Annotated in this window: 53 protein-coding genes and 1 tRNA gene (2 of these 54 cut by a window edge); 44 read left to right on the forward strand and 10 right to left on the reverse strand. The window is 70.9% G+C overall.

The window, feature by feature from the left end:
- The 28 genes from QM792_RS09910 to QM792_RS10045 all read left to right on the forward strand — a co-directional run.
- A protein-coding gene (locus QM792_RS09910) for a branched-chain amino acid ABC transporter substrate-binding protein (RefSeq protein WP_415149600.1) crosses the window boundary here: on the forward strand, positions 1-1,164 show its 3' portion. 102 nt of this gene lie to the left of the window's left edge; the window shows 1,164 of its 1,266 coding nt (coding positions 103-1,266); its start codon lies off the left edge, out of view; it ends in the stop codon at positions 1,162-1,164.
- Entirely contained in the window at positions 1,161-2,312 is a 1,152-nt protein-coding gene (locus QM792_RS09915; protein WP_415149601.1) for a pyridoxal phosphate-dependent aminotransferase, read from the forward strand. Before QM792_RS09910 ends, QM792_RS09915 begins: the two co-directional genes overlap by 4 nt.
- A 143-nt stretch (positions 2,313-2,455) precedes the next feature.
- Positions 2,456-2,719 carry a 30S ribosomal protein S15 gene (gene rpsO / locus QM792_RS09920; protein WP_415149602.1) on the forward strand — a complete coding sequence of 88 codons (264 nt, stop codon included), beginning with the start codon at positions 2,456-2,458 and terminating at the stop codon, positions 2,717-2,719.
- Between the two features lie 176 nt (positions 2,720-2,895).
- Positions 2,896-5,040 carry a polyribonucleotide nucleotidyltransferase gene (gene pnp, locus QM792_RS09925; protein WP_415149603.1) on the forward strand — a complete coding sequence of 715 codons (2,145 nt, stop codon included), beginning with the start codon at positions 2,896-2,898 and terminating at the stop codon, positions 5,038-5,040.
- Positions 5,041-5,047: 7 nt separating this feature from the next.
- Positions 5,048-6,034, forward strand: coding sequence for an NAD(P)H-quinone oxidoreductase (locus QM792_RS09930; protein ID WP_415149604.1), 987 nt, complete (start codon positions 5,048-5,050; stop codon positions 6,032-6,034).
- A 22-nt stretch (positions 6,035-6,056) separates the two neighbouring features.
- Positions 6,057-6,800, forward strand: coding sequence for a triose-phosphate isomerase (tpiA, locus tag QM792_RS09935; protein ID WP_415149606.1), 744 nt, complete (start codon positions 6,057-6,059; stop codon positions 6,798-6,800).
- A 43-nt stretch (positions 6,801-6,843) separates the two neighbouring features.
- On the forward strand, positions 6,844-7,227 hold the full coding sequence (gene secG, locus QM792_RS09940) for a preprotein translocase subunit SecG (RefSeq protein WP_415149607.1): 384 nt from the start codon (positions 6,844-6,846) through the stop codon (positions 7,225-7,227).
- 133 nt (positions 7,228-7,360) lie between these two features.
- Positions 7,361-7,445 (forward strand) — tRNA-Leu (locus tag QM792_RS09945).
- A gap of 14 nt (positions 7,446-7,459) precedes the next feature.
- Positions 7,460-7,819 (forward strand): NADH-quinone oxidoreductase subunit A, encoded by a 360-nt coding sequence (locus QM792_RS09950; RefSeq protein WP_415149609.1) that lies wholly within the window; start codon positions 7,460-7,462, stop codon positions 7,817-7,819.
- Positions 7,820-7,834: 15 nt separating this feature from the next.
- The gene (locus QM792_RS09955) at positions 7,835-8,311 is read left to right on the forward strand and encodes a NuoB/complex I 20 kDa subunit family protein (RefSeq protein ID WP_174328311.1); all 477 of its coding nucleotides are present in this window, start codon (positions 7,835-7,837) and stop codon (positions 8,309-8,311) included.
- A gap of 100 nt (positions 8,312-8,411) precedes the next feature.
- Positions 8,412-9,008, forward strand: coding sequence for an NADH-quinone oxidoreductase subunit C (locus QM792_RS09960; RefSeq protein WP_415149610.1), 597 nt, complete (start codon positions 8,412-8,414; stop codon positions 9,006-9,008).
- An 11-nt stretch (positions 9,009-9,019) separates the two neighbouring features.
- Positions 9,020-10,273: an NADH-quinone oxidoreductase subunit D gene (locus QM792_RS09965; RefSeq protein WP_415149612.1), complete on the forward strand. Its 1,254-nt coding sequence runs from the start codon at positions 9,020-9,022 to the stop codon at positions 10,271-10,273.
- Positions 10,274-10,280: 7 nt separating this feature from the next.
- On the forward strand, positions 10,281-10,766 hold the full coding sequence (nuoE, locus tag QM792_RS09970; RefSeq protein ID WP_415149614.1) for an NADH-quinone oxidoreductase subunit NuoE: 486 nt from the start codon (positions 10,281-10,283) through the stop codon (positions 10,764-10,766).
- Between the two features lie 5 nt (positions 10,767-10,771).
- The gene (gene nuoF / locus QM792_RS09975) at positions 10,772-12,124 is read left to right on the forward strand and encodes an NADH-quinone oxidoreductase subunit NuoF (protein WP_415149615.1); all 1,353 of its coding nucleotides are present in this window, start codon (positions 10,772-10,774) and stop codon (positions 12,122-12,124) included.
- 18 nt (positions 12,125-12,142) lie between these two features.
- Complete coding sequence (gene nuoG / locus QM792_RS09980) at positions 12,143-14,479, forward strand: NADH-quinone oxidoreductase subunit NuoG (protein WP_415149617.1); 2,337 nt, start codon at positions 12,143-12,145, stop codon at positions 14,477-14,479.
- A complete protein-coding gene (nuoH, locus tag QM792_RS09985; RefSeq protein WP_415149619.1) occupies positions 14,476-15,537 on the forward strand; it encodes an NADH-quinone oxidoreductase subunit NuoH in 1,062 nt (353 codons plus the stop codon). The genes nuoG and nuoH overlap by 4 nt, the downstream gene beginning before the upstream one ends.
- Positions 15,538-15,554: 17 nt before the next feature.
- On the forward strand, positions 15,555-16,052 hold the full coding sequence (gene nuoI, locus QM792_RS09990) for an NADH-quinone oxidoreductase subunit NuoI (protein ID WP_415149621.1): 498 nt from the start codon (positions 15,555-15,557) through the stop codon (positions 16,050-16,052).
- A gap of 16 nt (positions 16,053-16,068) precedes the next feature.
- Positions 16,069-16,707 carry an NADH-quinone oxidoreductase subunit J gene (locus QM792_RS09995; RefSeq protein ID WP_415149622.1) on the forward strand — a complete coding sequence of 213 codons (639 nt, stop codon included), beginning with the start codon at positions 16,069-16,071 and terminating at the stop codon, positions 16,705-16,707.
- Entirely contained in the window at positions 16,704-17,018 is a 315-nt protein-coding gene (gene nuoK / locus QM792_RS10000; protein ID WP_415149624.1) for an NADH-quinone oxidoreductase subunit NuoK, read from the forward strand. The genes QM792_RS09995 and nuoK overlap by 4 nt, the downstream gene beginning before the upstream one ends.
- Positions 17,019-17,025: 7 nt before the next feature.
- A complete protein-coding gene (gene nuoL, locus QM792_RS10005; RefSeq protein WP_415149625.1) occupies positions 17,026-19,053 on the forward strand; it encodes an NADH-quinone oxidoreductase subunit L in 2,028 nt (675 codons plus the stop codon).
- An 18-nt stretch (positions 19,054-19,071) separates the two neighbouring features.
- Positions 19,072-20,550, forward strand: a complete 1,479-nt coding sequence (locus QM792_RS10010) for an NADH-quinone oxidoreductase subunit M (RefSeq protein ID WP_415149626.1) — start codon at positions 19,072-19,074, stop codon at positions 20,548-20,550.
- A 16-nt stretch (positions 20,551-20,566) separates the two neighbouring features.
- Positions 20,567-22,048 (forward strand): NADH-quinone oxidoreductase subunit NuoN, encoded by a 1,482-nt coding sequence (gene nuoN / locus QM792_RS10015; RefSeq protein ID WP_415149628.1) that lies wholly within the window; start codon positions 20,567-20,569, stop codon positions 22,046-22,048.
- The gene (locus QM792_RS10020; protein WP_415149630.1) at positions 22,012-22,623 is read left to right on the forward strand and encodes an NUDIX domain-containing protein; all 612 of its coding nucleotides are present in this window, start codon (positions 22,012-22,014) and stop codon (positions 22,621-22,623) included. Before nuoN ends, QM792_RS10020 begins: the two co-directional genes overlap by 37 nt.
- A 29-nt stretch (positions 22,624-22,652) precedes the next feature.
- On the forward strand, positions 22,653-23,084 hold the full coding sequence (locus tag QM792_RS10025; RefSeq protein ID WP_415149631.1) for a DUF1178 family protein: 432 nt from the start codon (positions 22,653-22,655) through the stop codon (positions 23,082-23,084).
- An 85-nt stretch (positions 23,085-23,169) separates the two neighbouring features.
- Positions 23,170-24,489, forward strand: a complete 1,320-nt coding sequence (locus tag QM792_RS10030; protein ID WP_415149633.1) for a sigma-70 family RNA polymerase sigma factor — start codon at positions 23,170-23,172, stop codon at positions 24,487-24,489.
- A gap of 87 nt (positions 24,490-24,576) precedes the next feature.
- Entirely contained in the window at positions 24,577-26,976 is a 2,400-nt protein-coding gene (locus QM792_RS10035) for a TonB-dependent siderophore receptor (RefSeq protein ID WP_415149635.1), read from the forward strand.
- Between the two features lie 79 nt (positions 26,977-27,055).
- On the forward strand, positions 27,056-27,280 hold the full coding sequence (locus tag QM792_RS10040) for an addiction module protein (RefSeq protein ID WP_415149636.1): 225 nt from the start codon (positions 27,056-27,058) through the stop codon (positions 27,278-27,280).
- Positions 27,277-27,570, forward strand: coding sequence for a type II toxin-antitoxin system RelE/ParE family toxin (locus QM792_RS10045; RefSeq protein WP_415149638.1), 294 nt, complete (start codon positions 27,277-27,279; stop codon positions 27,568-27,570). The genes QM792_RS10040 and QM792_RS10045 overlap by 4 nt, the downstream gene beginning before the upstream one ends.
- A 36-nt stretch (positions 27,571-27,606) precedes the next feature.
- Here QM792_RS10045 and QM792_RS10050 read toward each other — a convergent pair whose 3' ends face one another.
- Entirely contained in the window at positions 27,607-29,007 is a 1,401-nt protein-coding gene (locus tag QM792_RS10050; RefSeq protein WP_415149640.1) for an FAD-binding oxidoreductase, read from the reverse strand.
- The gene (locus QM792_RS10055; RefSeq protein WP_415149641.1) at positions 29,004-29,375 is read right to left on the reverse strand and encodes a DUF2069 domain-containing protein; all 372 of its coding nucleotides are present in this window, start codon (positions 29,373-29,375) and stop codon (positions 29,004-29,006) included. The genes QM792_RS10050 and QM792_RS10055 overlap by 4 nt, the downstream gene beginning before the upstream one ends.
- Before the next feature lie 22 nt (positions 29,376-29,397).
- On the opposite strand from QM792_RS10055, the gene QM792_RS10060 reads away from it, so the two are divergent.
- Positions 29,398-30,645, forward strand: coding sequence for a YihY family inner membrane protein (locus QM792_RS10060; protein ID WP_415149644.1), 1,248 nt, complete (start codon positions 29,398-29,400; stop codon positions 30,643-30,645).
- Here the strand turns inward: QM792_RS10060 and QM792_RS10065 are convergent.
- The 3 genes from QM792_RS10065 to QM792_RS10075 are packed head-to-tail and all read right to left on the reverse strand — an operon-like array spanning position 30,617 to position 34,061.
- Positions 30,617-31,930 carry a diguanylate cyclase domain-containing protein gene (locus tag QM792_RS10065; protein WP_415149646.1) on the reverse strand — a complete coding sequence of 438 codons (1,314 nt, stop codon included), beginning with the start codon at positions 31,928-31,930 and terminating at the stop codon, positions 30,617-30,619. The genes QM792_RS10060 and QM792_RS10065 overlap by 29 nt on opposite strands.
- Positions 31,931-31,932: 2 nt before the next feature.
- Entirely contained in the window at positions 31,933-32,760 is an 828-nt protein-coding gene (locus QM792_RS10070) for an alpha/beta fold hydrolase (protein WP_415149648.1), read from the reverse strand.
- Positions 32,760-34,061 (reverse strand): O-acetylhomoserine aminocarboxypropyltransferase, encoded by a 1,302-nt coding sequence (locus tag QM792_RS10075; RefSeq protein WP_415149649.1) that lies wholly within the window; start codon positions 34,059-34,061, stop codon positions 32,760-32,762. Before QM792_RS10075 ends, QM792_RS10070 begins: the two co-directional genes overlap by 1 nt.
- Positions 34,062-34,136: 75 nt before the next feature.
- Here QM792_RS10075 and QM792_RS10080 point away from each other — a divergent pair, with 75 nt between their 5' ends.
- The 4 genes from QM792_RS10080 (at position 34,137) to QM792_RS10095 (ending at position 40,135) form a co-directional block, all read left to right on the forward strand.
- Positions 34,137-34,595: a CBS domain-containing protein gene (locus QM792_RS10080; protein WP_415149650.1), complete on the forward strand. Its 459-nt coding sequence runs from the start codon at positions 34,137-34,139 to the stop codon at positions 34,593-34,595.
- Positions 34,596-34,624: 29 nt separating this feature from the next.
- A complete protein-coding gene (gene aroC / locus QM792_RS10085) occupies positions 34,625-35,725 on the forward strand; it encodes a chorismate synthase (RefSeq protein ID WP_415149652.1) in 1,101 nt (366 codons plus the stop codon).
- Positions 35,726-35,859: 134 nt separating this feature from the next.
- Positions 35,860-37,008 (forward strand): efflux RND transporter periplasmic adaptor subunit, encoded by a 1,149-nt coding sequence (locus QM792_RS10090; protein ID WP_415149654.1) that lies wholly within the window; start codon positions 35,860-35,862, stop codon positions 37,006-37,008.
- Between the two features lie 4 nt (positions 37,009-37,012).
- A complete protein-coding gene (locus QM792_RS10095; RefSeq protein WP_415149655.1) occupies positions 37,013-40,135 on the forward strand; it encodes an efflux RND transporter permease subunit in 3,123 nt (1,040 codons plus the stop codon).
- Here the strand turns inward: QM792_RS10095 and QM792_RS10100 are convergent.
- Positions 40,068-41,279 (reverse strand): polyhydroxyalkanoate depolymerase, encoded by a 1,212-nt coding sequence (locus tag QM792_RS10100; RefSeq protein WP_415149657.1) that lies wholly within the window; start codon positions 41,277-41,279, stop codon positions 40,068-40,070. The two genes, QM792_RS10095 and QM792_RS10100, sit on opposite strands and share 68 nt — an antisense overlap.
- A gap of 109 nt (positions 41,280-41,388) precedes the next feature.
- Between QM792_RS10100 and QM792_RS10105 the strand changes: the two genes are divergently transcribed.
- Positions 41,389-42,105 carry a glutathione S-transferase family protein gene (locus QM792_RS10105; RefSeq protein WP_415149659.1) on the forward strand — a complete coding sequence of 239 codons (717 nt, stop codon included), beginning with the start codon at positions 41,389-41,391 and terminating at the stop codon, positions 42,103-42,105.
- 13 nt (positions 42,106-42,118) lie between these two features.
- On the opposite strand, the gene QM792_RS10110 is transcribed toward QM792_RS10105, so the two are convergent.
- Both QM792_RS10110 and QM792_RS10115 read right to left on the reverse strand, forming a co-directional pair.
- Positions 42,119-42,541, reverse strand: coding sequence for a cupin domain-containing protein (locus QM792_RS10110; RefSeq protein ID WP_415149660.1), 423 nt, complete (start codon positions 42,539-42,541; stop codon positions 42,119-42,121).
- Between the two features lie 65 nt (positions 42,542-42,606).
- Positions 42,607-45,012, reverse strand: a complete 2,406-nt coding sequence (locus QM792_RS10115) for a methyl-accepting chemotaxis protein (protein WP_415149661.1) — start codon at positions 45,010-45,012, stop codon at positions 42,607-42,609.
- Between the two features lie 143 nt (positions 45,013-45,155).
- Between QM792_RS10115 and ccmA the strand changes: the two genes are divergently transcribed.
- From ccmA to QM792_RS10165, 10 genes are all read left to right on the forward strand, one after another.
- Complete coding sequence (ccmA, locus tag QM792_RS10120) at positions 45,156-45,806, forward strand: cytochrome c biogenesis heme-transporting ATPase CcmA (RefSeq protein WP_415149662.1); 651 nt, start codon at positions 45,156-45,158, stop codon at positions 45,804-45,806.
- Positions 45,803-46,471: a heme exporter protein CcmB gene (ccmB, locus tag QM792_RS10125; RefSeq protein WP_415149663.1), complete on the forward strand. Its 669-nt coding sequence runs from the start codon at positions 45,803-45,805 to the stop codon at positions 46,469-46,471. The genes ccmA and ccmB overlap by 4 nt, the downstream gene beginning before the upstream one ends.
- A gap of 7 nt (positions 46,472-46,478) precedes the next feature.
- Positions 46,479-47,234, forward strand: a complete 756-nt coding sequence (gene ccmC, locus QM792_RS10130) for a heme ABC transporter permease CcmC (RefSeq protein ID WP_415149665.1) — start codon at positions 46,479-46,481, stop codon at positions 47,232-47,234.
- On the forward strand, positions 47,231-47,395 hold the full coding sequence (gene ccmD / locus QM792_RS10135) for a heme exporter protein CcmD (protein WP_415149667.1): 165 nt from the start codon (positions 47,231-47,233) through the stop codon (positions 47,393-47,395). The genes ccmC and ccmD overlap by 4 nt, the downstream gene beginning before the upstream one ends.
- Before the next feature lie 85 nt (positions 47,396-47,480).
- Positions 47,481-47,942 (forward strand): cytochrome c maturation protein CcmE, encoded by a 462-nt coding sequence (gene ccmE, locus QM792_RS10140; RefSeq protein WP_415149669.1) that lies wholly within the window; start codon positions 47,481-47,483, stop codon positions 47,940-47,942.
- The gene (locus tag QM792_RS10145; protein ID WP_415149671.1) at positions 47,939-49,912 is read left to right on the forward strand and encodes a heme lyase CcmF/NrfE family subunit; all 1,974 of its coding nucleotides are present in this window, start codon (positions 47,939-47,941) and stop codon (positions 49,910-49,912) included. The genes ccmE and QM792_RS10145 overlap by 4 nt, the downstream gene beginning before the upstream one ends.
- Positions 49,912-50,442, forward strand: a complete 531-nt coding sequence (locus QM792_RS10150; protein ID WP_415149672.1) for a DsbE family thiol:disulfide interchange protein — start codon at positions 49,912-49,914, stop codon at positions 50,440-50,442. Before QM792_RS10145 ends, QM792_RS10150 begins: the two co-directional genes overlap by 1 nt.
- Complete coding sequence (locus QM792_RS10155; RefSeq protein ID WP_415149674.1) at positions 50,435-50,896, forward strand: cytochrome c-type biogenesis protein CcmH; 462 nt, start codon at positions 50,435-50,437, stop codon at positions 50,894-50,896. Before QM792_RS10150 ends, QM792_RS10155 begins: the two co-directional genes overlap by 8 nt.
- Positions 50,897-50,962: 66 nt before the next feature.
- Positions 50,963-51,838, forward strand: coding sequence for a helix-turn-helix transcriptional regulator (locus tag QM792_RS10160; protein WP_415149676.1), 876 nt, complete (start codon positions 50,963-50,965; stop codon positions 51,836-51,838).
- 46 nt (positions 51,839-51,884) lie between these two features.
- Complete coding sequence (locus QM792_RS10165) at positions 51,885-54,356, forward strand: penicillin acylase family protein (protein WP_415149678.1); 2,472 nt, start codon at positions 51,885-51,887, stop codon at positions 54,354-54,356.
- A 7-nt stretch (positions 54,357-54,363) separates the two neighbouring features.
- Here QM792_RS10165 and QM792_RS10170 read toward each other — a convergent pair whose 3' ends face one another.
- Positions 54,364-55,428 carry an NAD(P)H-dependent flavin oxidoreductase gene (locus QM792_RS10170; RefSeq protein ID WP_415149680.1) on the reverse strand — a complete coding sequence of 355 codons (1,065 nt, stop codon included), beginning with the start codon at positions 55,426-55,428 and terminating at the stop codon, positions 54,364-54,366.
- A 2-nt stretch (positions 55,429-55,430) separates the two neighbouring features.
- Positions 55,431-56,379, reverse strand: the 3' portion of a protein-coding gene (locus QM792_RS10175) for a metallopeptidase TldD-related protein (protein ID WP_415149682.1). The gene runs 386 nt beyond the window's last position; the window shows 949 of its 1,335 coding nt (coding positions 387-1,335); its start codon lies beyond the right edge, outside the window; the stop codon is at positions 55,431-55,433.

Raw genomic sequence — 56,379 nt, forward strand, 5'->3', positions numbered from 1 at the left:
TCGGGCCCGTTCGCCAACGCCGGCGAGGCGGTCTTCCGCAACCTGCTGTTCGCCGTCGAGCGCGTCAACCGGCGCGGCGGCGTCAAGCTGCCGGGCGGCGCGCGCCCGCTCGAACTGCAGCGCTACGACGGCAAGGGCAGCAGCGAGGAATCGCTGGCGATGCTGCGCGCCGCGCTCGACCGGCGCGTCGCCTTCGTCACGCAGGGCAACAGCTCGGCGGTGGCGGCGGCGATCGTCGAGGCGCTGAACAAGCACAACGCGCGTTCGCCGCAGGCGCGCGCGCTGCTGCTGAACTATTCGGCCGTCGACCCGCCGCTGACCAACGAGAAGTGCAGCTTCTGGCACTTCCGCTTCGACGCGCACGCCGACATGCGCCTGGCCGCGCTGGTCGAGGCGCTGCGCGCCGACGCGGACGTGAAGAAGGTCTACCTGATCGGCCAGGACTACAGCTTCGGCCAGCACGTGCTGCGCGAGGCGCGCGAGCGCCTCGCGGCGGCGCGGCCGGACGTCGAGATCGTCGGCGACGAACTGCACCCGGTCGGCCGCGTGAAGGACTTCCTGCCCTATGCGATGAAGGTCAAGGCCAGCGGCGCGCAGGCGGTGCTGACCGGCAACTGGGGCAACGACCTGACGCTGCTGGTCAAGGCGCTGCGCGAGGTCGGCGTCGAGGCGCGCGTCTACAGCTTCTACGGCAACGGGCTGGGCGCGCCCGCGGCGATCGGCGAGGCCGGCGTCGGCCGCGTGCTGGCCGTGGCCGAATGGCACCCGAACGTCGACACGCCGGCCTCGCGCGACTTTTACGCCGCCTTCCGCGCGCGCTTCCCCAAGCCCGAGGAGGACTACCAGCACGCGCGCATGCAGTTGATGGTGGAGATGCTGGCGGCGGCCATCGAACGCGCCGGCAGCACCGAGGCCACCGCGGTGGCGCGCGCGCTCGAAGGCCTGCACCACGACGGCGCCACGCTCGGCGGCCTGCACGCCGGCACGATGCGCGCGGCCGACCACCAGTTGATGCAGCCGCTGGTGGTCAGCGTGATGGACAGGCTGGGCGCGCCCGGCGTGCGCGTCGACAACGAGGGCTCGGGCTACGGCTTCCGCACGCTGCGCAGCTTCGACGCCCGGGCCACCGAACAGGCGCACCGCTGCGCCATGGAGCGTCCATGAGATCCGTCATCGCCGGCCTGCCCGGCTCCAAGATCCGCGAGGTGGCCAACGCCGGCCTCGGCCGCGGCGACGTGCTCGCCTTCTGGTTCGGCGAGAGCGACGAAGTGACGCCGGCCTTCGTGCGCGAGGCCGCCGCCGCCTCGCTCGAAGGCGGCGAGACCTTCTACTCGCACAACCTCGGCCTGCCCGAGCTGCGCGAGGCGATCGCGCGCTACACCTCGGGCCTGCACGCGCCGCTGGGCGCCGAACGCATCGCCGTCACGTCCTCGGGCGTCAACGCGCTGATGCTGGCGATGCAGGCGCTGGCCGGCGCCGGCGACGAGGTGGTGGCGGTGGTGCCGGTGTGGCCCAACCTGACCGCGCAGCCGCAGATCCTCGGCGCGCGGGTGACGCGCGTGCCGCTGAAGGTGGAAGAGGGCGCCTGGAAGCTCGACCTCGACGCGCTGCTCGCCGCGGTGACGCCGGCCACGCGCGTGCTGCTGGTCAACGCGCCCAACAACCCGACCGGCTGGACGCTGGAGCGCGCCGAGCAGCAGGCGCTGCTCGACCACTGCCGCCGCACCGGCACCTGGATCGTCGCCGACGAGGTCTACGAGCGGCTGTACTACCGCGAGGGCGCGCGCTGCGCGCCGAGCTTCCTCGACATCGCGACGGCCGAGGACCGGCTGGTGGTGGTGCACAGCTTCTCGAAGAGCTTCCTGATGACCGGCTGGCGCCTCGGCTGGATGGTCGCGCCGCCGGCGCTGATCGAGGCGCTGGGCAAGCTGATCGAGTTCAACACCTCCTGCGCGCCGGTGTTCGTGCAGCGCGGCGGGCTGGCCGGCCTGGCGCATGCCGACGAGTTCGTGCCGGCGCTGGTGGCGCGCATGAAAGCCTGCCGCGACACGCTGCTGCCGGCGCTGGCGGCGCTGCCGGGCGTCTCGGTGGCCGTGCCCGACGGCGGCATGTACGCCTTCTTCCGCGTGCAGGGGCAGGACGACTCGCTCGCCTTCGCCAAGCGGCTGGTGGCCGAGGCCGGCCTCGGGCTGGCGCCGGGCGCGGCCTTCGGGCCGGAGGCCGAGGGCTGGCTGCGCTGGTGCTTCGCCTCGCGCGACCCGGCGCGCCTGGCGGCCGGGGTGGGGCGGCTGGCCCGCGCGCTCGGGCTATAATCCCCGGGTTTCGCGTTCGGATCCCGGGCGCGAGCAGGCACGGCGCCGGTCGGTTTCACCGGTGTCCGCAAGTGAAACCGGAAACCGCGGCGGAGCGCCCCAGCCTGGGGCGCGCGCACGGTTTCCCCACAGAGGAAACTCGCATGTCCGCCATCAACAAGGCCGAGATCGTCAAGGCCAACGCCCGCGGTGCCAACGACACCGGCTCCCCCGAAGTGCAGATCGCGCTGCTGACCGCGCGCATCAACGAACTGACGCCGCACTTCAAGACGCACCAGAAAGACCACCACGGCCGCCGCGGCCTGCTGCGGCTGGTCAACCAGCGCAAGAGCCTGCTGGCCTACCTGAAGGGCCGCGACGCGGACCGCTACACCGCGCTGATCGCCAAGCTGGGCCTGCGCAAGTAAGCCAGCGATGAACCCGAGGGGCCTGTCTGGAATCCGCCAGCACAGGCTCTTCGTTTTGGAGTCCGGCAGCCACCGATGACGATGTGTCATTCCAGCAGCGTTGCGCACGAAGAGCGCCGCTGGAATGGCATCGCGCCAGGGGAGGCCGACACTCTCAACCAGGATGGGAGAACCCGATGAGCCTGTTCAACAAAGTCACCAAGACCTTTCAATGGGGCCAGCACAGCGTCACGCTGGAAACCGGCGAGATCGCCCGCCAGTCCAGCGGCGCCGTGCTCGTCAACGTCGAGGACACCGTGGTGCTCGCCACCGTGGTGGCCAAGTCGGAGGCCAAGCCCGGCCAGGACTTCTTTCCGCTGACGGTCGACTACATCGAGAAGACCTACGCCGCCGGCAAGATCCCCGGCAGCTTCTTCAAGCGTGAAGGCCGCCCGAGCGAGCTGGAGACGCTGACCTCGCGCCTGATCGACCGCCCGCTGCGCCCGCTGTTCCCGGACGGCTTCTTCAACGAGGTGCAGGTCATCATCCACGTGCTGTCGCTGAACCCGGAAGTCTCGGCCGACATCCCGGCGATGATCGGCGCGAGCGCCGCGCTGGCGATCTCCGGCATCCCGTTCAACGGCCCGATCGGCGCGGCGCGCGTCGGCTACATCGACGGCCAGTACGTGCTGAACCCGGGCAAGACGCAGTTGCTCGACTCGAAGATGGACCTCGTCGTCGCCGGCACCGAAGCGGCCGTGCTGATGGTCGAGAGCGAGGCGCAGCAGCTCTCCGAAGAGGTGATGCTGGGCGGCGTGGTGTTCGGCCACGAGCAGGGCAACATCGCGATCAACGCGATCCACGAGCTGGTGCGCGACGCCGGCAAGCCGGCCTGGGACTGGAAGGCGCCGGCCAAGGACGAGGCCTTCATCGCCAAGGTCGCGGCGCTCGGCGAGGACAAGCTGCGCGCCGCCTACCAGATCCGCTCCAAGCAGTCGCGCACCCAGGCCTGCCGCGACGCCTATGCCTTCGTGCTCGGCGCGCTGAAGGAAGAGGGCGTCGAGTTCGACGCCGTCAAGGTCGAGGGCCTGCTGTTCGACATCGAGGCGCGCATCGTGCGCGGCCAGATCCTGGCCGGCGAGCCGCGCATCGACGGCCGCGACACCCGCACCGTGCGCCCGATCGAGATCCGCTCCAGCGTGCTGCCGCGCGTGCACGGCTCGGCGCTGTTCACCCGTGGCGAGACGCAGGCGCTGGTGGCCGCCACGCTCGGCACCGACCGCGACTCGCAGAAGATCGACGCGCTGGCCGGCGAGTTCAGCGAGCACTTCATGCTGCACTACAACATGCCGCCGTTCGCCACCGGCGAGACCGGCCGCGTCGGCAGCCCGAAGCGCCGCGAGATCGGCCACGGGCGGCTGGCCAAGCGCGCGCTGGTCGCGGTGCTGCCCGACCGGGGCGAGTTCCCTTACTCGATGCGCGTGGTCTCGGAGATCACCGAGTCGAACGGCTCCTCGTCGATGGCCTCGGTGTGCGGCGGCTGCCTCGCGCTGATGGACGCCGGCGTGCCGATGAAGGCGCACGTGGCCGGCATCGCGATGGGCCTGATCAAGGAAGGCAACCGCTTCGCGGTGCTGACCGACATCCTCGGCGACGAGGATCACCTCGGCGACATGGACTTCAAGGTGGCCGGCACCACCGCCGGCGTGACCGCGCTGCAGATGGACATCAAGATCCAGGGCATCACCAAGGAGATCATGCAGGTGGCGCTGGCGCAGGCCAAGGAGGCGCGCCTGCACATCCTCGGCAGGATGACCGAGGCGATGGGCGGCGCGAAGACCGAGGTCTCGCAGTTCGCGCCGCGCCTGTACACGATGAAGATCAACCCGGAGAAGATCCGCGACGTGATCGGCAAGGGCGGCGCGACGATCCGCGCGCTGACCGAGGAGACCGGCACGACGATCGACATCGGCGAGGACGGCACCATCACGATCGCCTCGACCGACGCCGACAAGGCCGCGCACGCGAAGAAGCGTATCGAGGAGATCACCGCCGAGGTGGAAGTGGGCAAGGTCTACGAAGGCCCGATCACCAAGATCCTCGACTTCGGCGCGCTGGTGAACCTGCTGCCGGGCAAGGACGGCCTGCTGCACATCAGCCAGATCGCGCACCAGCGCGTCGAGAAGGTCACCGACTTCCTCAAGGAAGGCCAGATCGTCAAGGTCAAGGTGCTCGAGACCGACGAGAAGGGCCGCGTCAAGCTGTCGATGAAGGCGCTGCTCGATCGCGAGCCGCAGCCGGCCGCGCCGGTGGCCGCGCCCGAGGAGCGCCACGGGGACTGATGGCCGCATGAAGGCGATCGAGATCGTCCGCCCGGGCGCGCCCGAGGTGCTGCAGCTCGTCGAGCGGCCCGACCCGGTGGCCGGCGCGGGCGAGTTGCTGATCCGCGTCAGCGCGTCGGGCGTCAACCGCCCCGACGTGCTGCAGCGCAAGGGCGCCTACCCGCCGCCGGCGGGCGCCTCCGACCTGCCCGGGCTGGAAGTGGCCGGCACCATCGTCGGCGGCGACACCTCGGCGATGGCGGCGGCCGGCCTCAAGCCGGGCGACCGCGTCTGCGCGCTGGTGGCCGGCGGCGGCTACGCCTCGCTGTGCGTCGCGCCGGCCGGGCAGTGCCTGCCGGCGCCCGGCGGCCTGAGCGACGTCGAGGCGGCGAGCCTGCCCGAGACCTTCTTCACCGTCTGGTCGAACGTGTTCGACCGCGCGCGGCTGCAGGCCGGCGAGACGCTGCTGGTGCAAGGCGGCACCAGCGGCATCGGCGTCACCGCGATCCAGCTCGCCAAGGCGGCCGGCGCGACGGTGATCGCCACCGCCGGCAGCGACGAGAAGTGCGCCGCCTGCCGCGCGCTCGGCGCCGACCACGCGATCAACTACCGCACGCACGACTTCGCCGCCGAGACGAAGCGCCTGACCGAAGGCAGGGGCGCCGACGTGATCCTCGACATGGTGGCGGGCGACTACGTGGCGCGCGAGGTGGCCTGCCTCGCCGAGGACGGGCGCCTGGTGATCATCGCGGTGCAGGGCGGCGTCGCCGCCGGCTTCGACGCCGGACTGGTGCTGCGCCGGCGCCTGACGATCACCGGCTCGACGCTGCGGGCGCGCCCGGTGGCCTTCAAGGCCGCCATCGCGCGCGCGCTGCGCGACAACGTCTGGCCCTGGATCGAGGCCGGCCGCGTGAAGCCGGTGGTCTTCCAGACCTTCGAGGCCGCCGACGCGGCGCAGGCGCACACGCTGATGGAATCGAACCGGCACGTCGGCAAGCTGGTGCTGAGCTGGTGAGAACACACAAGGAAGAACCACGATGACTCGTCGCAAGCTGGTGGTGGGCAACTGGAAGATGAACGGCACGCGCGTGGGCAACATCGAACTGCTCGCCGCGATTCGCGCCGAAAGTCCGTTCGCCGCCGAGCTGGCGGTGTGCGCGCCGTTCCCGTACCTGGCCGACGTGGCGCTGTCGCTGCAGGGCTCGGCGATCGCCTCGGGCGCGCAGGACTGCTCGGCGCACGAGTCGGGCGCCTACACCGGCGAGGTCAGCGCCGCGATGCTGGCCGAGTACGGCTGCCGCTACGTGATCGTCGGCCACTCCGAGCGCCGCGCGCTGCACGGCGAGAGCGACCAGATCGTCGCCGACAAGGCCAAGATCGCGCTGGCCAGGGGCCTGACGCCGATCGTGTGCGTCGGCGAGACGCTGGCCGAGCGCGAGACCGGCCAGACCGACGCGGTGGTCAAGCGCCAGCTCTCGGCGGTGATCCACACGCTGGGCCACTGCATCTCGCAGGTGGTCGTCGCCTACGAGCCGGTGTGGGCCATCGGCACCGGCAAGACCGCCACGCCCGAACAGGCGCAGGCGGTGCACGCGCTGCTGCGCCGCCAGCTCGAAGCCGCCAGCCCCAAGGCCGGCGAGATGAAGATCCTCTACGGCGGCAGCGTCAAGGCCGACAACGCGGCCACGCTGTTCGCGCAGGCCGACATCGACGGCGGCCTGATCGGCGGCGCCTCGCTGAAGGCGGCCGACTTCGTCGCCATCTGCCGCGCCGCGGCCTGAACCGGCACGCGGGCGAGAACGAATCCTCCGGAGTCCATACGCGATGAATTTCCTCCACAACCTGCTGATCGCCGTGCAGATCATCTCGGCGCTGGTGATGATCGGCCTCGTGCTGGTGCAGCACGGCAAGGGCGCCGACATGGGCGCCTCGTTCGGCAGCGGCGCCTCGGGCAGCCTGTTCGGCGCCACCGGCAGCGCGAACTTCCTGTCGCGCTCCACGGCGGTGTGCGCGACGGTCTTCTTCGTCGCCACGCTGTCGCTGGCCTTCTACGCCAACGACCGCGCGGCCGCGCGACCGGCCGGCGGCAGCAGCGTGCTCGAAGGCAGCGCCGCACCGGCGGCGAGCGTCGCCGCCAGCACGCCCGCGCCCAGCGGCGCCGCGCTGGTGCCGGGCGCCGAGAGCGCCGCGCCCGCGGCCTCGAAATGATCCGGCGCAAACCGCGCTGTCGCAGCGCAGCAAATGGCTGCGTCAACGCGGGAATGCCCGGGGAAACTGGTTAGAATCCAAGGTTGTCCGGCGAGCCATTCCTCATGCAAGCCGGCACTTCCGTGAGAACACGGCCGACGTGGTGAAATTGGTAGACACGCTATCTTGAGGGGGTAGTGGCGAAAGCTGTGCGAGTTCGAGTCTCGCCGTCGGCACCAGACACCTGCCTCTCATGAATCTGGAAGCCTACCTCCCCGTCATCCTCTTCATCCTGGTGGGCGTGGCGGTCGGTGTGGCGCCCCAGGTCCTGGGCTTCGTGCTCGGGCCGCGCCGGCCCGACACGGCCAAGAACTCCCCCTACGAATGCGGCTTCGAGGCCTTCGAGGACGCGCGCATGAAGTTCGACGTGCGCTACTACCTCGTCGCGATCCTGTTCATCCTGTTCGACCTCGAGATCGCGTTCCTCTTCCCGTGGGCCGTGTCGCTGAATGAAATCGGCGCGTCAGGCTTCTGGGCCATGATGATTTTCCTGGGCATCCTCGTCGTCGGCTTCGCCTACGAGTGGAAAAAAGGCGCCCTCGATTGGGAATGAGCTGAGAGCACCGACATGGGCATCGAAGGCGTACTCAAGGAAGGCTTCGTCACGACGAGCCTGGACGCGGTCATCAACTGGTCGAAGACCGGCTCGCTGTGGCCGATGACCTTCGGGCTGGCCTGCTGCGCGGTGGAGATGATGCACGCCGGCGCGGCGCGCTACGACATCGACCGCTTCGGCATGCTGTTCCGCCCCAGCCCGCGTCAGAGCGACCTGATGATCGTCGCCGGCACGCTGTGCAACAAGATGGCGCCGGCCTTGCGCAAGGTCTACGACCAGATGGCCGAGCCGCGCTGGGTGCTGAGCATGGGCTCGTGCGCCAACGGCGGCGGCTACTACCACTACAGCTACTCGGTGGTGCGCGGCTGCGACCGCATCGTGCCGGTGGACGTCTACGTGCCCGGCTGTCCGCCGACCGCCGAGGCGCTGCTGTACGGCATCCTGCAACTGCAGGCCAAGATCCGGCGCGAGAACACCATCGCTCGATGATGAACCACATGATTTCGCGGGCAGAACGCCGGGCCGCTCCCAAGTCGGCCCGCATCCCCTCGGGGGATCGGTCGATGTACTCATCGAACGAGGGGCTCCGATGAGCAAACTCGACACGCTTCAGGCGGGCCTGGAATCCGCGCTCGGTGCGAAGCTGAAGAAGCTGGTGCGCGACCGCGGCGAGATCACCATCACCGTCTCAGCGGCCGACTACCTGGAGGCCGCGCGCACGCTGCGCGACCACCCCGAGCTGCGCTTCGAGCAACTGATCGACCTGTGCGGCGTCGACTACGCGAGCTGGAAAGACCAGCCCTGGGAGGGCCCGCGCTTCTGCACGGTGTCGCACCTGCTGTCGGTGTCCAAGAACTGGCGCGTGCGCCTGAAGGTGTTCGCGCCCGACGACGACGTGCCGGTGGTGGCCTCGCTCACCGAGGTGTGGAGCGCGGCGAACTGGTTCGAGCGCGAGGCCTTCGACCTGTACGGCATCATCTTCGAGGGCCACCTCGACCTGCGCCGCATCCTCACCGACTACGGCTTCATCGGCCACCCGTTCCGCAAGGACTTCCCGACCAGCGGCCACGTCGAGATGCGCTACGACGCGCAGCAGCGCCGCGTGGTCTACGAGCCGGTGAGCATCGAGCCGCGCGAGATCACGCCGCGCATCATCCGCGAAGACAACTACGGCGGTCTGCACTAGAGGCTGGCGCGATGGCAGAGATCAAGAACTACACCCTGAACTTCGGCCCGCAGCACCCGGCCGCGCACGGCGTGCTGCGCCTCGTGCTCGAGCTCGACGGCGAGGTGATCCAGCGCGCCGATCCGCACATCGGCCTGCTGCACCGCGCCACCGAGAAGCTGGCCGAGAGCAAGACCTTCATCCAGTCGCTGCCGTACATGGACCGTCTCGACTACGTGTCGATGATGTGCAACGAGCATGCGTACTGCCTGGCGATCGAGAAGCTGCTGGGCATCGAGGTGCCCGAGCGCGCGCAGTACATCCGCGTGATGTTCAGCGAGATCACGCGGCTGCTGAACCACCTGCTGTGGCTGGGCTGCCACGGCCTGGACTGCGGCGCGATGAACATGCTGATCTACTGCTTCCGCGAGCGGGAAGACCTGTTCGACATGTACGAGGCGGTGTCCGGCGCGCGCATGCACGCGGCCTACTTCCGCCCGGGCGGCGTCTACCGCGACCTGCCCGACAGCATGCCGCAGTACAAGGTCAGCAAGATCAAGAACCAGCGCGCGATCGACGCGCTAAACACCAACCGCCAGGGCTCGCTGCTCGACTTCATCGACGACTTCACGCGCCGCTTCCCCGGCATGGTCGACGAATACGAAACCCTGCTGACCGACAACCGCATCTGGAAGCAGCGCACCGTCGGCATCGGCGTGGTCAGCCCCGAGCGCGCGCTGAACCTGGGCCTGACCGGCGCGATGCTGCGCGGCTCGGGCGTCGCGTGGGACCTGCGCAAGAACCAGCCCTACGACGTCTACGCGAAGATGGACTTCGACGTGCCGGTGGGCGTCAACGGCGACACCTACGACCGCTACCTGGTGCGCGTCGAGGAGATGCGCCAGAGCAACCGCATCATCCGCCAGTGCATCGAGTGGCTGCGCGCCAACCCCGGCCCGGTGATCACCGACAACCACAAGGTGGCGCCGCCGTCGCGCGTGGACATGAAGTCCAGCATGGAGGAGCTGATCCACCACTTCAAGCTCTTCACCGAGGGCTTCCACGTGCCCGAGGGCGAGGCCTACGCGGCGGTGGAGCACCCCAAGGGCGAGTTCGGCATCTACCTGGTGAGCGACGGCGCCAACAAGCCGTACCGGCTGAAGATCCGCGCCCCGGGCTTCGCGCATCTGGCCGCGCTCGACGAGATGTCGCGCGGCCACATGATCGCCGACGCCGTCGCGGTGATCGGCACGATGGACATCGTCTTCGGCGAGATCGACAGGTGAGCGACCGATGAGCTTGTTCTCCGAACCCACGCTGGCGCGCTTCGCGCGCGAAGTCGCCAAGTACCCGGCCGACCAGAAGCAGTCCGCCGTGATGGCCTGCCTGGCCATCATCCAGCAGGAGCAGGGCTTCGTGTCCGCCGAGAGCGAGAAGGCGCTGGCCGAGGTCCTCGGCATGCCGGCCATCGCGGTGCACGAGGTCACCACCTTCTACAACATGTACAACCAGCAGCCGGTCGGCCGCTACAAGCTGAACGTCTGCACCAACCTGCCGTGCCAGTTGCGCGGCGGGCAGAAGGCGCTGGACCACGTCTGCGGCCAACTCGGCGTGGACGACGGCGGCACCACGCCCGACGGCCGCTTCACCGTGCAGCACAGCGAGTGCCTGGGCGCCTGCGCCGACGCGCCGGTGCTGCTGGTCAACGACCGCGAGATGTGCAGCTTCATGGGCACCGAGCGGCTCGACGCGCTGCTGGCCACGCTGAGAAAGAACTGAACGTCATGGTCGACCTTTCACAGTTCAAGTCCAGCGGCGTCGAGACCTGCTTCCACGGCCGCCACGTCGGCGCGCAGATCTACGCCGATCTGAACGGCCGCAACTGGAGCCTGAAGGACTACGAGGCGCGCGGCGGCTACCAGGCGCTGCGCAAGATCCTCGGCAAGGACGGCGGCGAGGGCATGACGCCCGACCAGGTGATCGCCGAGGTCAAGCTCTCCGGCCTGCGCGGCCGCGGCGGCGCGGGCTTCCCGACCGGGCTGAAGTGGAGCTTCATGCCGCGCGCCTTCCCCGGGCCGAAGTACCTGGTGTGCAACTCCGACGAGGGCGAGCCCGGCACCTGCAAGGACCGCGACATCCTGATGTTCAACCCGCACATCGTCATCGAGGGCATGGCGATCGCGGCGTATGCGATGGGCATCGCCACCGGCTACAACTACATCCACGGCGAGATCTTCGAGGTCTACGAGCGCTTCGAGGCCGCGCTCGAGGAGGCGCGTGCCGCGGGTTACCTCGGCGACGCCATCATGGGCTCGGGCTACAACTTCCAGCTCCATGCGGCGCACGGCTTCGGCGCCTACATCTGCGGCGAAGAGACCGCGCTGCTCGAATCGCTGGAAGGCAAGAAGGGCCAGCCGCGCTTCAAGCCGCCGTTCCCGGCCAGCTTCGGCCTGTACGGCAAGCCGACCACGATCAACAACACCGAGACCTTCGGCGCGGTGCCCTGGATCATCCGCAACGGCGGCCAGGCCTACCTCGAGGTCGGCAAGCCGAACAACGGCGGCACCAAGATCTACTCGGTGTCGGGCGACGTCGAGCGCCCCGGCAACTACGAGATCCCGATGGGCACGCCGTTCGCGAAGCTGCTCGAACTCGCCGGCGGCGTGCGCGGCGCCGCGCAGGGCCGCACGCTCAAGGCGGTGATCCCGGGCGGCTCGTCGGCGCCGGTGCTGCCGGCCTCCATCATGATGGAGTGCACGATGGACTACGACAGCATCGCCAAGGCCGGCTCGATGCTGGGCTCGGGCGCGGTGATCGTGATGGACGACACCCGCTGCATGGTGAACTCGCTGCTGCGCCTGTCGTACTTCTACATGCACGAGAGCTGCGGCCAGTGCACGCCGTGCCGCGAGGGCACCGGCTGGATGTGGCGCGTGATCGAGCGCATCGCGCACGGCCAGGGCCGCCCGGAGGACCTGGACCTGCTGAACTCGGTGGCCGACAACATCCAGGGCCGCACGATCTGCGCGCTCGGCGACGCGGCGGCGATGCCGGTGCGGGCGATGATCAAGCACTTCCGCGATGAGTTCGTCCACCTCATCGAGCACAAGACCCGCAAGGTCGCGCTGAGCGCCTGAGCGAGCGGGGCCAAGCACATGATCGAAATCGAACTCGACGGCAAGAAGGTCTCGGTGGCCGAGGGCAGCATGGTGATGCATGCGGCCGAGGCGGCGGGCACCTTCATCCCGCACTTCTGCTACCACAAGAAGCTGTCCATCGCGGCCAACTGCCGCATGTGCCTGGTCGACGTGGAGAAGGCGCCCAAGCCGATGCCGGCCTGCGCCACGCCGGTCACGCAGGGCATGATCGTGCGCACCAAGAGCGACAAGGCGCTCAAGGCCCAGCAGTCGGTGATGGAGTTCCTGCTCATCAACCACCCGCTGGACTGCCCGATCTGCGACCAGGGCGGCGAGTGCCAGTTGCAGGATCTCGCCGTCGGCTACGGCGGCTCGGCCTCGCGCTACGACGAGGAGAAGCGCGTCGTCTTCCACAAGGACGTCGGCCCGCTGATCTCGATGGAGGAGATGAGCCGCTGCATCCACTGCACGCGCTGCGTGCGCTTCGGCCAGGAAGTGGCCGGGGTGATGGAGCTGGGCATGATCCACCGCGGCGAGCACTCCGAGATCACCACGGTGGTCGGCGAGACGGTCGACTCCGAGCTGTCGGGCAACATGATCGACCTGTGCCCGGTCGGCGCGCTGACCAGCAAGCCGTTCCGCTACAGCGCCCGCACCTGGGAGCTGTCGCGCCGCAAGAGCGTCAGCCCGCACGACAGCACCGGCGCGAACCTGATCGTGCAGGTGAAGAACAACCGCGTGATGCGCGTCGTTCCGCTCGAGAACGAAGACGTCAACGAGTGCTGGATCGCCGACCGCGACCGCTTCTCCTACGAGGCGCTGAACGGCGACGAGCGCCTGACCGCGCCCATGCTCAAGCAGGGCGGGCAGTGGAAGGAGGTCGACTGGACCACCGCGCTCGAATACGTGGTGCGCGGGCTCACGCAGATCAAGGTCGACCACGGCGCGGCGGCCATCGGCGCGCTCGGCTCGGCGCATGCCACCGTCGAGGAACTGCACCTGCTGGCCAGGCTGGTGCGCGGTCTGGGCAGCGAGAACATCGACCACCGCCTGCGCCACGCCGACTTCGCCAACAGCGCCGGCGCCGGCAAGGCGCGCTGGCTGGGGCTGCCGATCGCCGAGCTGAGCACGCTGCAGCGCGCGCTGGTGGTGGGCTCGTTCCTGCGCAAGGACCACCCGCTGTTCGCCCAGCGCATCCGCCAGGCGGCGCGCAAGGGCGCGCAGGTGCACAGCCTCGGCGCGCTGGCCGACGACTGGCTGATGCCCATGGGCACGCGCCTGGTCAGCGCGCCCTCGGACTGGCTGCAATCGCTGGCCGACATCGCCGCGGCGGTCGCGGCGTCCAAGGGCGTGAGCGCGCCGGCTTCGGGCAACCCGGGCACCGACGCGAAGGCGATCGCCGAATCGCTGCTGTCGGGCGAGCGCAAGGCCGTGCTGCTCGGCAACGCCGCCGCGCAGCACCCGCAGGCCGGCGCGCTGCTCGCGCTGGCCAACTGGATCGCCGCGCAGACCGGCGCCGCGGTCGGCTACCTCAGCGAAGCCGCCAACACGGTGGGTGCGCAGCTCGTCGGCGCGCAGCCGGGCGCGGGCGGGCTGAACGCCGGCCAGATGCTCGGCGGCGGCGCGCTCAAGGCGGCGCTGCTGCTCGACGTCGAGCCCGCCTTCGACGCCGCCGACCCGAGCGCCGCCACCGCCGCGCTGGGCAAGGCCGAGATGGTCGTCGCGCTGACCGCCTTCAAGAGCGCCACGCTGGCCGACACCGCCGACGTGCTGCTGCCGGTGTCGCCCTTCAGCGAAACCTCGGGCAGCTTCGTCAACGCCGAAGGGCGGCTGCAGAGCTTCCACGGCGTCGTCAAGCCGCTCGGCCAGACGCGCCCGGCCTGGAAGGTGCTGCGCGTGCTCGGCAACATGCTGGCGCTGCCAGGCTTCGATTTCGAGACCTCGGAAGACGTGCGCGCCGAGGCGCTGGGCGGCGACGCCGCCGCGCTGGCCGCGCGCCTGGACAACGGCAGCGGCGCCGCGATCGCCGCGCAGCCCGCGACCGCCGGCCTGCAGCGCATCGCCGACGTGCCGATCTACAGCGCCGATTCGCTGGTGCGCCGCGCGCCCGCGCTGCAGGCCACCGCCGACGCGCGCGCGCCGCAGGCCAGCCTGCCGGCGGCGCTGTGGCAGCAGCTCGGCCTGGCCAGCGGCGACCGCGTGCGCGTCGCGCAGGGCGCCGCCAGCGCCGTGCTGCCGGCGCGGCTCGACGCCACGCTCGCCGCCGGCACCGTGCGCGTGCCGGCCGGCCATCCCGACACCGCCACCCTGGGCGCCGCGTTCGGCGCCGTCACGGTCGAGAAGGTCCCAGCATGATCGACTGGCTGCTGCAATTTCCCCAGAGCTACCCGGCCACCTGGGCGGTGGTGTGGGCGCTCGTCAAGATCATCGTGGTGGTGGCGCCGCTGATGGTCTGCGTCGCCTACCTCACGCTGTGGGAGCGCGTGGGCATAGGCTACACGCAGATCCGCCTCGGGCCGAACCGCGTCGGCCCGCGCGGCTGGCTGCAGCCGATCGCCGACGCGCTCAAGCTGATCTTCAAGGAGATCATCCTGCCGAGCGCGGCGAACAAGGGCCTGTTCCTGCTCGGCCCGGTGATGACCATCATGCCGGCGCTGGCCGCCTGGGCGGTGATCCCGTTCGGCCCCGAGGTGGCGCTGGCCAACGTCAACGCCGGGCTGCTGTTCCTGATGGCCATCACCTCGCTGGAGGTGTACGGCGTGATCATCGCCGGCTGGGCCTCGAACTCGAAGTACGCCTTCCTCGGCGCGCTGCGCGCCTCGGCGCAGATGGTCTCCTACGAGATCGCGATGGGCTTCGCGCTGGTGGTGGTGCTGATGGTCAGCGGCTCGATGAACATGACCGCGATCGTCACCGGCCAGGGCGAGGGCCGCATGGCCGCGATGGGGCTGAACTTCCTGTCGTGGAACTGGCTGCCGCTGCTGCCGGTGTTCGTCGTCTACTTCGTCTCCGGGCTGGCCGAGACCAACCGCCATCCGTTCGACGTCGTCGAGGGCGAGTCGGAGATCGTCGCCGGCCACATGATCGAGTACTCGGGCATGGCCTTCGCGATGTTCTTCCTTGCCGAGTACGCCAACATGATCCTGGTGTCGATGCTGGCGGTGCTGATGTTCCTCGGCGGCTGGCTGAGCCCGCTGGACTTCGCGCCGTTCAACTGGATCCCGGGCTGGATCTGGCTGGGCATCAAGGTCTTCGCCGTCGTCACGATGTTCCTGTGGGTGCGCGCGACCTTCCCGCGCTACCGCTACGACCAGATCATGCGTCTGGGCTGGAAGATCTTCATCCCGGTGACGCTGGTGTGGCTGGTGGTGGTGGGCGCGTGGATCCAGTCGCCCTGGAACATCTGGAAGTAAGGACGAAGGACTGCGCCATGGCACAAGCCTCCACCCTCAAGGATTTCGTTTCCAGCTTCATGCTGCTGGAGTTGCTCAAGGGCCTTCGGCTCACCGGGCGGCACTTCTTCCAGCGCAAGATCACCGTGCAGTTCCCGGAGGAGAAGACGCCGCTGTCGCCGCGCTTCCGCGGCCTGCACGCGCTGCGCCGCTACGACAACGGCGAGGAGCGCTGCATCGCCTGCAAGCTGTGCGAGGCGGTGTGCCCGGCGATGGCGATCACCATCGAGAGCGACGTGCGCGCCGACGGCTCGCGCCGCACCACGCGCTACGACATCGACCTGACCAAGTGCATCTTCTGCGGCTTCTGCGAGGAGAGCTGCCCGGTCGACTCGATCGTCGAGACGCACATCTTCGAGTACCACGGCGAGAAGCGCGGCGACCTGTACTTCACCAAGGACATGCTGCTCGCCGTGGGCGACCGCTACGAGCGCGAGATCGCGGCCAACAAGGAGGCGGACGCGAAGTACCGCTGACCGCGCAGACAAGAACATGGACATCCAAACCGCGCTCTTCTACGTCTTCTCGGCGGTGCTGCTGTTCGCGGCCTTCCGCGTCATCACCGCGCGCACGCCGGTGTACGCGGCGCTGTACCTCGTGCTGGCCTTCTTCAACGCCTCGTGCGTGTGGATGCTGCTGCGCGCCGAGTTCCTCGCCATCGCGCTGGTGCTGGTGTACGTCGGCGCGGTGATGGTGCTGTTCCTGTTCGTCGTGATGATGCTCGACCTGAACAGCGAGGCGCTGCGCGAGGGCTTCTGGAAGCACTTCCCGCTGGCGGCGCTGGTCGGCGTGGTGATCATCCTGGAGATGGCGCTGGTGCTGATCCCCGGCTTCGACGTGCGCAGCGCGCCGCTGCCCGACGCCGCCGAACTGCAGCTCGGCAACACCAAGCTGCTGGGCATCGAGATCTACACCCGCTACCTCTATCCGCTGCAGATCGCCGCGGTGCTGCTGCTGGTGGCGATCATCGCGGCCATCGCGCTGACGCTGCGCCGCCGCAAGGACTCGAAGTACGTCGACCCGGCCGAGCAGGTGCGGGTGAAGAAGGCGGACCGCGTCCGCATCGTCAAGATGAAGGCCGAGGTGGAGGCGCCGCCCCCGGCCGCCGAGGCGGCAGGAGAGAGCAAATGATCGGCCCCGTCACGCTAGGCCACTACCTCACGCTCGGCGCGATCCTGTTCGCGCTGTCGGTGATCGGCATCTTCCTGAACCGCAAGAACCTGATCGTGCTGCTGATGGCCATCGAGCTGATGCTGCTGGCGGTCAACCTGAACTTCGTCGCCTTCTCGCACTACCTGGGCGACATGGCCGGGCAGGTGTTCGTGTTCTTCATCCTCACGGTGGCCGCGGCCGAGTCGGCCATCGGCCTGGCGATCCTGGTGGTGCTGTTCCGCAATCGCGCCACGATCAACGTCGACGAGCTCGACTCGCTGAAGGGTTGAGCCCGCCATGTCCTCGACACTGAACCCCAACCTCCTGCTGGCCGTGCCGCTGGCGCCGCTGGCCGGCGCGGTGGTCGCCGGCCTCGCCGGCAAGACCGTCGGCCGGCGCGGCGCGCACGTCGTCACCATCCTCGGCGTGCTGGTCTCGTTCATCCTCTCGGCGATGGTGCTGAAGTCGGTGGCCGCCGACGGCGCGCGCTTCAACGCCACGGTCTACGAATGGATGGTGCTGGGCAGGCTGAAGATGGAAGTCGGCTTCCTGGTCGACGGCCTGACCGCGATGATGATGTGCGTGGTGACCTTCGTCTCGCTGATGGTGCACATCTACACCATCGGCTACATGGAGGAAGACCCGGGCTACCAGCGCTTCTTCAGCTACATCTCGCTGTTCACCTTCTCGATGCTGATGCTCGTGATGAGCAACAACTTCCTCCAGCTCTTCTTCGGCTGGGAGGCGGTGGGCCTGGTGAGCTACCTGCTGATCGGCTTCTGGTACACCAAGCCGACGGCGATCTTCGCCAACATGAAGGCCTTCCTGGTCAACCGGGTCGGCGACTTCGGCTTCATCCTCGGCATCGGCCTGATCGTCACCTACGCCGGCACGCTGAACTACGCCGAGGCCTTCGCGAAGGCGCCCGAGCTGGCCCGGGGCACTCTGCCCGGCACCGACTGGCTGCTGATCACGGTCACCTGCATTTGCCTCTTCATCGGTGCGATGGGCAAGAGCGCGCAGTTCCCGCTGCACGTGTGGCTGCCCGACTCGATGGAGGGCCCGACGCCGATCTCGGCGCTGATCCACGCCGCGACGATGGTGACGGCCGGCATCTTCATGGTGGCGCGCATGTCGCCCCTCTTCGAGCTGTCCGACGCGGCGCTGAGCTTCGTGATCGTGATCGGCGCGATCACGGCGCTGTTCATGGGCTTCCTGGGCATCATCCAGAACGACATCAAGCGCGTGGTCGCGTACTCGACGCTCTCGCAGCTCGGCTACATGACGGTGGCGCTGGGCGCCTCGGCCTACAGCGTCGCGGTGTTCCACCTGATGACGCACGCCTTCTTCAAGGCGCTGCTGTTCCTGGCCGCCGGCAGCGTGATCATCGGCATGCACCACGACCAGGACATCCGCAACATGGGCGGCCTGCGCAAGTACATGCCCATCACCTGGATCACGTCGCTGCTGGGCTCGCTGGCGCTGATCGGCACGCCGCTGTTCGCCGGCTTCTACAGCAAGGACAGCATCATCGAGGCGGTGCACGCCTCGCACCTGCCGGGCGCGGGCTTCGCCTACTTCGCGGTGATGGCCGGCGTGTTCGTCACGGCCTTCTATTCGTTCCGCATGTACTTCCTCGTCTTCCACGGCGAGGAGCGTTTCCGCCACAAGCCCTTCCCGGGCGAGCACGACCACCACGACGAGCATGACGAACACGGCCATGGCCACGCCCACGAGCCGCACGAGTCGCCCTGGGTCGTGACCGCGCCGCTGCTGCTGCTGGCGCTGCCCTCGGTGGTGATCGGCTACCTGACCATAGCCCCGCTGCTGCACGGCGAATTCTTCAAGGACGCCATCTTCGTCGATGCCGCCAAGCACCCGGCGATGGCCGAACTGGCCGAGCACTTCCACGGCGCGCTGGCGATGGCGCTGCACGGCCTGAGCACGGCGCCGTTCTGGCTGGCGCTGGCCGGCGTGGTCACGGCCTACGTGTTCTACATGGTCAAGCCGGGCATCCCGACGGCGATCGCGCGCACCTTCCGGCCCATCGTGACCATCCTCGAGAACAAGTACTACATGGACTGGATCAACGAGAACATCATCGCCCCGGCGGCGCGCGGCCTGGGCCGCGGGCTGTGGAAGGGCGGCGACGTCGGCCTGATCGACAACATCGTGATCGACGGCTCGGCGCGCACCGTCGGCGCGCTGGCCTCGGTGACGCGCCGCATCCAGACCGGACACCTCTACTGGTACGCGCTGGTGATGATCGTGGGCGTGATCGGCCTCATGACCTGGCAGCTCTGGCCCTACCTGGGCGGCAAGTAGCGGACGGAGAACAAGAACATGGGTTTGCTCAGCTTGGCCATCTGGCTGCCGATCGCCTGCGGCGTGCTGCTGCTGGCGCTCGGGCGCGATTCGAACGCGGGGGCCGTGCGCTGGATGGCGCTGCTCGGCGCGTTCGCCGGCTTCCTCGTCACGCTGCCGCTGATCGGCGGCTTCGACACCACCACCGCGGCGATGCAGTTCACCGAATCGCTGCCCTGGATAGAGCGCTTCAACGTGCGCTACGCGCTCGGCGTCGACGGCCTGTCGATGTGGTTCGTGCCGCTGACCGCCTTCATCACCGTGATCGTCGTGATCGCGGCCTGGGAGGTGGTCACCGAGCGCGTCAACCAGTACATGGGCGCGTTCCTGATCCTCTCCGGCCTGATGGTCGGCGTGTTCAGCGCGGTCGACGGGCTGCTGTTCTACGTGTTCTTCGAGGCCACGCTGATCCCGATGTACATCATCATCGGCATCTGGGGCGGCCCGCGGCGCGTCTACGCGGCCTTCAAGTTCTTCCTCTACACGCTGGCCGGCTCGCTGCTGATGCTGGTGGCGCTGGTCTACCTGTACTACAAGTCGGGCGGCAGCTTCGACATCCTCGCCTGGCACAAGCTGCCGCTGACGGCCACCGCGCAGACGCTGCTGTTCTTCGCCTTCTTCATGGCCTTCGCCGTGAAGGTGCCGATGTGGCCGGTGCACACCTGGCTGCCCGACGCGCACGTCGAGGCACCCACCGGCGGCTCGGTGGTGCTGGCGGCGATCATGCTCAAGCTCGGCGCCTACGGCTTCCTGCGCTTCTCGCTGCCGATCGCGCCCGACGCCAGCCGCGAGTGGGCCTGGCTGATCATCGCGCTGAGCCTGATCGCAGTGATCTACATCGGCCTGGTCGCGTTGGTGCAGCAGGACATGAAGAAGCTGGTGGCCTATTCGTCGATCGCGCACATGGGCTTCTGCACGCTGGGCTTCTTCATCTTCAGCGAGCTGGGCGTCTCCGGCGGCATCGTGCAGATGGTGTCGCACGGCTTCGTCTCGGGCGCGATGTTCCTGTGCATCGGCGTGCTCTACGACCGCGTGCACTCGCGCGAGATCGCCAGCTACGGCGGCGTCGTCAACACCATGCCGAAGTTCGCCGCCTTCGCGGTGTTCTTCGCGATGGCCAACAGCGGCCTGCCCGGCACCAGCGGCTTCATCGGCGAGTGGATGGTGATCCTCGGCGCCGTGAAGGCCGGCTTCGTGCTCGCGCTGCTGGCCGCCACCGCGCTGATCCTCGGCGCGGCCTACAACCTGTGGATGGTCAAGCGGGTGTACTTCGGCCCGGTCGCCAACGAGCACGTCAAGGCGCTGACCGACCTGAACAGCCGCGAATTCCTGATGATGGCCATCCTCGCCATCGCGGTGCTGGCGATGGGCGTGTACCCCAAGCCCTTCACCGACGTGATGCACGTCTCGGTGAACGAGCTGCTCAAGCACGTCGCCCAGACCAAGCTGCTGCCCTGAGCCGGACGAGACGAACATGAACGAGATGAACTGGCTCGCCATCGCCCCCGAGGTCGTGCTGCTGGTGCTGGCCCTGCTGGTGGCCATGGTCGACCTGTGGGTCGAGCACCCGCGCCGCACGCCCACCTACCTGCTGGCGCAGGCCTCGCTGGCCCTGGTGGCGGTGATGCACCTGCTGCGCTTCGACGCCGGCGACACCTTCTACGCCGTGCAGCGCATGGTGGTGGCCGACCCGATGGGCCACCTGCTGGCCTTCTTCGCGACGCTCGCGACGATGATCTCGCTGGCCTACGCGCGCCCCTACGCGGCCGAGCGCGACATGCTCAAGGGCGAGCTGATCACGCTGGCGATGCTCTCGCTGCTGGGCATCTCGGTGATGGTCTCGGCGAACAACTTCCTGGTCGTCTACCTCGGCCTGGAGCTGATGTCGCTGAGCCTGTACGCGCTGGTCGGCCTGCGCCGCGACCATCTGCCGGCCTCCGAGGCGGCGATGAAGTACTTCGTGCTCGGCGCGCTGGCCAGCGGCTTCCTGCTCTATGGCCTGTCGATGATGTACGGCGCCACCGGCTCGCTCGATCTCGGCGAGGTCTTCAACGCGATCTCCGGCGGCCAGGCCAAGCCGGCGGTGCTGACGCTGGGCGTCGTCTTCGTGGTCGCGGGCCTGGCCTTCAAGCTCGGCGCGGTGCCGTTCCACATGTGGATCCCCGACGTCTACCAGGGCGCGCCCACCGCCGTGACGCTGCTGATCGCCGGCGCGCCCAAGCTGGCCGCCTTCGCGATCACGATCCGCCTGCTGGTGGACGGCATGGTCGGCCTCGCGCCGGACTGGCAGCAGATGCTGATGCTGCTGGCGGTGGCCTCGATGGCGCTGGGCAACGTCGTCGCGATCGCGCAGAGCAACTTGAAGCGCATGCTGGCCTACTCGACCATCGGCCAGGTCGGCTTCATGCTGCTCGGCCTGACGCCCACGGTGGTGTCGGGCAACACGCTGTCGGCCGCCAACGGCTACAGCTCGGCGATGTTCTACATGCTGGTCTACGTGTTCACCACGCTGGGCACCTTCGGCATCGTGATGCTGCTGTCGCGCGCCGGCCACGAGGCCGAGCAGGTCGACGACCTCAAGGGCCTGGCCAGGCGCAGCCCCTGGTACGCGGCGGTGATGGCGATCTTCATGTTCTCGCTGGCTGGCATCCCGCCGACGGTGGGCTTCTACGCCAAGCTGGCGGTGCTGCAGGCCATCGTCTCGACCAACCTGCCGCTGTACATCTGGCTGGCGGTGGTCGCGGTGCTGCTGTCGCTGGTGGCGGCGTTCTACTACCTGCGCGTCGTCAAGGTGATGTACTTCGACGAGCCGGCCGACGCGCACCCGATCGCCAGCACGGGCGAGGTGCGCACCATCCTGTCGCTGAACGGCGCGGCCATCCTGCTGTTCGGCATCCTGCCCGGCGGCCTGATGGCGATGTGCGCCCAGGCCATCGTCAAGGCGCTCAGCTCCTGAACGCGCCGGACGACCACCTGCGCGAAGAGACCGTCGCGAGCGAGACGGTCTTCGCCGGCCGGCTGCTCGAGGTGCGGCGCGACCGCATCCGCCTGCCCGACGGCGCCGAGGCCACGCGCGAGTTCATCGTGCATCCGGGCGCGGTGATGGTCGTGCCGATGCTCGACGACGGCCGCCTCGTGATGGAGCGCCAGTGGCGCTACCCGCTGGCGCGCGTGATGCTGGAGTTCCCGGCCGGCAAGCTCGAACGCGGCGAGCCGGCGCGCGATTGCGCGCAGCGCGAGCTGTTCGAGGAAACCGGCTACCGCGCCGCCCACTGGGCGCGCGCCGGCGTGCTGCACAACGCCATCGCCTACTCGAACGAGCACATCGAGATCTGGTTCGCGCGCGGCCTCGTGGCCGGCCAGCGGCGGCTCGACGAGGGCGAGTTCCTCGACATCGAGCTGGTCGACGCCGGTGAGCTCGACCGCCTGTGCGCCGCCGGCGCGGTGACCGACGCGAAGACGCTGATCGGCCTGCAATGGCTGCAGAACTGGCGCGCCGGGCGCTGGAGCATCGACGGCTTCACGCCCTGAGGCGCCCGCCGCACCGGATAATCCGCGCCATGAAGGTCCTGAACCTGCGCTGCGCCCACGACCACCGCTTCGAAGGCTGGTTCGGCTCGGCCGGGGACTTCGAATCGCAGCTCGCGCGCGGCCTGGTGAGCTGCCCGGTCTGCGGCGACGCGGCGATCGCGCGGCTGCCGACGGCGCCGCACCTGAACGTCTCGGGCGCGAAAGAAGAGGGCGGCACGGTCGAGCAGCAGGCCGCCGCGATGCGCGCGGTGATGCTGGGAGCGGTGCGGCAGCTGCTGGCGAGCACCGAAGACGTCGGCGAGCGCTTCCCCGACGAAGCGCGGCGCATCCACTACGGCGAGGTCGAGGCGCGCGGCATCCGCGGCCAGGCCAGCCGCGAGGAAGCGCAGGCGCTGCTCGACGAAGGCATCGAGGTGGTGGCGCTGCCGCTGCCGGCGGCGCTGAAAGACACGCTGCAGTAACACGCCCCGGGCCGGCCGGCGCTCGCCTGCCCGATCCGATGTGGGAATGATTCGCATTCTTCTCGTGCGACTATCATTCGCCCCCATGAGCTTGTCCGCCGACTTCGCGCGCTCGCTGCTGGCCGGGTTCGGCGACGCATATCCGCATCTGCTGCGCGTGGCCCAGCGCAGCACCGGCTGCCGCGACGCGGCGCGCGACCTGGTGCACGATGCCTGGTTGCGCCTGGCCGAGCAGGAGCGCGGCGCGGCGCAGCCTGCGGCCGGCGAAGAGCGGGCCCCGCGCGATGCCGCCGCCTATCTGGCCACGCTGGCGCGCCACCTCGCGCTGGACCACCGGCGCCGCGACCACCTGCTGGCCGACTGCCTGCGCGATGCCGCGGCCCTGCGGCAGGCCGCGCCACCGCAGGTACCCGATGCCGCCGAGCACCTGATGTACCGCCAGGCCCTGGCCGCGCTGGAGCAGGCCCTGGCCGGCCTGCCCGAGCGCGCGCGTGCCGCCTTCGTCGACCACCACGTGCACGGCGAGCCGCAGGCCGACATCGCGCGCCGCCGCGGCGTGGCGCTGAACACCATAGAGCGCGATCTGATGCAGGCGCGCGCCTGCATCGAAGACGCGCTGCATCGCTGGCGCGGCACCGTCCCCGGCGCGGCGCGCCCGGCCGCCGGCCGGCGCCGCAGCCTCGCGGCCCTGCTGGGCGTGGCGGGGCTGGGCGGCGCCGGGCTGCTGGCGTGGCGGCAGTGGAGCGTGTACCGGGCCGATGCCGTGCAATGGCAGGCCACGCTCGCAAGCGGCCGGGGCCAACTGACGCGCCACACCCTGCCCGACGGCAGCGTGCTGCAGCTCGACGCCGAAAGCCGTGCCGACGTGCGCCTGCTGGGTGGCTCGCGCCGCGTCAGCCTGCTCGAAGGCGCGGCCTTCTTCGCCGTGGCGCGCGACGAAGCGCGACCCTTCGTCGTGCAGGCGGGCGCGGTGCGCATCACCGTGCTGGGCACGCGCTTCGGCGTGGAGCGCGTGCCGCTGCGCGACGAGGTGCTGGTGCAGGTGGAATCCGGCCGCGTGCGCGTGGAGCCCGGCGCCGGCGAGCCGGCGCGCGAGCTGGGCGCGGGCGAGGCGCTGCGCGTGCATGCCGGCGGCCGCGCCGAGAGCGAGTCGCTGCACGGCGACGCCGCGCCGTGGCGGCAGGGCGAGATCGTGCTGGCCGGCGCCACACTGGGCGAGGCGCTGCAACGCCTGGCGCGCTACGCACCGCGTGCCGCCACCGCGAGCGCGCAGGCCGCGCGGCTGCCGGTGAGCGGGCGCATCCGCATCGCGCAGGCCGGCGAGTGGCTGGCGGCGCTGCCGCTGGCGCTGCCGGTGCGCCTGCTCAGGCGCGCCGACGGTGGCGTGCACATCGAGAGCCTGTAGGGCAGGGGGATTTTTCAGGGTCCGGCCGCGCCGTTCGTCAAGGAAGGAAGAGCCCCTTCTTCCTTTCCATTCCAGGACGACGACGCCATGACCCCTCCGACCTCCCGCCGGCATGCGCTGGCCCTGGCCGCCTACGGCCTCGCGCTGGCGCTGCACATGCCGGTGGCATCCGCCCAGCAGGCGCCCTTCGACATCGCCGCCCAGCCTCTGGCCACGGCGCTCGACCAGTTCGCGCGCCAGGCGGGGCTGCAACTGGTGTTCTCGCCCGCGCTCGCGCAAGGGCGCCAGGCACCCGCCGTGCAGGGCACGCGCGACGTGCGTCAGGCGCTCGACGAACTGCTGCGTGGCTCGGGGCTGGCCGGGCGCATCGAGGGCGGCACGCTGACGGTGGCGCCGCTGGCCAAGGAGCCGGCCGAGGCGACGCTGCCGGCGGTGAAGGTGACGGCGCAGCCCGAGCGCAGCGGCTCGACCGAAGGCACCGGCTCGTACACCACGCGCAGTACCGAGGTGGCCACCGGCCTGAACCTCTCGTTGCGCGAGACGCCGCAGTCGGTGACGGTGATCACGCGCGAGCGGATGGACGACGGAGGCACCAACACCCTGGTCGATGTCGCCGCCCAGGCACCCGGCATCTCGATCATCGCCTCGGGAGCGTCGGTGGGCGGTTTCGCGTCCCTGTATGCACGCGGCTACGAGGTGAAGAACTTCATGCTCGATGGCGTGCCCGTGCCCACGTGGGCCATCGCGGCTTATGCCTTTCAGGGCCTGAGCTACCTCGATTCGGCCGTGTACGACTCGGTGGCCGTGGTGCGTGGGGCCACGGGCCTGTTGGCTGGCGCGGGCGACCCCTCGGCCACCGTGGCGCTGGCGCGCAAGCGGCCCACGCCCGAGTTCCAGGCCTCGCTGTCACAGTCGCTCGGCACCTGGCGGCAGCGCCGCACCCTGGGCGACGCGGGCGGGCCGCTGAACGAGGCCGGCACGCTGCGTGGCCGTGTGGTGGGCGTCTATGAAGCCGGGCATGGCTGGAAGGAAGGCTATGGCTACGACAAATACACGGGCTACGCCGTGCTGGAGGCTGACTTGTCCAGCCGCACCCTGGCCACGCTGGCGCTGGAGTTCGGCGGCGACCATGGTCGTGGTGCCGGGCCGTACATGGGCTATGCGTTGTCGGATGTGAACGGCGACCCGACGGGCTTCGGCCGCAGCGACAGCGCCGTGACCGACTGGAGCTTCTACCGGGACCGCCGCATCGCCCTGACGGCGGCGCTGGAGCACCGCTTCAACGACGACTGGCAGGTCAAGCTGGCCTACAACCGTAACCAGGTGAAGGACAACATGCACTATGGGCTGGCGGGAGACTGGCCCGAGCCGGACGGCACGGTCCCTCTGCATCTGCGCAGCTACCGCCGCAAGAACGACGTGGATTCGCTGAGCCTCAAGGCGGATGGCCGCTACGAGCTGTGGGGCCGCAAGCACGAAGTCACCCTGGGCTTCAATGGCGCCTGGGCCAAACAGAAAACGCCGGTGTTCCATGTGGACCTGGACAACCTCGTCGACGTCTATACCTGGAACCGCCAGTTTCCCCAGCCGGACTGGACTGCCTTCGATGAGCCGGGTGGTATCGACAAGGTGGGCCAGTACGGTTTCTGGGCCGCGACCCGCTTGCGCGCGACCGATCAGTTGTCCGTTCTGGCCGGAGCGCGCTGGACCGCCTGGCGCTCGCGCAGCCTGGATGCGGCGGGGGTGATGACCGACGACCGCAAGGAAAACGGTGTTCTCACGCCTTACGTGGGCGTGATGTACGACCTCACGCCGGGCATTTCCGCCTATGCCAGCTACACCACCATCTTCAACCCGCAGTCCAGCCGAGACGTGAACGGCCGCCTGCTCGACCCCGAGACCGGCAAGAACATCGAGGCCGGCATCAAGGGCGAATGGTTCGGCGGCCGCCTGAACGCCAGCGCAGCGGTGTTCCAGGTGAAAAAGAACAACCTGGCCGTGCTGGACGACGGCAACCTGACCCCCGGCGGGGACGACGCCTACCGCGCCGAAGACGACACCCGGGGCCGCGGCTGGGAGGTGGAGCTGGCGGGCGAGCCGCTGCCCGGCTGGCGTGTGCAGGGCGGCTACACCCGCATGGTCTTGCGCGACAGCGGCGGCCTGCGCCTGGCCAATGACCAGCCCAAGCACCTGTTCAAGCTGTTCACCACCTGGACGCCCGCCGGCCTGAACCAGTTGACGGTAGGCGGCGGCGTGACCTGGCAGAGCGCGACCTTCACCGATTGGGTGGACGAGTCGTGGCGCGAGCTCTACACGCAGAAGAGCTACGCCGTGGTCAACCTGATGGCGCGTTATGCCTTCAGCGAGCCTTGGACGCTGACGCTGAACTTCAACAATGTCTTCGACAAGGCCTACCGCACCGACATGGCATGGCACGAATACGGCCCGCCGCGCAATCTCCAGGCAACGCTGCAGTACAAGTTCTGACGCGGGGCGGGCTCACACCGCCCGCCTCCGAAACCCGGGCTGTGGCATGCTGCGGCCAGCGAGTTGCCCTGGATCCATCATGTCGCTACCCGTCGAAGACCTTGCAGCACAAGCATTGAGCCTGCCGCCCGAAGACCGGGCCTTGCTGCTGGAGCGGCTGATCGCCAGCTTCGAGCCCAAGTCGCCAGCCCAGGAGGCATGGTTCAAGCTGGCCCAGCGCCGCCGCGAGGACGTCCGTGGCGGCCGGGTGCAGATGGTTCCCGGTGACGAAGCGCTCGCGCGGGTAAGGGCACGCCTGGCGTGAGTTACTGGATCCACCCCGAGGCCGAAGCCGAGTTGGGTGATGCTGCCGTCTATTACGCCAGGCATGCCAGCCTGTCCATCGCGCAAGCGTTCCTTGCCGAGTTCGAGCGGGTGCGAGACCTGCTCGTCGAGAACCAGCAACGTGGCCCACACGGCGAGTTCGGATTTCGCGTGTACCACTTCGATCGTTTTCCCTACACCGTGATCTACGACGAAGGTCCACGCGGACCGGAGATCTACGCCGTAGCGCATCAGCGTCAGGAGCCGGGCTACTGGCTGGAGCGCGCCTAGCCGCGCTCCGACGGCGTTGACGGCAGTGATCGTCTCTTAAACCACCCGCCCCGGATTCATCCGCCCCTGCGGGTCGAGCGCGCCCTTGACCGCGCGCATCAGCTTCAGCGCCACCGGCGACTTGCGCTGCGCCAGTTCGTCGCGCTTGAGCGCGCCGATGCCGTGCTCGGCCGAGATCGAGCCGCCGTGCGCCGTCACGGCGTCGTAGACGATCCGGTTCACCTCGTGCTCGCGCTCGGCGAGGAAGCGCTCGGCCGGCTCGTCCTCGGGCGCCTGCACGTTGTAGTGCAGGTTGCCGTCGCCGAGGTGGCCGAAGTCCACCAGGCGCACGCCGGGCACGGCGCGCGCCAGCGCCTCGTCGGTGGCGCGCACGAAGTCCGGGATGCGCGAGATCGGCACCGAGATGTCGTGCTTGATGTTCAGCCCTTCCAGGCTCTGCGCCAGCGGGATGGATTCGCGCAGGTGCCACATGGCGCGCGACTGCTCCAGGCTGGCCGCGACGGCGGCATCGCCGATCAGCCCCTTCTCGAAGGCGAGCGCGAGCAGGTCTTCGAAGCGCTGCGCGGCCTCGGCCGCGCCTTCGCTGGACGACTGCTCGAGCAGCACCGTCCAGGCCGCGCCCGGCAGTGGCTGCGCCAGTTGCGGGAAGTGCCGGCCCACCAGCTCGAGCGAGAAGCGGTTCATCACCTCGAAGCCGGTCAGCGCCGCGCCCAGGCGCTCGCGCGCCAGCGACAGAAAGGCCACGGCCTCGTCGAGCCAGTTCAGCGTGGCCAGCGCCGTGCCGCGCGTGGCCGGCTGCGGATGCAGCTTCAGCGTCGCCGCGGTGATCACGCCCAGCGTGCCTTCGCTGCCGATGAACAGGTCGCGCAGGTCGTAGCCGGTGTTGTCCTTGCGCAGGCCCGACAGGCCGTTCCACAGCTCGCCGTCGGCCGTCACCACCTCCAGGCCGAGGCACAGCTCGCGCGCGTTGCCGTAGCGCAGCACCTGCGTGCCGCCGGCGTTGGTGGCGAGGTTGCCGCCGATGGTGCAACTGCCTTCGGCGGCCAGGCTGAGCGGGAACAGCAGGCCTTGCGCGGCGGCGGCTTCCTGCACCGATTGCAGCAGGCAGCCGGCCTCGACCGTCATCGCCAGGTTGGCGGCGTCGATCTCGCGCACGCGGTTCAGCCGGCCGAGGTGCAGCAGCACCTGCGTGCCGCTGTCGTCGGGCACCGAGGCGCCCACCAGACCGGTGTTGCCGCCCTGCGGCACGATGGCGACGCCGAACTCGGCGCAGGCGCGCACCACGGCGGCGGTCTCCTCGGTGCTGCCGGGGCGCACGACCAGCCGCGCGCGGCCGCGCCAGCGCTTGCGCCAGTCGATCTCGTAGGCCGACAGGTCGCCGCCTTGCAGCACCTGGGCGCTGCCGACGATGCCGCGCAGCCGTGCCTCCAACGTCATGCTGTGGCCTCCTTGGCGCCGCGCAGTCGCGAACGCACGTGCAGCGCGCAGGCCGCGAACAGCGCCAGCGCCAGCACGACTTCGAGCAGTGCCAGTTGCGCCGACAGGCCGTGCTCGGTGGTGGCGCGCACCACGCCCTCGGCGAAGTACAGCCACACCAGCAGCGACACCCAGCGGTAGGTGTAGAGCCGGCGCTTGAGCAGCCCGGCCAGCGCCAGCGTGAGCGGCAGCACCTTGAGCGCGAGCATGCCGCCGCCGGTGGGCGCGAGGAACAGCTCCCAGGCGAGGCCCAGGACGATCAGGCCGAGCAGGCTGGCCACCGCGATGCGCTGCGTCCAGGCCACGGCGGGCGGAAGGGTGTGGTGCATGTCGCTGGCTATCATGCCAGCAATGAATCTGCCGACCCGTCTGAAGGCGCGGCTGCCCGAGAGCTGGAGCGAGCGCATCGCGCTGCTGCTCGAGACGCTGCAGCACTGGCCCTGGCTCGACACGCTGCGCACGCTGCGGCTGCGCTTCCGCGAAGACCACCTCGGCCTGACCGCCAGCAGCCTGACCTTCACCACGCTGATCTCGCTGGTGCCGCTGGTCACCGTCACGCTGGCGGTGTTCTCGGCCTTCCCGATGTTCGCCTCGTTCCAGGTGGCGCTGCAGAAGTACTTCCTGCAAAGCCTGGTGCCCGACGGCATCGCCAAGCCGGTGATGGGCGCGCTGACGCAGTTCGCCGCCAAGGCGAGCCGGCTCGGCTCGGTGGGTCTGGTGTTCCTGGGCTTCTCCGCGCTGGCGCTGATGCTGACCATCGACCGCACGCTCAATGCCATCTGGCGCGTGCGCAACCCGCGCCCTATCGCGCAGCGCGTGCTGGTCTACTGGGCCGCCGCGACGCTGGGCCCGCTGGTGCTGGGCATCAGCCTGAGCCTGACCTCCTACGTGCTGTCGGCTTCGCGCGGCATCGTCGCCGAACTGCCGGGCGGCGTCAGCCTGCTGCTCAACACCATCGAGTTCGCGCTGCTGGCCGGCGGCATGGCGGCGCTGTACCACTACGTGCCCAACACCGCGGTGCGCTGGCGCCACGCGATCGCCGGCGGCGTGTTCGTGGCCATCGGCTTCGAGCTGGCGAAGAAGGGCCTGGCCTGGTACCTGGCCAAGGTGCCGACCTTCGCGGTGGTGTACGGCGCGTTCGCGACGCTGCCCATCCTGCTGGTGTGGATCTACCTCGGCTGGGTGATCGTGCTGCTGGGCGCGGTGATCGCCGCCTACGCGCCCAGCCTGCAGATGCGCGTGGCGCGCTGGCCCGACCGCCCCGGCGCGCGGCTCGGCCTCGCGCTGGCGCTGCTCGCCGAGCTGGCGCGCGCGCGCCAGGGCGAGGCGCGCGGGCTCTCGCTGGCCGAGCTGTCGGAGACGCTGCGCGTCGATCCGCTGCAGGCCGAGCCCATCGTCGACGCGCTGGTGGAGATGGACTGGCTGGGGCGCCTGGACGAAGCCGACGCGGCGCGCCACGTGCTGCTGGTCGATCCGGCCGCGACACCGGCCGCGCCGCTGCTGGCGCAGATGCTGCTGGAGCCCTCGCCCGAGCTGCGCGCTTTCCGCGAGCGCGCCGGCTTCGACCGCCTCACGCTGGCGGAGCTGCTGCCGGGCTGACCGTGCCGTCGCCGTGCGCCGGGCCGTGGTGCGCGCGGTCCTTGCCGAGCCGCTTGGCGGCGTACATCGCGTCGTCGGCGGCCTGCAGCAGCTTGAGCGGATGCTGCGCGTCCAGCGGCGCGAGGGCGTAGCCGATGCTCGCGCTGACGCCGCCGCCGCTCACGCCGGCGCTGACCTCGCGCACTGCCTCGAGCATGTGCAGCGCCAGCGCGCGGGCGCCGGCCGGGCTGCGCACGCTGGCCAGCACCAGGAACTCGTCGCCGCCGAAGCGGCCCACCGCGTCGTCGGCGCGCACGCTGGCCTGCAGCGCCTGCGCCACCCTCACCAGCAGCGCGTCGCCCTCGCGGTGGCCGAGCCGGTCGTTGACGGCCTTGAAGCCGTCGAGGTCGACGAAGAACAGCGCCACCGGCTCGTGCTGCGCGGTGACCATCGCCGCGTCGATGCGGTCCATCATCGTGCGGCGGCTGTAGACGTCGGTCAGCGTGTCGCGCTCGACGCTGCGGCGCAACTGCTCCTGCGCGACGGTCATCTCGTGCACGTCGATGGTCACGGTGTACAGGCCGGCCACGCGGCCGTCGGCGTCGAAGTCGGGCACGTAGCTGGTGCGCAGCCAGCGCGGGGCGCCGGGGCTGTTGGCCATGCCGCCGACCAGCCGCGTGTAGTGCACCGTCTTGCCCTCCAGCGCGCGGCGGAAGTGCGGCTCGTGCTCGGCCCAGCGGCGCGCGCCGCGCGCCGCGCCGATGTGGCGGCCGACCAGTTGATCGGCCGACTGGCCGGCGATCTCGCAATAGGCCTTGTTGACGAAGCGCAGCACGAAGCCCTCGTCGACGTAGGTCAGCGGGTAGGGGATGTTCTCGGTGAAACGATCGAGCCGCACGCGCGCCGCGACCAGCGCCTCGCGCGCGGTGACGTCTTCGTGGATGTCGGTGGACAGCGTGAGCACCGAATGCACCGCGCCGTCGGCGTCGGCGTCGGGAAAGACCTGGATGCGCGCCCAGCGCCCGGCCTGCACGCCGTGGTGCATCAGCCGCTCGTAGCTGGTGGTGGCGCCGCGGAAGGCGCGCTCGAAGGCGGGCCGCGCGCGCTCCCAGGCGTCGTCGCCGAACAGCTCGGCGAGCGTGCGGCCGATCAGCTCGTCGCGCGGGCGCGCCGCCCAGTGCTGGTAGGTCGGGTTGCAGAACAGCAGCCGCGCATCGGCGTCCCAGCGCGCGATCGGCAGCGCGGCGACGTTGACCAGCCGCTCGATCGTGCTCTGCGCCGGGTCGTCGCGCGCGGGGTCTGGCATGGTCACGCGGGGGGTGCGGCGGGTTGGAACGCGCGCCTGAGCGCATTCAACACGCCGTCAGGCGCCTCGGTCATCAGGGAATGCCCGGCGGGCAGCGTCACGCTGTCGGCGCGCAGCGCCGTGGCGATCGCGCGGGCCGCCTTGGGCGGCGTCATCTGGTCGAGCGCGCCCAGCACCAGGCTCACCGGACAGCGCACCCGCGCCGCCGCCTCCAGGCCGTTGGCGTAGGCGTCGCAGACGCGGAAGTCGTGCTCGAACAGGTTCATGCCCTCGCGCCCGGCGCCGCCGGCGAGCACGCGCCGCATCAGCGCCCGGCTGCTGCCGTGCAGCCACACGCCGGGGCCGGGGAACGAGGGCTTGGCGGCGATGCCGCTGTGCGAGAAGGCGTTGACCATGTCGATGGCGGCCAGCGGCCGTTCGCGCGCGGTGGCCAGCAGCGCTTCCGACACCTTCATCGGGCAGGCGGTGCCGAGCATCGCCAGCGCCGTGATGCGCTGCGGCGCGCGCGCGGCCATCTCCAGGCCGACCAGCGAGCCCATGCTGTGGCCGGCCACCGCGGCGCGCGGCGCGCCGGCGGCGTCGAGCACGGCCAGCGCCCAGTCGGCCAGCGCCTCGACGCTGTCCAGCGGCGGGCCCGCGCTGCGGCCGTGGCCGGGCAGGTCGAGCGCCAGCACCGCGTGGCCGTGGTGCGCGAACCAGCGCGCCAGCAGGTTCCACACGCTGTGGTCGTTGAGCGCGCCGTGGATGAACACCACGCAGGGCAGGGCGGTATCGAAGGGTTTGCCGCCGGTGTAGGCGTAGGCCGGGCGGCCTTGCACGGTCAGCTCCATCACGCCCCCGCCTTTTCCGCGATCTTCAGCGCGCGCTTCAGGTCGTCGATCAGGTCGTCGGCGTCTTCCAGCCCGATCGACAGGCGGATCGTGCCCGGCGAGATGCCGGCCTGGTCCAGCGCCGCGTCGTCCATGCGGAAGTGCGTGGTCGAGGCCGGGTGGATCACCAGCGAGCGGCAGTCGCCGACGTTGGCCAGGTGCGAGAACAGCTTCAGCGCCTCGATGAAGGCGCGCCCCTGGGCGCGGCTGCCTTTCAGGTCGAAGCTGAACACCGAGCCGCAGCCGCGCGGCAGCAGCTTCCTCGCCAGCGCGTGGCTGGGGTGGCCTTCCAGCTCCGGGTAGGCCACCGCCGCCACCAGCGGATGCGCGGCGAGGAAACCCACCACCTTGCGCGTGTTCTCGACGTGGCGCGCCATGCGCAGCGGCAGCGTCTCGATGCCTTGCAGGATCAGCCAGGCGGTGTGCGGGCTCATGCAGGCGCCGAAGTCGCGCAGGCCCTCGCGGCGCGCGCGCAGCAGGAAGGCGCCGACGCTGCTCTCCTCGCTGAACACCATGCCGTGGAAGCCCTCGTAGGGCCGGGTCAGCTCGGGGAAGCGGCCCGAGGCGTCCCAGTCGAAGCCGCCGCCGTCGACCAGCACGCCGCCGATCACCGTGCCGTGGCCGGAGAGGAACTTGGTGGCCGAGTGGAAGACCAGGTCGGCGCCGTGGTCGAAGGGCTTCATCAGCCACGGCGTGGTGAAGGTCGAATCCACCAGCAGCGGCAGGCCGTGTTCGTGCGCGACGGCGGCGACCGTCGGGATGTCGAGCACGTCCAGCCCGGGGTTGCCCAGCGTCTCGCCGAACAGCAGCCGGGTCTCGGGGCGGATCGCCGCGCGCCAGCCGTCGATGTCGCCCGGCTTGACGAATGTCGTGTGGATGCCGAAGCGCGCCAGCGTGTAGTGCAGCAGGTTGTGCGAGCCGCCGTACAGCGCGCTCGACGCGACGATGTGCGCGCCCGCGCCGGCCAGCGTGGCGATCGCCAGGTGCAGCGCCGCCTGGCCGCTGGCGGTGGCGATCGCGCCGACGCCGCCTTCGAGCGCCGCGACGCGCTCTTCCAGCACCGCGTTGGTCGGGTTCGAGATGCGGCTGTAGACGTGCCCCGAGCGCTCCAGGTTGAACAGCGACGCGGCCTGCTCGCTGGACTCGAAGACGAACGAGGTGCTCAGGTGGATGGGCACCGCGCGCGCGCCGGTGGCCGGGTCGGGGGCGGCGCCGGCGTGCAGCGCGAGGGTGTCGAAGCCTGGGTCCGTGGCGCCGGGCATGGGGGTGTCCTCCGGGGTGTCTTCGCCGGGCATTGTGGGCTATATTGAACCGAGGCTTGCGACTGGGAGACGATCATGAAGGTCAGCGACATCCTGCGCGTCAAAGGTGGAACGCTCTACACGGTGAGCCCCTCCGAGGCGCTGGCCACCGGCCTGAAGACCATGTCCGAGCGCGACATCGGCTCGCTGGTGGTGATGGACCACGGCGAGCTGACGGGCATGCTCACCTTCCGCGAGGTGATCCAGGCGATCGTCAGGAACGGCGGCAGCGTCGGCACGACGACGATACGCGCCGTGATGGACGACCACCCGCTGACCTGCACGCCCGAGACCGAGATCGACGAGGTGCGCCGCATGATGCTGGAGCGCCACGCGCGCTACATGCCGGTGATGGACCAGCGCACGCTGATGGGCGTGATCTCGTTCTACGACGTGGCCAAGGCCGTGGTCGACAGCCAGGACTTCGAGAACCGCATGCTCAAGGCCTACATCCGCGACTGGCCGGTCGACGAGGCGCCCGCGCAGCCGAGCTGAGCGCGGCCGCGCGCACCTAGAATCGCCGGATGGCAGGCAGCACCTTCGGCGAACTCTTCCGCGTCACCAATTTCGGCGAATCGCACGGCCCGGCGATCGGCTGCGTGATCGACGGCTGCCCGCCCGGAATGGCGCTGTGCGAAGCCGACATCCAGCCCGAGCTGGACCGCCGCCGCCCCGGCACCAGCCGCCACGTCACCCAGCGCAACGAGCCCGACGCGGTGGAGATCCTCTCCGGCGTCTACGAGGGCCGCACCACCGGCACGCCGATCTGCCTGCTGATCCGCAACACCGACCAGCGCAGCAAGGACTACGGCAACATCCTGCAGACCTTCCGCCCCGGCCACGCCGACTACAGCTACTTCCAGAAGTACGGCCTGCGCGATCCGCGCGGCGGCGGCCGCTCGTCGGCGCGCCTGACCGCGCCGATGGTCGGCGCCGGCGCGGTGGCGAAGAAGTGGCTGGCGGAAAAACACGGCACGCGCTTTTCCGGCTGGATGACGCAGCTCGGCGAGATCGAGATCCCGTTCGAGGGCGAGCAGCACATCCCGGACAACCCCTTTTTCGCGGCCAACGCGAGCGACATCGCGCGCCTCGAGGCCTACATGGACGAACTGCGCAAGGCCGGCGACAGTTGCGGCGCGCGCATCGCCGTGGTGGCGCGCGGCGTGCCGGTGGGCCTGGGCGAGCCGCTGTTCGACAAGCTCGACGCCGACATCGCCTGGGCGATGATGGGCATCAACGCGGTCAAGGGCGTGGAGATTGGCGCGGGCTTCGCCAGCGTCGCGCAGCGCGGCAGCCAGCACGGCGACGAACTGACGCCGCAGGGCTTCGCGAGCAACAACGCCGGCGGCGTGCTCGGCGGCATCTCCACCGGGCAGGACATCAGCGTCGCCATCGCGATCAAGCCGACCAGCTCGATCCGCAGCCCGAAGCGCTCGATCGACCTGGCCGGCCAGCCCGCCAGCGTCGAGACCTTCGGCCGCCACGATCCCTGCGTGGGCATCCGCGCCACGCCGATCGCCGAGGCCATGCTGGCGCTGGTGCTGATGGACCATGCGCTGCGCCAGCGCGCCCAGTGCGGCGACGTGCGCCCGGCGCTGGCGCCCATTCCCGGCCGCATCGACTGAGGCGCGCTTCGTCGCGCGCCGGCGCAGCCCGTCGGCCGCGTGGCGCGGGCTGTCGCATAGGGAGTGGTGAAAGCGCCATCCGCTCCTACACTGGCGCCCGCTTCACGAAAGCAGGCCCTGGCAGGAGACGACGGATGCGACGAGCGTGGTGGCTGGCAGGTGCCGTGGTGGTGCTGGCCGTGGCGGCGGCCTTCGGTGCCGCCCGGATGAAGGGGGCGGACGCCGCCGGGCACGCGCCGCCCGAGCCGGCCCTCGAGTTCGGCCCGCGCGAGGTGGTGCGGCCGCTCGCGACCGGCCTGCCGCTGACGCTGGAGTTCTCCGGCGCGCTGGTGGCGCCGCGCAGCGCGGTGCTGCGCGCCAAGACCGCCGGCACGCTGATCGAACTGGCGGTGGCCGAGGGCAGCCGCGTCAAGGCCGGGCAGGTGCTCGGCCGCATCGACCTCGCCGACATCGACAGCCGCGTCGCCGAGCGCGCCGCGACGGTCGAATCGGCGCGCGCCCAGCTCGCGCAGGCCGAGCGCGTGCATTCGTCGAACCAGCGCCTGGCCGACCAGCAGTTCATCTCGCCCAACGCGCTGGACGCCTCGCGCTCGGCGCTGGACGCGGCGCGCGCCGGTCTGGACGCGGCGCAGGCCCAGCTCGGCACCGCGCGGCTGGCGCGGCGCGACGGCACGCTGCTGGCGCCGATCGGCGGCCTGGTCGCCAAGCGCCACGCGCTGCCGGGCGAGAAGCTGGCGCTGGAGCAGCCGGTGCTGACGCTGGTAGACCTGGCCGAGCTGGAACTGGCCGGCAGCGTCGGTACGCACGAGGTGGCGCTGCTCGCGCCGGGCCAGGCGGTGCGCGTGCGCGTCGAGGGCGTGGACGCGGACGTCGAGGGCCGCATCGACCGCATCGCCCCGGCCGCCGAACCGGGCACCCGCGCGATCGGCGTCACCGTGCGCGTGCCGAACCGCGACGAGAAGCTGCGCGCCGGCCAGTTCGCCGTCGCGCGGCTGACGCTGCCCGACGCGACGCCGCGCCTGACCGTGCCGCTGGCCGCGCTGGCCGGCTCGCCCGGGCAGGCACAGGTGTGGACCATCGAGGGCGGCGTGCTGGCGCTGCGCTCGGTCACGCTGGGCCGGCGCGACGAGGCGCAGGCGCGCGTCGAGGTGCTCGGCGGCCTGGCGCCCGACGCGCAGGTGCTGGCGCTGCGCTTCGATGGCCTGCGCGAAGGCCGCGCCGCCAAGGTGGTGGCGCCCGCCGCGGCCGTCGCGTCGGCCGCGTCCGGCGCGCCGCTGCGCTGAGCCCATGTGGATCACGCGCGTCTCGATCGCGAACCCGGTGTTCGCCACCATGATGATGGTGGCGCTGTGCGTGCTCGGGCTGTTCTCCTACTTGCGGCTGGGCATCGAGCAACTGCCCGACGTGCAGCCGCCGGTGGCTTTCGTCGACGTGGCCTACCCGGGCGCCTCGCCCGAGGCGGTCGAGCGCGAGCTGACCAAGCCGGTGGAGGAGGGCCTGAACGCCATCGCCGGCGTCAAGCGCATCACCTCGCGCAGCTTCGAGGGACGCAGCCAGACCAGCGTCGAGTTCACGCTCGACGCCGACATGGCGCGCGCGATGCAGGACGTGCGCGACCGCATCGCCGTCGTGCAGGGCGTGTTCCCGCGCGACGCCAAGCCGCCGACGGTGGCGCGCTTCAACAACGACAACAGCCAGCCGGTGGTGGTGGCCGCGCTGATGTCGGCCACGCGCAGCCCGCGCGAGCTGTCCATCCTGGCCGACCAGACGGTGGCGCGGCGCCTGCAGCGCGCCGAGGGCGTGGCCAGCGTCGAGGTCAACGGCCTGTCGCGCCGCGAGCTGCGCATCGACCTCGACGCCGGGCGGCTGCGCGCCTACGCGATCACGCCGGCGCAGGTGGCGGCGGGGCTGCGCGAGGCGCATGCCGACCAGCCGGTGGGGCTGCTGTCCGACGCGACTCAGGACGCCATCCTGCGCGTCGAGGGGCGGCTGGACGACCCGCGCCGGTTCGCCGACCTGGTGGTGGCGCAGCGCGGCGGCCTGCCGCTGCGGCTGGGCGACCTCGGCCGCGTGGTCGAGCGCGAGCGCGAGCCGGAGTCGATCGCGCGCGTCAACGGGCAGCGCGCCGTCAACTTCAACGTCTTCAAGCAGCAGGACGCCAACACCGTGGCCAGCGGCGAGGCGATCAAGGCCGCGATCGAGGAACTGCGCAAGACGCTGCCGGCCGACGTGGAGCTGCGCCTGGTCTACGCCAGCAGCGACTTCGTCAAGGGCTCGCTGCAAGGCCTGCAGCACACGCTGGTCGAAGGCGCGCTGCTGACGGTGGCCATCGTGTTCCTGTTCCTGCATTCGTGGCGCAGCACGGTGATCACCGGGCTGACGCTGCCGATCTCGGTGATCGCCAGCTTCATCGCCGTGCACGCCTTCGGCTTCACGCTGAACTTCATGACGATGATGGCGCTGTCGCTGTGCATCGGGCTGCTGATCGACGACGCCATCGTGGTGCGCGAGAACATCGTGCGCCACGTGCACCTGGGGAAGGACCACCTCAGCGCCGCGCGCGAGGGCACCGAGGAGATCGGCCTGGCGGTGATGGCCACCACCTTCGCGATCTGCGCGGTGTTCGTGCCGGTGGCCTTCATGGGCGGCATCGTCGGCAAGTTCTTCCATCCTTTCGGCATCACGGTGGCGGTGGCGGTGCTGGTGTCGCTGTTCGTCAGCTTCACGCTCGACCCGATGCTGTCCAGCCGCTGGCCCGATCCGAGCGGCACGCCCGGCGCGAAGCGCATCCCCGGCCTGGCCGCGCTGATCCGCGCGGTGGACCGCGGCATGGACGCGCTGCATGCCGCCTACGAGCGCCTGATCCACTGGGTGTTCGAGCGGCCGCTGCGCAACCGCGCGATCGTGCTGGCGGCCGGCGCGGCGAGCTTCGTCGGCGCGCTGGCGCTGGTGCCGGTGGTCGGCAGCGAGTTCGTGCCGCAGGCCGACCAGGGCTTCACGCAGCTCGCGATCCGCATGCCGGTGGGCGCGAGCCTGGCGCGCAGCGACGACAAGGTGCGCCAGGTGGAGGCCATCGTCGCGGCGCTGCCGGAAGTCGCCACGCTCTCCACCAACGTCGGCGGCGAGGGCACCGGCCTGCAGGTCGGGCGCAACCAGGCGGTGCTCAACATCGGGCTGGTCGAGCGCGCGCGGCGCTCGCGCTCGCAGAAGCAGGTCGAAGAGGCGATACGCGCCGAGATCGCGAAGATTCCCGGCATCGAGGTCTCGGTCGGCTTCGACCGGCCGATCTACGTGGCCGTGCTCGGCAACGATGCGCAGGCGCTGGCCGCCGCGGCCAGCGCCCTGGCCGAGAAGATCAGGAAGATCCCCGGCATCGCCGACGTCGAGCTGTCGGTCAAGCCGGGCACGCCGGCGTATGCGGTGCGGCTGAAGCCCGGCGCGGTGCGCGAGCTGGGCCTGACCGCGCCGCAGCTCGCCGCCAGCCTGCGCGCCTACGTCAACGGCGAGGTCGGCACCTACTGGACCACGCCCGACGGCGAGCAGGTCGAGGTGCTGCTGCGCCTGCCCGAGGCGCAGCGCCGGCGCGTGGCGCAGATGGGCGAGCTGCCGGTGGCCTTCGCGAAGGACGGCACGCCGATCGCGCTGGCCGCGGTGGCGACCATAGCACCGGTGACCAACCCCGAGGTGATACGCCGGCAGGACCTGCAGCGCCGCGAAGCCATCTTCGCCGGCGTGCAGGGCCGCCCGGCCGGCGACGTGGGCGAGGACGTGCGCAAGCTCGTCGAGGCCACCGCGCTGCCCGCCGGGCTGCGCTTCGACATCGGCGGCGCCACCAAGGACCAGGAAGAGGCCTTCGGCGCGATCCTCGGCGCGATGCTGCTGGCGGTGATCTTCATCTACATCGTGCTGGCCAGCCAGTTCGGCAGCTTCGTGCAGCCCGTCGCGATCATGGCCTCGCTGCCGCTGTCGCTGATCGGCGTGATGCTGGCGCTGCTGGCCTGGCGCAGCACGCTGAACATGTTCTCGATGATCGGCCTGGTGATGCTGATGGGCCTGGTGACCAAGAACGCGATCCTGCTGGTCGATTTCGCCAACCGCGCGCTGGCCGCCGGCGCCAGCGTGCCCGAGGCGCTGCTGCGCGCCGGCCAGGTGCGCATGCGGCCGATCATCATGACCACCGCGGCGATGGTGTTCGGCATGCTGCCGCTGGCGCTGGCCTTCAACGAGGGCGGCGAGCTGCAGGCGCCGATGGGCCGCGCCATCATCGGCGGCGTGATCACCTCGACGCTGCTGACGCTGGTGGTGGTGCCGGTGCTGTGGAGCTTCCTCGCCGGCGGGCGGCTCAGCCCGACACGTGAACCACGTCGCGAACCAGCGGATAGATCTGGTTCTGCCAGCGCCGCCCGCTGAACACGCCGTAGTGGCCGACGCCGGCCTGCACGTAGTGCGTGCGCATGTACGGCCGCAGCCGGCTGCACAGCTCCTGCGCGGCGACGGTCTGGCCGACCGCGCAGATGTCGTCGCGCTCGCCCTCGACGGTGACCAGCGCGGTGCGGCGGATCGCCGACGGATCGACGCGCCGGCCGCGGAAGCGCAGCTCGCCGCGCGGCAGGTCGTAGGTCTGGAATACGCGCTCGACGGTCTCGAGGTAGAACTCGGCCGGCAGGTCGGCCACCGCCATGTATTCCTCGTAGAAGCTGCGCGTCGCGGCGGCCTTCTCGTGCTCCTGCTCGACCAGCGCGACGTAGTAGTCGCGGAAGGCGCCGAGGTGGCGCTCCTTGTTCATGCTCATGAAGGCGGTGAGCTGCACGAAACCCGGGTAGACGCGCCGCCCGCGCCCGGCGAAGTGCCAGGGCACGCGGCTGATCAGGTTCTGCTCGAACCATTCGATCGGCCGCGTGGTCGCGAGCTTGTTCACCTCGGTGGGCTCGACGCGGCAGTCGATCGGGCCGGCCATCAGCGTCAGGCTGGCGGGCGTGGCGGGGTGCTCGTCCTCGGCCATCAGCGCGGTGGCGGCCAGCGCCGCCACGCAGGGCTGGCAGATCGCCATCAGGTGCGCGCCCGGGCCCATCGCGGCGAGGAACTCCATCACGTGGGCGATGTACTCGTCGAGGCCGAAGCGGCCCTGCGCGAGCGGCACGTCGCGCGCGTTGAGCCAGTCGGTGACGTAGACCTCGTGGTCCTGCAGCACGGTGCGCACGGTGTCGCGCAGCAGCGTCGCGAAGTGGCCCGACATCGGCGCGACGATCAGCACGCGCGGCTGCGCCGGCGCGCCCGCCTTGGCGAAGCGGCGCAGCGTGCCGAAGGCGGCGTGGTGCACCTCGCTCTCGGTCACCTCCCAGTCGCGCCCCTGCGCGTGCACGCCGCGGATGCCCCAGTCGGGCCGGCGGTGCGTCACTTCGGCCAGGCGCATCACCTCGCAGGCGGCGGCGAGCCGGCGCTGCGGCGCCTGGGCGCCGAGGCGCTCGTCCAGCAGCATCGGGATCGCCGCTTTCATCATCGAGCGCAGCGGCCACATCACGTCGGCCTGGGCCTGGTAGGCGTGGTACATCAAGGGCGGTCTCCGGGTGCTCTCTGTGATGACGGGCAGCGAGCAACTTGCGCGCCAAGGCCGGTGGCATGTGGCTTGCTCGACCCGGGGCAGGCCCGAAAGAGGAGACACCATGCCCGTTGCCGCCCCCGCCCGCAAGAAGCCCGCCGCCAAGCCGGCCGCCCGGCGCGCCGCGGCGCGCCCGACGCTGACGCTGTCGAGCAAGAACTACTCGTCGTGGTCGCTGCGCGGCTGGCTGCTGTGCCGCTTCGCCGGGCTGGACTTCGACGAGGTGATGGTCTCGCCCGACGACGCCGATGCGCGCAAGGAACTGCTGCTGCTCGCGCCGTCGATCCGCGTGCCCTGCCTGACGCACGACGGCGCCAGGGTGTGGAACACGATGGGCATCGCGCAATACCTGGCCGAGGTCTTTCCCGACGCCGGGCTGGTGCCGGCCGAGCGCATCGCGCGCGCGCATTGCCGCTCGATCAGCGGCGAGATGAACTCCGGCTTCGCCAACCTGCGCTCGTCGCTGCCGATGAACCTGAAGGCCAGGCATCCCGGCTACAAGGTGTGGGCCGGCGCGCTGCCCGACATCGAGCGCATCGTCGAGATCTGGAGCGAGTGCCTGTCCGCCTACGGCGGGCCCTACCTGTTCGGCAGGCAGCGCACGATGGCCGACGCGATGTTCGCGCCGGTGGTCGCGCGCTTCCTGAGCTACGACGTCGCGCTGCCCGCGCCCTGCGCCGCCTACTGCCGCACCATCATGGCGATGCCGGAGATGCAGGAGTGGGTCGCGGCGGCGCGCCGCGAGCCCGAGGAGATCGAGGAACTCGACATGGAGTTCTAGGCGGGCAGGGCGCTCATTCCCACTTCGACGGCTCCGGCACCTCGGCCGGCGCCGGCATGTCGATGGTCTTGAAGTCGGCGGGGCCGACGACCTCGAGATACTCCATGTCGGGCGAGTAGTCGAACAGGTAATGCACGATGCCGGGGCGCTGGTGCACACAATCGCCCGCGCTGACCAGCGTCTCCTGGTCTTCGTACATGAACTTCGCCCAACCCTTGAGCATCAGCACGATGTGGAAGTCCGCCTCGTGGCGGTGCCAGCCGGTGCCCTTCTCGGGCGCCATGTTGGCCTTGACGAGCTGGGCGATCACGCGCCCCTTCGTGGCGCTTTCGACGCCCAGGTCCTTGTAGAGGAAGAAGTCGCGCAGCCCGTCGCTGCGCCAGGCGGTGTCGCCCGGCCTGACGTGCGAGAACGTGGTGGTGGTGATGTCGAGCATGGCGGTCCTCCGCATCCGTGGATGCGGGGGCCATGCATCAACCGTTCCACGCGGGCGGCCGGCCCTCAGGCCGCGGCCAGGCGCGTGGCGAGCACCGCGGGCTGCGCCGGCGCGGTGCGCGCGGCCGGCGCCGTCGCCGCCGCGGCCGGCTCGGCCACGCGGTAGACGCCGCAGCCCAGCACCAGCCGGTCGTCGAGGCGGCGCACGTACGAGGCCTTGGGCTGCACCTTGCCGGTCTCGGGGTTGAGGATGTCGTACTCGATCCAGCCCGCGCCGCGCTCGGTGCGTGCCCAGGCGTCGGCGACGAAGCGGTCGCCGTCGATGCCGGGGATGTCGTGCACGCGCTTGCCCTCGGTGGCCGGCTTGGCGGCGTGCAGCCGGTAGCTGCCGTTGCGGTCGACCGCGAAGACGTACAGGTCGCGGTCGACGAAGCCCTGGTCGCGCTCGCGCATCAGCCGGCTGGCCTCGTCCCAACCCTCGCGCTGCACCAGCGCGACGGCGCGCTCGACCAGGTCGCGCGCCTCGTCGGCGCTGCCCTGGCGCAGCCGGATCGAGCCCACCGCGCTGCTCAGCAGTTGCGCGCGCTGCACCAGCTCCTGCGCGGCGGCGGTCGATTCGTCGACCAGCGCGGCGTTCTGGCGCGTGATCTCGTCGAGGTTGCCGACGCTCTGGCTCATCTCGCGCAGCCCCTGGCTCTGCTGCGCGCTGGCCGCGGCGATGCCTCGCAGCCGGTCGGAGACGTCCTGCACGCCGCCGACCACGGCGTCCAGCGTCGCGCTGACGTTCTCGATGCGCGCCACCGAGGCGCCGACCTGCTGCGTCGATTCGCGGATCAGCTTGCGGATCTCGCCGGCCGCGGCGCTGCTGCGCTGCGCCAGGCTGCGCACCTCGGCGGCCACCACCGCGAAGCCGCGCCCGGCCTCGCCGGCGCGCGCCGCCTCGACCGCCGCGTTGAGCGCCAGGATGTTGGTCTGGAACGAGATGCCGTCGATCACGCCGATGATCTCGCCGACGCGCTTGGAGCTGTTCTCCAGCGCCGCCATCGAGCCGACGCTGGCGCGCATCGCCTCGCCGCCGGCCTCGGCCTGCACGCGCAGGCGGCCGGCCACGCCGTCCAGTTCCTTCGCGGCCTCGGCGTTGGAAGCCACCGCGGCGCTGAGCTGGCCGACCGTCGCCACCGTCTGGCGCAGGCTGGCCGCCTGCTCGTCGGTGCGCTGCGATAGCGCCTGGCCGCCGCCGGCCACCTGCTGGCCGGCGTTGCCGACGCGCACCGCGCTGCTGCGGATCTCGGCCACCATCGCCGAGAGCCGGGCGTTCATCGCCTCGAGCATGCCACCGACCTCGGCCAGCTCGTCGCGGCCGCGGATGTCGACGCGGTGCTCCAGGTTGCCCTCGGCGACCCGGCGCACGCCGGTGCTCAAGGCCTTGAAGGCGCCGACGAAGCTCAGGTGGAACGACAGCGCGAGGTAGGCCGTCAGCAGCAGGCCGGCGAGCGCGGCGCCCAGTTCGAGCGCCATCGCGCGCGTGGCGGCGGCGCTGCGCCGCGCCAGGCTGGCTTCCAGCGCGGCGATCACCTCGCGGTCCAGGCGCTGCAGCTCGCCCAGCGCCTGGCTGGCGCGCTCGAAGAAGCCGGCCGCGTCGGCGTCGATCACGTCGGCCTCGATCACGCCGCGCACCTGCCGGCCGAAGTCGTCCATCTGCGCCAGCGCGTCCTGCCAGCGCGCCGGCGGCGGCGTGCCGGCGCGCTCCAGCGCGGCGAAGCGCTGGCGCAGGTCGCCGACCTGGGTCGCCAGCACGTCCATGCGGCCGAGGATCTGCACGCGCTCGGTGTTGCTGGCGTCGCCGCGCAGGAGGATGGCGGCGCCCTGGCCGCGTGTCAGGCCGATGGTCTCGGCCAGCGGCACCACGCGCTCCAGCGCGATGTCGCGCAGGAAGAAGGCGTGCGCCTCGGGGTCGAGCACCAGGCCGGAGCGCTCGCCCACCAGCATCAGCATGCCGCGCAGGCTCTCGATGGCGGCGCCGTGCTCGGCGAAGGCCTCGCGGCGCTGCGTGGCATGGCGGCCCTCGGCGAGCGCGAGCACGGCCCCGCGGCGCTCGCGCCACGGCGAGGCGGCATCGAAGCTGCCCGTCGCGGCCACGCCGGCGTCCAGCGCGCGCAGCGCCTCGACCAGCGCGGCGCGCTGGCCGTCGCGGGTCGCGGCGGCGGTGCCGTCGCCGGACAGCGCGCGCTGCGTCAGGTCGCGCTGCGTCTGCAGCCGGCCGATCAGCTCGCCCAGCGGGCGCGCCAGCCGCACGCCTTCCAGCTCGGCGCCGATCCGGCCGCGCTCGGCCTGCGCGCCGCGGTAGGAGCCCGCCAGCAGCAGCACCAGCGGCACGAGCAGGAACAAGCCCATCACGGACATCTTGGTGGCGATGCGCCACTGGCGCATCAACCGGATGCCGGGGCCGAACAGCAGCTTGAACGCAATCATGAAGTGACAACCTCGCACGGCGCACCCGAGCCGGGTGCTTGCGGCGATATCGGCGGCGGCTGCCGGCGCTTAAGGATTCGCAAAGGCCGAGGCGGTGGTTTACGGTATGGTTCGACCCTGAACCCGATTTCAGCCCGTTTTCCGTGCATTCGTCCCGTCCCGCGCTCGCGGCCAGCCGTCTTGCCTGTCGCCGCGGCGACAGGCTGCTGTTTCGCGGGCTCGATTTCGAGCTGCCGCCGGGCGCCATCGTCTGGCTGCGCGGCCCCAACGGCAGCGGCAAGACCAGCCTGCTGCGCCTGCTCGCCGGGCTGTCGACGCCGGCCGAAGGGCAGATCACCTGGGGCGGCGTGCCGCTGGGCGATGCCGGCGCCGGCTGGTGCCGCTCGCTGTGCTACCTGGCGCATGCCAATGCGCTGAAGGACGATCTCTCGGTGCTCGAATCGCTGCAATTCATCGCCCGGCTGCACGGCCACCCCGGCGACGCGCCGGGCTGCGGCGAGGCGCTGCGGCGTGTCGGCCTGCACGGCCGCCGCCACGCCGCGGTGCGCACGCTGTCGCAGGGCCAGCGCCGCCGCGTCGCGCTGGCGCGGCTGCAGCTCGACGCGGCCGCGCCGGTGTGGATCCTCGACGAACCCTACGACGCGCTCGACGCCGAGGGCACGGCGATGCTCGACGCCGCCTTGTCGGCCCACGCCAAGCGCGGCGGCGCGGCGGTGCTGACCAGCCACATCGAGCTGACGCTCGCCGACCCGGCGCCGACCGTGCTGCAACTCGATGGCTACCGTGTGCAATGAGCTCTGTGTTCGCCACCATCGTCGCGCGGGACTTGCGGCTGGCGGCGCGGCGCCGTGTCGAGGCGCTGCTGCCGATCGCCTTCTTCCTGGTCGCGGTGAGCCTGTTCCCGCTGGGCGTCGGCCCGGAGCCGCAGACGCTGCGCCAGATCGCCCCCGGCGTGGTGTGGGTGTGCGCGCTGCTCGCGGCGATGCTGTCGCTGACGCAGCTCTACGCTGTCGACCATGCCGACGGCTCGCTCGAGCAGATGCTGCTGTCGGGCGAGTCGCGCTGGATGATCGCCGCGGCCAAGGCGCTGGCGCACTGGATCGTCACCGGCGCGCCGCTGGTGCTGGCCGCGCCGCTGTTCGGCCTGCTGTTCGACCTCTCGGCCACCGCCAACCTGACGCTGGCGCTGTCGCTGCTGCTGGGCACGCCCATCCTCAGCCTGCTCGGCGGCCTGGGCGCGGCGCTGACGCTGGGGCTGCGCAGCGGCGCGGTGCTGCTGATCCTGCTGATCCTGCCGCTGTGCATCCCGGCGCTGATCTTCGGCGCCGGTGCGGTGTCGGCCGCCGAGGCCGGCATCTCGACGCGCGGCCACTTTTCCCTGCTCGGCGCGCTGCTGATCGGCTCGGGGCTGCTCGCCCCCTGGGCCACCGGCGCGGCGCTGCGCATCGCCACGGAGTGACACCCCGATGCCAGGGCGCCTGACCCTCTTCACCTTCTCGTCACCGCCGCGCTTCTACTGGCTGACCGGCAGGCTGCTGCCCTGGCTGTGGATCGCGACGATCGCGCTGAGCGTCGCCGGCCTGTACATCGGCTTCTTCGTCGCGCCGACCGACGCGACGCAGGGCGAGTCGTACCGCGTGATCTTCATCCACGTGCCGGCGGCCTGGATGTCGATGCTGCTGTACCTGGCGATGGCCTTCTGGGCCGCCATCGGCTGGGCCTTCAACGCGCGGCTGGCCTCAATGGTGGCGCGCGCGATCGCGCCCACCGGCGCGATGTTCACCTTCCTGGCGCTGTGGACCGGCGCCTTCTGGGGCAAGCCGACCTGGGGCGCCTGGTGGGTGTGGGACGCGCGGCTGACCTCGGAACTCATCCTGCTGTTCCTGTATCTGGGGTTCCTGGCGCTGGTCAACGCGATCGACGACACCCGTCGCGCCGACCAAGCCGGGGCGCTGCTGGCGGTGGTCGGCGCGGTCAACGTGCCCATCATCTATTTCTCGGTGAAGTGGTGGAACACGCTGCACCAGGGCGCGACGATCAGCATGACCGCCGCGCCGAAGATGGCGCACACCATGCTGACCGCGATGCTGCTGATGACCTTCGCGTTCTGGGCCTACGCCTTCGCGGTGGTGTTCATGCGCGCGCGCGCCATCGTGGTCGAGCGCGAGCAGCACACGGAATGGGTGTCGGAGATGGTTCGCAAGCAAGGGGCGGCGGCATGAACTGGGGCAGCGCCGGCGAGTTCTTCGCGATGGGCGGCTACGGGCTCTACGTGTGGGGCTCGTACATCGCGTGCGTCGTGTTGATGATCGTCGAGCCGCTGCTGGCTCGCCACCGCCATGCGCAGGCGCGCCGCGCCGCGGCTCATCTGAACGAGGAGTAATGATGACAACCCCCAAGCTCACTTCGTTCGCTGCCCCCCGAGGGGGCGCAGCCCTCCCTTGGGACGGCCCGGCGGGAGGTCTGAGATGAAACCCCGCCACAAGCGCCTGGCCATCGCCGGGGGCGTCGTCGTCGCGGTCGGCGCGATCGCCGCGCTGGTGCTCAACGCGTTCCAGAGCAACCTGGTGTTCTTCTATTCGCCGACGCAGATCGCCGCCAAGGAGGCGCCGGCCAACCGCACCTTCCGCATCGGCGGGCTGGTGCAGGAAGGCAGCGTCAAGCGCGACGGCGTCAAGGTCAGCTTCGTCGTCACCGACACCGGCAGCACCGTGCCGGTGGTCTACGAGGGCATCCTTCCCGACCTGTTCAAGGAGGGCAAGGGCGTGGTCGCGCAGGGCCAGTTGCAGGGTGGCGTGTTCGTCGCCCGCGAGGTGCTCGCCAAGCACGACGAGAACTACATGCCGCCCGAGGCCGCCGAGGCGCTCAAGCACGGCGCGCAGGTCAACGAGCAGGTCGGCAAGTCGGTGGTGCAGGGGGCCGGACGATGATTCCCGAGATCGGCCACCTCGCGCTGTGGCTCGCGCTGGGCGTCGCCTTCGCGCTGGGCGTCGTGCCGCTGGCCGGCGCGCAGAAGGGCCGCGCCGACTGGATGGCGCTGGCGCGCCCGCTGACGGTCGCGCAGTTCGCGCTGATCGGCACCGGCTACCTGAGCCTGACCTGGGCCTTCGTCGCCAACGACTTCTCGGTGGGCTACGTGGCGACCAACTCCAACAGCGCGCTGCCGCTGCCCTACCGCATCGCCGCGGTGTGGGGCGGCCACGAGGGCTCGCTGCTGCTGTGGATGATGATGCTGTGCGCCTGGCAGCTCGCGGTGGCGCGCTTCAGCCGGCACCTGCCGCTGCCGGTGCTGGCGCGCATCCTCTCGGTGATGGGGCTGGTGGCGGTCGGCTTCCTGGCCTTCACGCTGTTCACCTCCAACCCCTTCGAGCGCCTGGTGCCGGGCGCGCTCGACGGCCGCGACCTGAACCCGCTGCTGCAGGACCCGGGCATGGTGTTCCACCCGCCGATGCTCTACATGGGCTACGTCGGCTTCTCGGTGGCCTTCGCCTTCGCGGTGGCGGCGCTGATCGGCGGCAACCTCGACACCACCTGGGCGCGCTGGACGCGCCCGTGGACCACGCTGGCCTGGATCTTCCTGACCATCGGCATCGCGCTGGGGAGCTGGTGGGCCTACTACGAGCTGGGCTGGGGCGGCTGGTGGTTCTGGGATCCGGTCGAGAACGCCTCCTTCATGCCCTGGCTGGTGGGCACGGCGCTGATCCATTCGCTGGCCGTCACCGAGAAGCGCGGCAGCTTCAAGAGCTGGACGGTGCTGCTGGCGATCCTGGCCTTCTCGCTGTCGCTGATGGGCACCTTCCTGGTCCGCTCGGGCGTGCTCAGTTCGGTGCACGCCTTCGCCACCGACCCGACGCGCGGCCTGTTCATCCTCGCCTTCCTGGTGGTGGTGATCGGCGCCTCGCTGGCGCTGTACGCCTGGCGCGCGCCGAGCGTGGGCCTGGGCGCGCGCTTCGCGCTGCTGTCGCGCGAGACCATGCTGCTGCTCAACAACGTGCTGCTGGTGGCCGCCACCGGCGCGGTGCTGCTGGGCACGCTGTACCCGCTGCTGCTGGATGCGCTGGGCCTGGGCAAGATCTCGGTCGGCCCGCCGTACTTCGACACCGTGTTCGTGCCGCTGATGGCGCCGCTGGTGTTCCTGATGGGCGTGGGCCCGCTGGCGCGCTGGAAGCAGGCCGAACTGCCCGACCTGTGGACGCGGCTGCGCTGGGCGTTGCTGGTGTCGGTGGCCGCGGCCATCGTGGTCGAGTGGGCGGGCGGCGAGATCGGATTGCTGTCGACACTCGGCCTGGCGCTGGCGTTCTGGATCGTCGCGAGCACGCTGACCGACCTGGCCGAGCGCGTGCGCGGCGGCAGCCTCGTCGCGCGGCTGCGGCTGATCCCGCGTGCGATGGCCGGCATGATGGTGGCGCACCTGGGCATCGCGGCCTTCATCATCGGCGTGACCATGGTGCGCGGCCACGAGGTCGAGCGCGACGTGAAGATGGCCCCGGGCGAGAGCACCACGGTCAACGGCTACACCTTCACCTTCCGCGGCGTCAGCGAGGTGCAGGGCCCCAACTACGTGGCCGGGCGCGGCAGCATCGAGGTCAGCCGCGACGGCCGGGTGCTGCGCGAGATGAACCCCGAGAAGCGCGTCTACCGCGTGCAGCAGAACCCGATGACCGAAGCCGCCATCGACACCGGCTTCACGCGCGACCTGTACGTCTCGCTCGGCGAGCCGGTGGAAGGCGCGAGCGGCGCGTGGATCGTGCGCGTGTACGTCAAGCCCTTCGTCGACTGGATCTGGGGCGGCTGCCTGCTGATGGCGCTGGGCGGCGCGCTCGCCGCCAGCGACCGCCGCTACCGCGCCAAGGTGCGCAGCGAACAGCCGGTGGCCGCGGCGCTGGGGGCGCGCGCCTGATGAGAGTCCTCAAGTTCCTGATTCCGCTGGCGCTGTTCCTGGTGCTGGCGGGTTTCCTCGCCGCCGGGCTCAAGCTCAACCCGCGCGAGGTGCCGTCGCCGCTGATCGGCAAGCCGGCGCCGGGCTTCGAGCTGGCGCTGCTCGATGCGCCCGAGCAGACGATCAAGCGCGACGAACTGCTCGGCAAGGTCTGGGTGCTCAATGTCTGGGCCTCGTGGTGCGCGCCCTGCCGCGAGGAGCATCCGCTGGTGGTCGGTCTGGCGCGCCGCAAGCTGGTGCCGATCTACGGCCTGAACTACAAGGACACACGCCCGGCCGCGCAGTCCTTCCTGAAGCAACTGGGCAACCCCTACGAGGCCTCGCTGGTGGACGCCGACGGTCGCGTCGGCATCGACTACGGCGTCTACGGCGTGCCCGAGACCTTCGTCATCGACAAGCAGGGCACGATCCGCTTCAAGCAGATCGGCCCGCTGACGCCCGACGCGATCGAGAAGAAGATCGTGCCTCTGCTGAAGGAACTGAATGGCTAGCGTCACGACCCTGCTGCGCCGCGCGCTGCTGGCGCTGGCCCTTTTGCTGCCGCTGGCGGCAACGGCCAAGGAGGCCGCGCCGGCTTCCGACGATCCGGTGCTGGAGGCCAGGGTGATGCGCATCGCCGCCGAGCTGCGCTGCCTGGTGTGCCAGAACCAGACCATCGCCGACTCGCACGCCGACCTCGCGCAAGACCTGCGCAACCAGGTGCGCGAGATGCTGAAGCAGGGCAAGAGCGAGGCCGAGATCCTGGCCTACATGACGCAGCGCTACGGCGACTTCGTGCTCTACCGCCCGCCCGTCAAATCGACCACGACGCTGCTGTGGTTCGGCCCGGCCGTGCTGCTGCTCGGCGGCGTGGCGGTGCTGTTCGTCGTGCTGCGGCGCCGCAGCCGCCTGCCGGACGAGCGCTTCGAACCCGACGTCCCCGACGAGGACGTCGCGGTGCGCTGACCGGCCCCTGCGCCGATTGCCCCGATTGCCGCCCCGCGGCGGCTCGGCTACAAGCGGGAGATGCCGGTGCCCGAGTCGTCCCGCCCCCGATCGCACCTCTACCTCGGCGCGTCGCAGTTCCTCTTCACCACCGAGGCGCTGCGTTCCGGCCAGACCTCGCGTGCCGCGGCGACGCTGCTGATCTCGGCCAGCGGCCGGTCGTTCGAGCTGCAGGCGGCCGGCGGCGAGCGGGTGCGCTGCGCCGCGGCCTTCATCCCGCCGCACGTCAGCCGCGGCCTGTACGCCGAGGACTGCGGCGGCCTGGTGTCGCTGAACTTCGACCCCGGCTCGCCCGAGCAGCTCGGACTGCTGCACGTGCACGGCCGCGCCGCGATCCGGCCGCTCGGGCTGCGCGGGCTGGGCGCGCTGCTCGAGCCGATCGAAGGCGCGATGAGCGGCGAGCTGCCGGCCGAGGCCATGCCGGCCGGCGCGCGGCGTCTGGTGCACGCGCTGTGCGGCCTGGCCGATGCGCGCGCGGTGGCGCCCGACGCGCGCGTCGTCCACGTGGCCGGCCGGCTGCGAGGCGGCGCGGCGGCGCCGCTCGATGACCTGGCGCGCGAGGTGCGCCTGTCGGGCACGCGGCTGCGCCACCTGTTCCACGAGCAGTGCGGCGTGTCGATCCGCACCTACGCGCTGTGGGCCAAATTGCGCCGCGGCTCGGTGGGCATGGCGCACTCGCAGCACCTGACCGAAGTGGCCGCCGAGGCCGGCTTCGCCGACCTCGCGCACATGAGCCGCACCTTCCGCTCGATGTTCGGGCTGCTGCCTTCGTACCTGGTCGACCGGCAGCGCGTCGACCTGCGCGCCGACGGCGGCGCCGAGCGCGCCTGGCGCGGTGCCGGGGTTTGTCCGGATACGGCCGCGGCCGCTGTGTTCAAGACTGGTGCACGGGGCAGCGCCTAGCATCGCGGGATGCCCCGACAGTGGGCCTGACGAGGAGACAAACACGATGACGAGCAAGCGCATGACGGCGCGCCGCCTGGGTGCGGCGTGGGGAATCGGGGCGGCGTTGATCGCCGGCTGCGGCGGTGGCGGATCGCACCACGACGCGAAATACGATGTCGAGATCCGGCGCACCGCGATGGGCGTGCCGCACATCAAGGCGGCCGACTATGCCGGCGTCGGCTACGGCATGGGCTACGCGCAGGCCGAGGACGCGCTGTGCACCATCGCCGACGCGATGCTCACCTACCGCGGCGAGCGCTCGCGCTGGTTCGGGCCCGACGAACGGGTCACCGACGCCAGCACCATCGGCCGGCCGCTCAACATCGACAGCGACTTCTTCCACCGCCACGTGCTCTCGGCCGACGCGATGAGCGCCTTCCGTGCCGCGCAGCCCGCCGAGGTGCAAAGCCTGATGAGCGGCTACGCCGACGGCTACAACCGCTACCTGCGCGACCTGCGCGCCAATGCGAGCGCCACGGCGCACGCCGCCTGCCGCGGCGCCGAGTGGGTGGCGAGCATCAGCACCGACGACCTGTACCGCCGCGCCTACGCCACCAACTTCGCGGCCGGGCACGCCAACTTCCTGGCCGAGATCGCCAACGCGCAACCGCCCGCGGCGATGGCCGCGCCGGCCGCGCAGTCCGGCGCCGCGCTGCCGCGGCGCGAGATCGCCGCGGCCTTCGCCGCGCGCGACCTGAACGTCGGCGGCAGCACCGGCGTCGGCAGCAACATGTACGGCCTGGGCAAGGATGCCACCGGCGGCGCCTCGATGCTGTTCGGCAACCCGCACTGGTACTGGCGCGGACCCGACCGCTTCTACCAGGCGCACTTGACGATCCCGAACACGCTGAACGTCAGCGGCGCGTCCTTCCTGGGCATGCCGGTGATCCTGATCGGCTACAACAACGACGTGGCCTGGAGCCACACCGTCTCGACGGCGCGGCGCTTCGGCTTCTTCCAGCTCACGCTCGCGCCGGGCAACCCGACCTCCTACGTGAAGGACGGCGCCACCGTGGCGATGACCGCGGCGCCGATCAGCGTGCAGAGCAAGGGCGCCGACGGCGGCATCACGACCGTGACGCGCACGCTCTACCGCACGCCCGACGGCCCGCTCGTCAACCTCTCCGCGCTGCACCCGGCGCTGGCCTGGAGCGGCGCCAGCGCCTACGTGATCCGCGACATCAACGCGACGAACTACCGCACCTTCAAGAACTGGATGCGCTGGGCGCGCGCGAGCTCGCTCGACGAGTTCGCCACCATCCAGCGCGAGGAGTCGGCCATTCCCTGGGTCAACACCGTCGCGGTGGCGCGCGGCAGCACCCAGGCCTGGTATGCCGACATCGGCGCGATGCCCAACGTCACGCCGCAGCAGGTGGCCGACTGCACCACGCCGATCGGCATGGCCATCGGCGCCGCGCTGCCGAACACGCCGTTCTTCGACGGCTCGCGCAGCGCCTGCGACTGGGTCAGCGACGCCGACTCGAAGCAGCCCGGCGCCATCGGCCCGGCGCGCATGCCCAGCCTGCTGCGCGGCGACTACGTCGCCAACATGAACGACAGCTACTGGCTCAGCAACCCCGCGCAGCCGCTGACTGGCTACCCGGCCCTGATCGGCACGCCCGGCACGCAATCGCTGCGCACGCGGCTCGGCCACACGCTGGTGGCGCAACGCCTGGACGGCAGCGACGGCTACGGCGGCAAGCTGTTCAGCGTCGACATCCTCAAGCAGCTCGTGCTGAACAGCCGCAACCTCGGCGCCGAGCTGTTCAAGGAACAGGCGCTGCCGCTGGTGTGCGCCGACGCGAGCATCGCGGTGACGGCCGACTCGCGCACCGGCGAGGCCTTCAACCCGGCCCGCACGGTCGACGTCGGCGCGGCCTGCGCCGCGCTGGCCGCCTGGGACAACACCGGCAACGCCGACGCCCGCGGCGCGCACCTGTGGGACGAGTTCTGGACCCGTGCCTCGCGCATCCCGGCCGCCAGCCTGTATGCCGTGCCCTTCGACGCGGCCGACCCCATCCACACGCCGCGCGACCTGAAGAGCAGCGCCGCCGCGCAGTTGCAGCAGGCCTTCGGCGCCGCGGTGATGCGCGTGCAGGAAAGCGGCTTCGCGGTCGACGCGCCGCGCGGCGACTACCTCTTCGCCACGCGCAGCGGCACGCGCATCCCGCTGTTCGGCGGCTGCGGCGGCTCCGGCTACTTCACCGTGGCCTGCTCCGAGCGCCGCATCGAGCAGGGCGGCTACTCGATGGACGGCGACCCGAACGCGAACAGCTACATGCAGATCGTCAACTTCGCCGGCGCCACGGTGGAGGCGCACACCTTCGTGACCTTCTCGCTGTCGGACGACCCGGCCTCGCCGCACAACGCCGACTACACGCGGCGCTACTCGGCCAAGCAGTGGGTGCGCATGCCGTTCACCGACGCCGAGATCGCCGCCGACCCGGACCTGAAGACGCAGAAGCTGCGCGAGTAAGCGTGGCCTACAGCCGTGCCGCCAGCGAGCGTGTCAGCTCGCCGGCCGGCACGGCGCGGCAGCCGTTGGCGTTCTGGCCGGCCCACAGCGGCGAGAAGTCGCCGCTGCCCCGGCGCTCGGCCCACTGGCGCAGCGGCGCGATCGCCGCGGTGGCGAGCGGAAAAGCCGGCACGGCCGGGTTCAGCGGCGAGAGTTCCCGCATCACGCGGTTGACGATGCCGCGCGCCGGCCGGCCGGTGAACAGCGTGGTCAGCGCGGTGTGGCGCACGGCCTCGCTGGCCAGCGCGGCGCGGTGGATGGCCGTGGTGGTGGCTTCCGGGCACAGCAGGTAGGCGGTGCCGAGCTGCACCGCGGCGGCGCCCAGCGCCAGCGCGGCGGCCACGCCCTCGGCATCGGCGATGCCGCCGGCGGCGATCACCGGAAGCTTCAAGGCGCTCACCAGTTGCGGCAGCAGCGCCAGCGTGCCCATCTGGCGCGTCAATGCGCTGGCCGGATCGGTGTCGAGGAAATGGCCGCGGTGGCCGCCGGCTTCCAGCCCCTGAGCGATCACCGCGTCGACGCCCTGGGCCTGCAGCCACAGCCCTTCGTCGACGGTGGTCGCGCAGCCGAGCACGAAGGCGCCGAGGCGCTTGACTTGCGCCAGCAGCTCGGGCGCCGGCAGCCCGAAATGGAAGCTGAGCACCGGCGGCGCGAAGGGCTCGATGGCGGCGAGCGCATCGGCGCTGAAGGGCATGCGGCCGGCGCCGGGCGGGAGGGTGGCGGGGTCGATGCCGGCCTCGGCATAGAAGGGCGCGAGCACGCCGCGCCAGGCGGCCTCGCGCGCCGCGTCCGGCTGCGGCGGCACGTGGCAGAAGAAGTTGAGGTTGAACGGCCGCTGCGTGGCCGCGCGCAGCGCCTTCAGCTCGCCGCCGAGCTGCTCCAGCGTCAGCATCGCCGCCGGCAGCGCGCCCAGGCCGCCGGCCTCGCTGACGGCCACGGCGAGGCGGTGATCCTGCACGCCGGCCATCGGCGCCTGGAACACCGGCAGCGTGATGCCCAGGCGTTGCAGCAGCGCGCCGCTGCGTGGGTTCATCGTCACAGCGTCAGCCTCCAGCCGTCGATCAGGGCGCCGGGCGTGCGCATCGAGGCGAGGCGGCGCTCGCCGTAGGTCTCGCCGTCGGCGATCAGCTCGGCGCGGTCGGACAGGCCGACCAGGCCCTCGCCGAACATGCGCAGGAAAGAATCGTCGAAGCGCATCACGCCCACCGGCGCCACCGGCTCGCCGCCGTCCACCCACAGGCAGGCGAAGCGTGTCATGCCGGTCATGCGGCAGGCCTGGCGGTCGGAGTAGTTCAGGTACCAGAGGTTGCTGACCCACAGCCCGGTGCCCAGCGCTTGCATCGCCTGCGCCTCGGGCAGCGTGCCCGGCGCGAGCGAGAGCGACTCCGGCATCTCCTCGGCGTTCGCGCCGTTCGCCTCCACGCCGTACTCGCGCGCCGTGCGCGCATTGGCCAGCGTGCCGCTGGCCAGGCCGCGTTCGACCAGGCCGACACGCGCCGGCCGCGCGAAGCCCTCGGCGGTGAAACCCGGCGCGCTGCCCTGCGCGGTGTGCTCGGCGAGTTCGAACAGCGGGCTGAGCACCGCATCGCGCCGCGCCAGGCGCATCAGCGTCGAGGTGCCGGTGCGCCGAGCCTTCAGCCCGAAGCCGCCCCAGCCCAGCGTGGACAGCAGCTCGGCCATCGCCGCCGGGGCCAGCCAGGCGCGGTACTCGCCGGGCGCCAGCGCGCGCGGCGGCCGCGCGAGCAGCGCGAGCTGCCGCGCGCCCTCGGCGACGCGGCGCGCGAACTCGTCGTCGCGCCACTGCGATCCGGCGTAGGACGCCTTCACCGCCTTGTCGGCCTCGTGGTACAGGCACCACTCGGTGTGGAAGCTCTCGACGTGGTGCCAGTGGCGCGTGCCGCGGCTGTCGGCGAAGGCGTGCAGCACCGGGCCGGCGGCGTGGAAGCCGACGAAGTCGAGCCCGCGCGCCGCCTCGCCGACGCAG

It is taken from the genome of Piscinibacter sp., assembly GCF_047600445.1.
Taxonomy (GTDB): Bacteria; Pseudomonadota; Gammaproteobacteria; order Burkholderiales; family Burkholderiaceae_C; genus Piscinibacter.

Coding starts and splice junctions, on each gene's coding strand:
- QM792_RS09915 (WP_415149601.1), top strand. CDS start 1,161: ATGAGATCCGTCATCGCCGGCCTGCCCGGCTCCAAGATCCGCGAGGTG.
- rpsO (WP_415149602.1), top strand. CDS start 2,456: ATGTCCGCCATCAACAAGGCCGAGATCGTCAAGGCCAACGCCCGCGGT.
- pnp (WP_415149603.1), top strand. CDS start 2,896: ATGAGCCTGTTCAACAAAGTCACCAAGACCTTTCAATGGGGCCAGCAC.
- QM792_RS09930 (WP_415149604.1), top strand. CDS start 5,048: ATGAAGGCGATCGAGATCGTCCGCCCGGGCGCGCCCGAGGTGCTGCAG.
- tpiA (WP_415149606.1), top strand. CDS start 6,057: ATGACTCGTCGCAAGCTGGTGGTGGGCAACTGGAAGATGAACGGCACG.
- secG (WP_415149607.1), top strand. CDS start 6,844: ATGAATTTCCTCCACAACCTGCTGATCGCCGTGCAGATCATCTCGGCG.
- QM792_RS09950 (WP_415149609.1), top strand. CDS start 7,460: ATGAATCTGGAAGCCTACCTCCCCGTCATCCTCTTCATCCTGGTGGGC.
- QM792_RS09955 (WP_174328311.1), top strand. CDS start 7,835: ATGGGCATCGAAGGCGTACTCAAGGAAGGCTTCGTCACGACGAGCCTG.
- QM792_RS09960 (WP_415149610.1), top strand. CDS start 8,412: ATGAGCAAACTCGACACGCTTCAGGCGGGCCTGGAATCCGCGCTCGGT.
- QM792_RS09965 (WP_415149612.1), top strand. CDS start 9,020: ATGGCAGAGATCAAGAACTACACCCTGAACTTCGGCCCGCAGCACCCG.
- nuoE (WP_415149614.1), top strand. CDS start 10,281: ATGAGCTTGTTCTCCGAACCCACGCTGGCGCGCTTCGCGCGCGAAGTC.
- nuoF (WP_415149615.1), top strand. CDS start 10,772: ATGGTCGACCTTTCACAGTTCAAGTCCAGCGGCGTCGAGACCTGCTTC.
- nuoG (WP_415149617.1), top strand. CDS start 12,143: ATGATCGAAATCGAACTCGACGGCAAGAAGGTCTCGGTGGCCGAGGGC.
- nuoH (WP_415149619.1), top strand. CDS start 14,476: ATGATCGACTGGCTGCTGCAATTTCCCCAGAGCTACCCGGCCACCTGG.
- nuoI (WP_415149621.1), top strand. CDS start 15,555: ATGGCACAAGCCTCCACCCTCAAGGATTTCGTTTCCAGCTTCATGCTG.
- QM792_RS09995 (WP_415149622.1), top strand. CDS start 16,069: ATGGACATCCAAACCGCGCTCTTCTACGTCTTCTCGGCGGTGCTGCTG.
- nuoK (WP_415149624.1), top strand. CDS start 16,704: ATGATCGGCCCCGTCACGCTAGGCCACTACCTCACGCTCGGCGCGATC.
- nuoL (WP_415149625.1), top strand. CDS start 17,026: ATGTCCTCGACACTGAACCCCAACCTCCTGCTGGCCGTGCCGCTGGCG.
- QM792_RS10010 (WP_415149626.1), top strand. CDS start 19,072: ATGGGTTTGCTCAGCTTGGCCATCTGGCTGCCGATCGCCTGCGGCGTG.
- nuoN (WP_415149628.1), top strand. CDS start 20,567: ATGAACGAGATGAACTGGCTCGCCATCGCCCCCGAGGTCGTGCTGCTG.
- QM792_RS10025 (WP_415149631.1), top strand. CDS start 22,653: ATGAAGGTCCTGAACCTGCGCTGCGCCCACGACCACCGCTTCGAAGGC.
- QM792_RS10030 (WP_415149633.1), top strand. CDS start 23,170: ATGAGCTTGTCCGCCGACTTCGCGCGCTCGCTGCTGGCCGGGTTCGGC.
- QM792_RS10035 (WP_415149635.1), top strand. CDS start 24,577: ATGACCCCTCCGACCTCCCGCCGGCATGCGCTGGCCCTGGCCGCCTAC.
- QM792_RS10040 (WP_415149636.1), top strand. CDS start 27,056: ATGTCGCTACCCGTCGAAGACCTTGCAGCACAAGCATTGAGCCTGCCG.
- QM792_RS10050 (WP_415149640.1), bottom strand. CDS start 29,007: ATGACGTTGGAGGCACGGCTGCGCGGCATCGTCGGCAGCGCCCAGGTG.
- QM792_RS10055 (WP_415149641.1), bottom strand. CDS start 29,375: ATGCACCACACCCTTCCGCCCGCCGTGGCCTGGACGCAGCGCATCGCG.
- QM792_RS10060 (WP_415149644.1), top strand. CDS start 29,398: ATGAATCTGCCGACCCGTCTGAAGGCGCGGCTGCCCGAGAGCTGGAGC.
- QM792_RS10065 (WP_415149646.1), bottom strand. CDS start 31,930: ATGCCAGACCCCGCGCGCGACGACCCGGCGCAGAGCACGATCGAGCGG.
- QM792_RS10070 (WP_415149648.1), bottom strand. CDS start 32,760: ATGGAGCTGACCGTGCAAGGCCGCCCGGCCTACGCCTACACCGGCGGC.
- QM792_RS10075 (WP_415149649.1), bottom strand. CDS start 34,061: ATGCCCGGCGCCACGGACCCAGGCTTCGACACCCTCGCGCTGCACGCC.
- QM792_RS10080 (WP_415149650.1), top strand. CDS start 34,137: ATGAAGGTCAGCGACATCCTGCGCGTCAAAGGTGGAACGCTCTACACG.
- aroC (WP_415149652.1), top strand. CDS start 34,625: ATGGCAGGCAGCACCTTCGGCGAACTCTTCCGCGTCACCAATTTCGGC.
- QM792_RS10090 (WP_415149654.1), top strand. CDS start 35,860: ATGCGACGAGCGTGGTGGCTGGCAGGTGCCGTGGTGGTGCTGGCCGTG.
- QM792_RS10095 (WP_415149655.1), top strand. CDS start 37,013: ATGTGGATCACGCGCGTCTCGATCGCGAACCCGGTGTTCGCCACCATG.
- QM792_RS10105 (WP_415149659.1), top strand. CDS start 41,389: ATGCCCGTTGCCGCCCCCGCCCGCAAGAAGCCCGCCGCCAAGCCGGCC.
- QM792_RS10110 (WP_415149660.1), bottom strand. CDS start 42,541: ATGCTCGACATCACCACCACCACGTTCTCGCACGTCAGGCCGGGCGAC.
- QM792_RS10115 (WP_415149661.1), bottom strand. CDS start 45,012: ATGATTGCGTTCAAGCTGCTGTTCGGCCCCGGCATCCGGTTGATGCGC.
- ccmB (WP_415149663.1), top strand. CDS start 45,803: ATGAGCTCTGTGTTCGCCACCATCGTCGCGCGGGACTTGCGGCTGGCG.
- ccmC (WP_415149665.1), top strand. CDS start 46,479: ATGCCAGGGCGCCTGACCCTCTTCACCTTCTCGTCACCGCCGCGCTTC.
- ccmD (WP_415149667.1), top strand. CDS start 47,231: ATGAACTGGGGCAGCGCCGGCGAGTTCTTCGCGATGGGCGGCTACGGG.
- ccmE (WP_415149669.1), top strand. CDS start 47,481: ATGAAACCCCGCCACAAGCGCCTGGCCATCGCCGGGGGCGTCGTCGTC.
- QM792_RS10145 (WP_415149671.1), top strand. CDS start 47,939: ATGATTCCCGAGATCGGCCACCTCGCGCTGTGGCTCGCGCTGGGCGTC.
- QM792_RS10150 (WP_415149672.1), top strand. CDS start 49,912: ATGAGAGTCCTCAAGTTCCTGATTCCGCTGGCGCTGTTCCTGGTGCTG.
- QM792_RS10155 (WP_415149674.1), top strand. CDS start 50,435: ATGGCTAGCGTCACGACCCTGCTGCGCCGCGCGCTGCTGGCGCTGGCC.
- QM792_RS10165 (WP_415149678.1), top strand. CDS start 51,885: ATGACGAGCAAGCGCATGACGGCGCGCCGCCTGGGTGCGGCGTGGGGA.
- QM792_RS10170 (WP_415149680.1), bottom strand. CDS start 55,428: ATGAACCCACGCAGCGGCGCGCTGCTGCAACGCCTGGGCATCACGCTG.